The following is a 57,671-nucleotide window of genomic DNA, read 5'->3' as shown; positions in this document are numbered from 1 at the left end:
GCCGTTTGAAACTCATCTTTGGGACGAACATCCAGCAGAACGACCTCGCTGCTGTTCATTTTCGAGACAAGCTCATCCATTGTCAGCGTCTGGATAGCAGAGAAGTTTTGCTGATACTCCTCTTTAATTCGCTGCACATCTGTCAATTGCACCTCACCTATATTCCATAACGAGAGCAGAAATTCCGCTACCTGGGGATTCGCAAGCTCATAGAACACATAATTTCCTTGCTTATGATATTTAACTAATCGCGATTCAGAAAGCACCTGCAGATGTTTGGAGACGTTGGCGATACTTGAATTCGTACTGGATGCCAGACGCTCTACCGCTTTAGGCCCTTGAGACAGCAAATGAAGAATTTCCAGCCGCTTTTCACTTGACATGCTTTTACCGATTCGCGCAAACTGGCGGTATAAACTGTCCTTAAAGTCACGACTGAGCTGCTGCATATCCATCACAGTGAAACACCTCTATTCAACTTATTAGTTGAATAGTAAAACACTCCTCGTGAAAAGTCAAATGATTCCGCTTTGAAAATAAAAAAAGCCGCCTGCTGGAGAGGCGACCTTTTCGAGAACTGCAAATATGCATGATCGTTTGCATTTTAATATGACCTTGCTGCATCGATACGTAGACCAAACCACAGTTTCTACAGATCAATAATTACTGCTGCACCAGCTTCTCCAACTGTATGACAGCGTCGTCCACGCTTGAAGCCTGAATTACAGAGCTTACTTCTTCATTATGTTCCCCGGAAGAATGTGTATATTTGGGGTCATAGTAATAAGTGAGCAGCATCTCCACCGCGGCGTGATAGTTCTCACTCAGCAGGCAGGATTCGATCTCCGCTGCGATTGGTGTATGGATACGAGATTTAATGAGCCGGAACGAGCTGATACAATCATCGATATGCTCCCAAGGCTTATAGTCCTCAACAATTTGTCTGATTCGAGCATCGATCGGCAAATCCAGACGGATGTGATGCGCTTTTGTACGGGCATCCATCATGAGATCAGGTACTGTAATTTTCCCGATTCGACGGCCCTCAGCTTCGAACATAACATAAGGAGACTGGCTATTTGCCTGCAGATCCTGTAGCAGCAGCGCATCAAACATTTTCTGATTATGAGCAGCCAGACCAATGCCGCCAAAAATCGAGCCGCGATGGCCTGCATAGCCTTCCAGATCCAAGACTGGATGGCCTTTCTCTTTCATTTTCCGCAAAATCGCCGTTTTACCGCTTCCCGTATTTCCGTGCAGCACAAAGGATTGCGGTTCAAAGCGGATTTGCTGCAATTGCTCCACAACATATTGCCGATAAGCCCGGTATCCGCCCGATATCCGGTATACTCGGATGCCCATTAGAGACAATACCGTCGCTGTCGTCTTGCTTCGCATACCGCCGCGCCAGCAGAACACAGCCTTGTTATCCGGTATTTCAGCAAATGTCTTGATAAAAGCGGGAAGCTTGGCCGATACAATCTCCAAGCCTCTCTCTTTGGCAGCCTGCACGCTAACTTGCTTGTAGAGTGTCCCAATCTCGGCTCTTTCTTGATCATTGAAGATTGGAATGTTAAGGCTGCCTGGAATCGATGCATCCGCATATTCCGATGGAGACCTGACATCGATCAGGACAAGCTCCTTCCTGCTTCGCAGCTCCGAGCATTCTTCAACCGTTATATCTTGAAACATAGCGTTTGCTCCTTAATAGGTGATGTTACACGACTTTAATCTGTCCGGCATGCGCTGATGTCACTTCTCCAATAATGTTCGCTTCGACTCCGGCTTCTTGAAGCTCGTCCAGCATCGATTCAGCCTGTTCTGCTGCAACCGCAATTAACAAGCCGCCGGACGTGACTGCATCGCAAAGGATCCATTGATCGATTTGATCCATTTCAGCAGGAAATACGACGTCATTTTCTACATGCTTAAAGTTATTTTTCGTTCCGCCAGGCACGCAGCCAGACTCCGCCAGCTCTCGCACGCGCGGCAGCTTCGGAACCGCTTCATTCGCAATAATAATTCCGACCTCGCTGCCTTTTGCCATTTCCAGAGCATGTCCGATCAGGCCAAATCCTGTTACATCCGTGCAGGCATGGGCATCATGCCGGTTCATAATTTCAGCCGAGGTTTTGTTCAAGGCCGCCATTACAGCCGTAACTCGTTCTATTTCCTCTGCACTCAGAAGCTCTCTCTTAATGGAGGTCGTCATGATTCCCACGCCAATAGGTTTGGTCAGAATGAGTTTGTCACCTGGCTTAGCCCCTGCATTGGTCTTCACACGCTCCGGATGAATGAGGCCTGTAACAGCCAGACCGAACTTCGGTTCTTTATCATCAATTGAATGCCCGCCTACAAGGGTGGCACCGGCTTCTTTCACTTTATCAGCAGCACCGCGTAAAATGTCGGTCAAAATGCTTTTATCCAATGTCGCAATCGGGAACGCTACGATATTTAATACCGTTAACGGCTTTCCGCCCATCGCATAGATATCGCTGATAGCGTTTGCAGCTGCAATTTGTCCAAACGAGTAAGGATCATCTACAATGGGGGTAAAAAAATCTACCGTCTGAACGAGAGCCGTATCATCGCTAATACGGAAAACACCGGCATCATCGCTCGTTTCAATACCGACAAGCAAATCGGGATTCCGCTCGGCTTGCGGCAGACCTGCTATAACCTGTTTCAGATCGGCAGGCCCGATTTTGCAGCCGCAGCCTCCCTTGCTGGACAACGACGTTAATTTAATGGAATGATTAACATTCATCTGTATCCGTCCCTCTCTCACTAGTTATTGTACAATATAACGAAATCGTAACTGATGCGCTGCAGGAACGCAAACAAAACGGCCGTTCACCGGTAAAATACCGTGATACAGCCGCTGCTAGAAGAAAGCTCTTTTATCATATCTATGGATTAACGGATGAACTCTCCGATGATTCTTCTGAGAAATCAAGCGCTTCAATCGTTTTAAGCTTCCGCTGTCTAAGCTTCTTCCGCACAAACAGAAAGATAAGGATGAGCGGAACGCCAATTACGAGCAAATATAAGGATACGTGCTTCACCATATGTTCAGCCGAACGGCCATAAACATAGAACAATATGCCCACGGAATAAAACTTGACGGCCCTCCCTATTGAGGCAAAAGCCAGCAGCTTCCATAACGGAAATCGGAGTGAGCCCGAGATAATCGTGAATACTTTAAACGGAATTGGCGTGAAGGAACCGATCAGAATAGCGGCCTCCCCATTCTTTTGAAACAAACTCATTGCTTTGTCGACCCAGTCCTTCTTGAGCAATTTGTTCAGCACAGAGCTTCCGATCATACGCCCGATGAAATAGCCAACCGGTGTGCCTAACAAGCAAGCAAAAAAGCCTGCTGTAGCCAGCCAAAGCGCATTAGAAGGATTAAGAATACTGAGCGGCAGCTGCAGAAACAGTGCCGGAATCGGAAAAATAATAGCATCCATAAAAGAATGAATGAATAGTCCCAGCGTACCAAACTCTGCCAGGTAATCGATTATTTTTTGTAACATATACGCCTCTCTTCATGATGACTTTACCCGCAGAGGCTTGTACAAGCTGGCCCCTGCGGGTATCTTCCATTCTTCAGTTGGCTTACAGTCTGCAGCCGCCTCCATCCACCATTAACGTTTGCCCCGTTATATAATCAGAATCTTGGCTGGCGAAGAACACTACAGCCCGTCCAATGTCTTGTTCCACGTCCCCTACCCGGCGCATCGGGATTTTGGAGAGCGTCTCTTCGAAATGCTCCGGCATATGCTCTGCCCACATTTGAACACCCGGCGAATTGGCAAACGGACAAATGACATTCACCTTCACGCCATAGGGTCCGAATTCATTAGCCGCAACACGCGACAGGCCACGCACCGCTTCCTTGGCAGCTCCATATGCGGCCTGATTCAAATCGCCGTTGATGCCTGCTCCCGATGCAAAGTTAATAATATGTCCCTTTGTTTGTTTTAAATAAGGGAGTGCGTATTGCATCAAGTAAAAGGTCGGGAAAAATCCGGTTTTAAACGGCAGCTCCAAATCTTCCGGCGTTATTTCTTCGAACGGCTTCACCCTTGAGGCTTGGGCATTGTTGACGAGTATGTCAATTTTCCCGAATGTAAATGCCGTATGGCTTATAATTGGAGAGTGCGTTTGAAAATCAGCTAAGTCTGCATGTATGAAAATGGAGTCTGGCGAGATCTCTTGCAATTCTGCTAAAGCTCTCTCTCCCGCTTCTTTGTTGTAATCTACGATTGCAACCTTCGCTCCTTCTTTAACAAAAGCCTTTGCGATGCCGTTCCCCACGCCTGAAGCACCGCCTGTAATGATAGCTACTTTATTTGCTAGTTTTGTCATCCTAATCACCTCGGTTATTATTTATGAATCTCATTCTGAATGCCGTGCCACCGCTTCTATTAATGCATGACTGGACGGGATTGCCCTTCTTCTGATTCACCTTCCGGCGCTTTGGTTCGTTTTACGAACAGACCTAGTACGAGAGCGATAAGCGCGATGTAGAAAGCGATCTGGAATGCGTCCTGCATTCCCGCTACTAAGCCGTGAACCGCTTCTTCCGGTGCTGCTGGATTGGCGGAAGTCTTCAAATACGATTTGGTGCCATTGGAGAAAATACTAATGAACAATGCCATTCCTATTGCGCCCGAAACCTGCTGCAGCGTGTTCATTATCGCCGTTCCATGCGGATAGAGATGTCTTGGCAACTGGTTCAGCCCTGTCGTCTGCGCCGGCATCATGATCATGGAAATGCCAATCATTAGAATGACATGCAGCGCGATTAACATCCCTTTACTCGTCTCAAGCCCTATCCCTGAGATCAGAAACAGGGAAATAGCTGTAATGATAAGCCCTGGTACGACAAGCACTCTTGGGCCAAATTTATCGAAGAGCTTGCCCGAAACTGGTGACATGATGCCATTGACGATACCTCCTGGCATTAGCGTCAGTCCTGCTGAGAAAGCTGTCAGCATCAAAGCCTTCTGCATATACAATGGCAGGATTAGCGTAGTTGAGAATAACGTCATCGTCATGACGATCATGAGAATCGCCGTCAGCGCGAACATCGGGTATTTGAATGCCCGCAAATCCATCATCGGCTGCTTGGAAACCAGCTGGCGCCAAACGAACAGCAGAAGCGCAGCTCCGCCCGCAGCAATGGTCCAAATGACGTCTTGCTCCGACCAGGAAACCTCGCCGGCTTTACTGAAGCCATATACGATTCCGCCAAACCCGATCGTCGACAGCAGTATCGACAGCACATCAACCTTCGGCCTTGTAATGTCGGATACATTTTTCAAATACAGAAAACCAAACACAAGCGATATAACGACTAGCGGTATAACGAGGAAAAACAGCCAATGCCAGCTTAATGAATCAATAATGAGTCCGGATAAGGTTGGCCCGATAGCTGGCCCAAACATTAACACGAGTCCTATCATGCCCATAGCTGCTCCCCGGTTGTTTGGCGGGAAAATAATAAGAATCGTGTTCATCATCACGGGTATCAGCAATCCGGTGCCAGATGCTTGTACAACTCGTCCCGCTAATAACAGCTCAAAAGAATTGGAAAAGCCGCATGTTATGGTGCCGATTAGAAACAGCAGCATTGCGGACAAAAACATCTGCCTTGTCGTGAACCATTGCTGCAGCAGCGCCGTTACGGGCACAAGTATGCCAATGACCAGCATATAGACGGTTGACAGCCATTGAATGGTAGCCGTCTCAACGCCAAATTGATTCATTAAATCTGGAAATGCGATGCCTAGCAGCGTTTCGTTCAGAATTGCGACAAAAGCGCCGATAATTAAAGCGGTAATGATGGGGCCTCGTTTGATGGTACTTAAATCTGCTTTCGTTTGTGCACTCTCTGCTGCAATCACTTTTTACCTCCCGTTTCATGTCGTTTCTGCACCTCTAGTATACGAAGGTTTATTTACTCATAAAAAGAGCTAATTATTTGTTGATTAACAACTGAAATAGTATAATCAAAAAAAGAGAAGTTACTTCGATCATTGTTTAGGTTAGGAGATGTCAAATATGGAGCTGCAGCAGTTGAAATATTTTGCCGAGGTCGCTAATCAATTGCATTTCGGCCGCGCTGCCGAGCGTCTTCATGCTTCCCAGCAGACGGTCAGCCATCAGATCGGACTACTGGAGGCTGAGCTGAATCTGAAATTGTTCAAACGTACGACGCGCAAAGTGGAGCTGACGTTAGCGGGTGAAGCGCTGCTGGAAGAGGTTAAGCTTGTATTCATGCATTTGCAGCGGGGTGTGGATGAAGCGATTCGGGCGGAAGGCGGAAGAAGAGGCAAATTGACGATCGGCTACTTCGGAATTATGCTGTACAGCATTTTGCCCAGTGTGGTTCGTCTGTATCGTGAGCAATATCCCGATGTTGAAATTGTGATGCAGGAGATGGATTCGTTTCTGCTGGAGGAAAAGCTGCTTCAAGGAGAAATCGATATCGGTTTTTCTGTCTACTTAAATGATAAGCATAGCGAACAAAGTATGAACTGGCTCACCTATTCCTTGGAGCCTATCGTCATCGCCTTGCCGAAACATCATCATTTGGCCGCTAGAGATGAGATTCATCTTTCCGATTTGGCCAAGGAGCCTTTTGTCGTGCTGAACCGGAACGATTCGCCTATGATGTTCGACGCCTTCGTCCTGTTCTGCCGGCAGGCTGGCTTCAGCCCCAATATCGTACAGGAAGCTGCCAGCGATCAAGCCGTCATCGGACTCGTTGCCGCCGGTGTTGGCGTTGCGTTCGTACTGAATTGTATGAACAAGCTATTCGAAAATGATATCAGCTATATCCCGCTCGCGGAACCGATGTTTGAAGTGGAGCTGGCAATCTGCTGGCTTCATAGCAACAGGACGGCACAGGTCGAGCAATTTGCAGATGTGGTGCGGCATTTTTCGTAGAGCAAGCTTGTCGATGCTGCAGTTGCAGCTTCGCATGATAAACAACCATAGCACTTATAATGATACGAAAAAGGCTAACCGCGAAAAGAACGGTTAGCCTTAAATCCTATTAACGAATGATGAGTTCATATTCTTTGTCATTCATTGTAATGACGGCTTTAAGCGGCGACGTTCCCGTCTCTACCTCGGTCGGTACCTCTGCAAGATAGAGCAACGTTGCAGTTTTGAGAGGTTCAATTGACGTGATATTCGTGTAGGTGAAATCGGCGCCGCCTTGATCCTCAATGGTTGAGAAGGTTTTGTACTCATACTTGTCATTATATTTGACTGTAACGTCGGCAAATCTGTCAGCCTTTTTACCGCCCTCTAACAAGCTCTTAAGCTTGATCGTAATAGCTAAATAGGTCGTATCCGCCTCTTTGGCCTCATAATACGTGTAGAACGTTCCAGGCTTGGAGGGCTTAACGATTTTTGCAAACTTTGTTCCAGTAACCGTAAATTCAGCAAAGTCCGCTATTGTGACTGCTTTATTCACTTCGACCGCCAAGCTGCTAGCTGTCTCTGGAGTCTGTTCCGGCTCTTCTGCCGGAGCTTCGTTCTCAGAAGCCTTCTGCTCTTCGTCCGCAGGCACGTTGCCTTGTTTCAGCTTTTCATTTTCTTCTTTTAACGCTGCAATTTCTTGCTTAAGCTGCTTGATTTCCTCATTAGAGCTATTGCTGCCGGATGAACAGCCAGCCAATAAGCTTGCCAATAGACCCAGTGTTACGATAAATTGTAATGTCTTCTTCCCCATCTAGTACCTCTATCTCATATAGTGTTTCCAGTATACACCAAAACTTTTCTATATTCTACAAATTCTCTCTTTATTCGACTTCACCTTAAGTTGAAAATGAAGACAAAAGAGCTTGGCTTCTATCAATTATTGAGAAGCTTTACAAATCAAAATGCAATAATGCATGTTGTCAGCCCTATTTTTATCGATTTATCGCATCAAAATGCAAATGTGCAGGTTGATTGGCCCAAAACGGGCCATTTTGAAGAAATAGACAGATTTCAAATGTACTTTTGCATTTTGATCGCATTTTCGGCCCGTTTGAGGCTCTTCAAAATGTACTTTTACATTTTGGACATCATAAAGCCGAGGAAATCCGTTCGAATAAAGCAGGTGATTTGGAGGCATTATCCGTTATTTCGAGGCGGAGAATAGTCCAGAAGAGAGGGTTAATTTGTTAGTATAATCAAGGTAACCTTTTATACTGTTTATACGAAGCATAAGCTCCCTTTATCAAGGGAGCCCATTTTCAACTTATTCAAATAGAATAACTTACCTTGCGCCCTGCTGCGCCTATGCCTGGAAGCGCAGGCTTACCGAGCACACGCTGCAGCACTAAATTCTCATAATACGTAAAACCGTTATCCCGTTCTCTCTGCCGCGCTAAATCAATCCGCACATCTAGAGAAATTTGCCCCTCTTCAATAAGAAGTACACGATCCGCTAATGTAATCGCCTCGCTCACGTCATGGGTGACAAGAATAACCGTGAACCCTTCCTCCTGCCAAAGCCATTCGATTAACTGCTGCATTTCGATTCGCGTCAACGCATCAAGCGCGCCAAGCGGCTCATCGAGCAGCAGCAGCTTCGGGCGGCTTGCCAGCGCTCTCGCTAATGCTACGCGCTGCTTTTGACCGCCGGACAATACACTGGGCCATTCCGCTCCCCGATCACCGAGCCCTACCTGCTCCAGCACTTCGGCTGCCCGATTGCGGTCATTTTTCGAACCGATGCGGACATTATCAAGAACGCTCTTCCATGGCAGCAGACGATGCTCCTGGAACAGAAAACGAATATGCTCGCCTGTTTTCCCTGTCTGTCCTTCCGCATCTCCCCAAATAATACCACCGGATGAAGGCTGCTCCAGTCCGGCGATCAGACGGAGCAGCGTGCTTTTACCGCAGCCGCTTCTTCCGACGATAGCGATAAATTCGCCTTGATTAACCGTCAAATTAATATCTTTCAGCACTTTCTTTTCCTTGAACTGCTTCGTTAAGCCCCGCAGCTCGAAGCGTGCTCCCCTTTTCAATTCCCCCATTGTGCTCCCCCCTCCTTAACGCGCGACATAGTTCGGGTTCCATCGCAGCAGCCGCTTCTCCAGCGTTTTCGCCAGACTGTCCGACAGCTTACCCAGCAGCGCATAAATGACAACGCTCAGAATAATAACATCCAGCTGCATAAATTCTCTGGCGTTCATTGCCATATAGCCGATTCCCGACTTAGCCGCTACCGTCTCCGCCACAATTAATGTGAGCCACATAATGCCAAGTGAATATCTGACCCCTATGAGTATGGAAGGCATAGCTCCCGGCAAAATAATATTTTTATAAAGGGACAGACGTCCTAACCCATACACTCTCCCCATCTCTACGAGACCCGGATCAATGGAGCGGATACCGTGAAACGTATTGAGGTAGATGGGGAAGAATACTCCGGCCGAGACAAGAAACAGCTTCGCTTCTTCTCCGATACCGAACCATACGATAACTAGCGGAATTAATGCAAATAACGGAATGTTCCGAACCATCTGAATGGTAGAATCGGTTACTTCCTCCGATATCCGCCAGAAGCCGTTCAAGAGGCCAAGCACGAAGCCAAGTCCGCCCCCGATTAGGAAGCCGCTGATCGCACGGAGCGCACTAATGCCGAGGTTATCCAGCAATTCGCCGCTGCGGATCGTTTCAATTAACACTTTGAATACCTCGATCGGCATAGGCATTACATTGCTATCGATCAGTCCGAAAGCTGTTAACAGCTGCCATAGCAGCAAAATAACGACCGGCAGGAGGAGCGGCAGCGCTCTCCTCCTTATTTTATTGCCTGCATTCGTTGAAGACATCCTGCTCATTCCCCTTCACTATTCGCTATTTCAGCTCGTCGTCGAATGCATTCGACCAGATCTGACTGGCATCGATCTTACTGGATAACAGACCGACACTCGTTAAGGCATCCGCTACATCCTGTTGAGAGGCAATGGCTTCAGGCGAGGTTGGAATAATTTTGGTCGGACGCTGTTGTTCTCCGTTATGGTAGGTTTCCAGCGCCTGAGTTACGTCCTGCTTCGTTGCTTTGGCTACAATTTCTGCCCATTCCTGTTCATGTGCACGTGCCCATTCATGAAACTGGTTAATCCGCTTGAGGTAATCCACGATCGCAGCATGCTTCAACGGATCTTCAATGTTGGCTGGAGTCGTTGCAACCGGGAAGTTGCCAGATAAAATGTCTTTGGCAGACGCAAGCGTAGTGGCCCCCTTCTGTTTCGAGGTAATAATCGCATTGCCGTAGCTCGCTAATGCATCAACGCTTCCGCTAATCAAAGCGCTGAGGCCGTCTGCCGTCGACAATTCTACCGGCTCAATATCTCCCCAGGTTAATCCTGCATTCTCCAATATTTTCAGCAGGAAATAATGAGCGGTTGTCGCTTTGACATAGGCTACTTTCTTTCCTTTCAAATCTGCAACCGTCTTGATTGGCGAATCCTTCGGAATGACAATTTCCTGCTGCAGCGTAGTCCCCTGGGACACCGCAATGATTTTGAAATTGCCGCCATTGGCCGCTAGAGAAGCAAAGATAGGCGGAATTTCACTCGTTAGCGCCAGATCCAAATGCTTCGCAGCCATCGCCTCCAGCTGCAGATTGCCGCCTTGGAATACCTGATACTCCACCTTATATGGCGTATTATCCACACCTGCTGCTTGGAAACCGGCCTCGAAGTTGCCCCAGCCTGTCTGGCCGACAACGAGTGTTACTTTAGTTAAATCCAGCTCAGCAGCACCAGCCGAAGCCGCTTTATCTGTGTTCGCGGGAGCAGCTGTTTCAGCCTTCGCATTGGATTCTTTTTTATCATTTGCCGTTTTTGCATCGTTCCCGCAAGCGCTAACCAGAAATACTGCTAATAGAAGTACGATAGTCATTGCACGTTTATAACGGTGAATCGTTGTCATATAAACTCTCCCTCTCTACCCTGTCTATTAATTCAAATGGAAGGCAGCCTCCCGGACTTGCTGTCCCAGTTGGTCTGCATTATGAATAGCTTGAGCCAGCAATTCCTTCGTTACTGGAAAGTTGAGCTTTGCCAGAAAAGCTTCCGGCAATTGAATTTTTGCCGTGATGCGGTCAATCTGCTCTTCTTTATTGTTCTCAATCCCCAATTGCTCTAACGTTACAGGAAGATTGAATCGGTTCAGGAAGGCAGACAGGTTCTCCGCCTCTTCTCTCTTGTCTTCCAGAAATAGCTGCGCGATCAGGCCAAAGCCTACCTTTTCTCCGTGCAAGGAGTGATGGGTCTCTGGAATCCAGGTCAAGCTGTCGTGAATGATATGAGCAAATCCGCCGCGTCCCCCTCCACCTGTAACACTGCCAACTAGCCCTGCAAGTGATAGAATGGCATCCGTTACATCAGCAAACGCGGGATGTTCCTTTCCTTGCTGAACCGCTTCATAGACAGGAACACCATGCTCACGGATAATTTCAAGGGCAAGCTCAGAGGTGCGTACCCCAATCCGGGCATCCAAGGCGCCTGTTGCACCGGGTGTAATATGAATAGCCGTCTCATACCATTTCACTATCGTATCCGCCAATCCCGCTGCTAAAAATCTTGCCGGTGCGGCGGCAATAACTGCTGGATCAGCCAATACGAACTTAGGGGATTGCTTAAGCGGCAAATAGCCGGAAGAGCGGCCCTCATCATCATACAAAACCGTTAGTGCCGACCAGCCTGCACAGGTAGCTGCAACTGTCGGAATCGTCACGACCGGAATGACGGCCTGCTCCGCAACAGCCTTTGCCGTATCAAGCGCGCTTCCCCCGCCAATCCCAATAATGAAGGAAGCTGTTCCCTTCGCTTGCTCTGCCAAGCTATCGATTTTCTCCTTCGTGCAGCTGCCGCTGAACTCATTAAGTGAATAGTTTATTTCTTGTTCTTGCAGAACGGCGGTCAACTCCCCGGATACCTGATCCCAAGCTGTTTTTCCGCTAATAATGAAAGCCCGGTCACCTAACTCTTTAAGCCTGGAACCGCTCTGTCTCACAATGCCTCTCTCATTCCAATAGTGGTCAGGCGCTTTTACTTGAAGCATGGTTATCCCTCCATCGATTTAATTCGTATAAGATCAACAAAAAAAGCCAATGACATTATCCGCACGCAATGCTGCGGTTCAATCATGGCTTCTGGCGATCCAGTCAGCTTTTCCTATTCGGTTATTAAGCTATAGGTAGATATGTAGATTAGCGGCCCTTATCCAGTGAGAGGCTCCGGCTGAATGCGTTCGTAATAGGCATCGGCCAGTGCCCTCACGCCTTTGGCAATCTGCTCGGTGGAGCAATAGCTGAAGCAAAGCCTGAGATAGTTGGAGCCCTGCCCGTCATGGAAGAAGGCATTTCCTGCCACAAAGCTGACTCCTTTATGGATTGCTGATTGATAGAAGTCATTGACATTAACCGTTTCCCCGAACTTTACCCAAATAAAGAAACCGCCGTCGGGTACATCGACTTCAATCTCGTTGCCTAAAGCAGCTTCCAGCTCCCCAATCATTAAATCACGCTGTTCCCGGTAGCGGCCGGTCAATCGATTGACTTGTTCGTCGAAATCATATTCTTCAAGCAGCTCTCCAACAATTTCTTGCGTAAAAGGATTCAATTGGCTGCCAAGCGATAAGGTTGCCAGATAGCCAATGGCTTCGGCCGAAGCAATGATCCAGCCTAAGCGCAGGCCTGGTCCCAGCGTCTTGGAAAAGGTACTGACATAAATCACTCGTTCCGGGGCAAAGGTGTAGATCGCCGGACGGGTTTCACCGCTAATGTTGAGCTCTGCATAGGCGTCATCCTCAAGGACAAAAAAGTTATACTCAACTGCTAGCTTAGCCAACTGCTGCCTTCTTGGCGTTGATAACGTTGCTCCCGTCGGATTATGGTAGTTCGGCATGACATATACAAGCTTAGGCAGCTCTTCGCCAGCATTCACTGCGGCAAGCAGTGCAGCTTCCAGTTCATCTACTTGAAGTCCCTCTTCATCAACAGGAAAAGAACGAATTGAAGCTCCGGCAGCTCGAAAGGATTGAAGCGCATTGAAAAATGTAGGACGCTCCACCCATACCTGATCTCCAGCCGTTAACAGGATACGAGAGGTCAAATCAATGCCTTGAATGGCTCCAAACGTTGGGAGAAAGTTTCTGGCCGATGCTTCAATGCCGAACTTTTTCATACGGTTCAATACCCAATCACGCACTCTTCCCGGACCAATTGCTCCCGTATAATGCAGGGCATCCGAGCGCTCCCGCTGCAGCGCCTTGCCCGCAGCCGCTTGAAGCTCTTGGACGGGAAGCAGGTCTGTGGCCGGAAAACCGTAGGAAAGATGGATATGTCCGGGATCTGAAATCCTTGTTCCTCCTATGGAGGGAGCCGGCAAATGACGTGAGAAAAGCGAGGCCTCGATTGACTTGCTCAATGTAAATTCCCCCTTTGCATAATTCCTACTAAACCAATGTAATTTGTAATGATTAACTTACCATCACTTCCAATCGTAGTCAATAACTCTACTTATAGAGTATTTCTATTAATTGTTTCAAAATTTTGAATGGAATCCAATTCGAAGCACTGTAATAAAAGCAACGCGGTAAATCGATTAGAGAAACAAAAATGTCGTTGGATCTTGCTTCAACACGCTAGTCGGTCGGATTCCTCACGTAGAAACTCAAAGAAAGAGTGCGAAATCTGCCATATGACTAGCTTTCACACTCCTTCCCTTTCGCCTAATAGCGATCAATTGCAATACAATTGCCTAATACTGCAAGGATAAAGCCGCCAAAAACTAGAAAAAACCGCAATCGCGGTTTTTAATTATCGAATTGTTTCACTCTTTGGCTCACCGGTCTGTTTCATGATCATGCCAGCTGACTTCCCAGCAGCCAACAGCGATCTTGATCCCCAAGCAGCTCCCAGCAGTGCAATTCCCGTCAACAGGAAAACGTACGGTATATCGATCCAGCCGCCAAGAAAACCGCCAAGCAGCGGACCTATGACAATGCCAAATTGACTGGCTGATTGACTGAGGCTTACTGCCCTGCCGCGGAAATCACGATCTGCATAATGGATGATTAAAGCGTTCAATGCAGGATAGACCGCTGCGAAAAAGAGGCCGTAGCCAAATCGCAGGAAGCCAAATGGAACCAGGCTTTGCGTCACGAGCTGCAGCAGATTTCCGATGCCGCCGCCAACCAGTCCGATAAACAACGTTTTACCGTAACCGATCCGGCCGCCAATTTTCCCCCACCAGGGACCCATGATGACGGTAGCAATTCCTATTGCCGAGAAAACGATTCCCGAGCTCAGCGTTGCCTTCTCAATAGAACCGCCAATTTGCACGACATAGATCGTCAGTAACGGCTCAATAATCAATACAGATGTGGAGACCAGCATGATCAAACCGTATACTTGCAGCAACCGCGGATTGGCAGCCGCTGTTTTCAAATCCTGCCTGATACTGCTTCGGGAGTCCGACTTGCGCCCGTGAACCTCCTTAACCCCTAGGACGATTACAGCAGAGATCAGCGTAATGATGCCTGACGCAATGAAGCATCCTCGCAATCCGATCCATTGGCTGAGCAATCCGCCCATAAGCGGACCCAAAATGCCGCCGGCAGCGGTAGATGTAGAAATAACGCCAAGTGCATAGCCGACATGCTTTTCAGGTGTATTGGTACCTACTAACGCTATAGATGCAGGGGTAAAGCCGGCCATCAGTCCTTGGAATATGCGCACTGCCATGAACATATAAGGATCTTGAACAAAAAAGTTAGCCAGATGAGCAACACCTAGCCCAACGCCTGAGCGAACCAGCATCGACTTGCTGCCAAATCTGTCAGCGAGTGAACCCCAGAAAGGCGCACAGAGACCGCTTATCAAAAAACTGATCGAAATGGAAATGCCGGACCACGCCTCCAGCCCGCTCTTCACCCCTAAATCCTGCTGCAGAAACAGCGGGAAAAATGGTACGGAGAGCGTATACGACATATGGTTAAGAAACAGCCCCAGCCATAAAATATATAAATTGCGCTTCCAATGCAGCATATTGCCTGTCCTCCAATTCTACGCTGCATCCTGCTGTCCAGCGCCGCCGATTAGACCTTCTGAGCAGCAGAACGGCTGATAATCAAATCTCCTTCGATCTGCTGCGGATTTTTAAGCAGGTTAAATATCGGGCATACCTGTTCAATCGCTTCGTGCAGCGCCCGGAGCTTCTCCTCGGATTCATCGGATTGTATGAACAGTTTATAGCGAATGTTGTGAGGATAGATCGGCACATCCTCATAGCCAGGCATTCCAGCAAGCGGGTTCATCTCGCCTTCCACCGTCACCTCAAGAGAGTGAAGCGAAACTTCCCGCTCGGCAGCTTGAATTAAGGCGATATGCGTCAAGCAGCTTCCAAGTACGCCCAGCTGAAGCTCCGGCGAGGACGGCCCGAGATTATAGCCTGCAAAATCGGGCGGACTGTCGCTAATGACCTGAAAATCGCGAATCCGGATTTCCCGGACTCCGCTTCGTCCTGCTGCTCTTACGTTCGCGCTAATTTTGGATACCGCTTGAGCACTATTTTGCTCGAAATGAGCCTTTCTAGCGTGTATAGCCTTCCTCTTTTGTTCCAAATATTCATTTAAAGTTGCCATATGATTGCCCCTTCCAAATTAAATATAATTATTCCTATTGTTAAAGTATGATATTAACCTAAATATAGGCTAAGCTGTGGACGGTGTATAATAGAAAAGATTGATAAGCGTATTTAACATCTTTTATGACAAAGTAAGAAACCGGCGAATTCTCCACTGGAGATTCGCCGGTTCCAAAGGCAATGAATAACGCTAAGCTATTAGCGTTTGAAATAGAGGTGTGGAGCACCGTAACCAAGTGAATAAGCCGATTGACTTCTTATCAGCTCTCGAGGGCCCCATTTGGATATAATTTCAATAGGATTTCCCGATGCATCCCATTTCGTCACTTTCGCAAAGTGATAACCTGGATAATAAATGGCTTCCACATAAGGCATTATCGTTGTTGATGCCGTGCTAAAGGTGCCCCCGGGCCGCGATGCAAACCTTCCCTGGCGCTTCATGAAATCGATAATATCATTGTCATATCCTTGATTGGGAGCGCCGGCAGCATGAAGAGTTCTATTGTCCACAATATAATCGTAACACATCAGATCATCATTTGCTGGGCCAACAAAGCTGTTATCGGTGAGGGAATTGTAATAGAAGGTTGAATCGTCATGCTGGTATTCACTGAGCGTATTTAGCGTCACGTAAATTTGCTCAGAGACAACAACCTTAGAGGGTCCCGCATAGCTATTGGGATAAGTGACCGTAATATTAAGCGTTGGCTTCTGCGTGCCTCTCGGATCATAGAAGTCGTTAAACGTATAGTTCATCGAATAATTGCCGCCCCACCCCGTAGGCGAGAGCGTGCCCAGCGTTGTCGTACCGCTGCTCGTTGTGACAGTGGCTACTACTGAAATCGGGTTGCCTTCTGCCCATGCCGTTATTTGATGTGTACTGCCCCTTAATATATAAGCTGAGCCTGGTCCGCTTTCATATCCGTTCGTATAGTAAAATGCTCCTGGTCCGCCAGCATATACAAGCCCCGGTGTCTCTGCAACTATCTCCATTTGTGATAAAGAAAGATTGTTTGTATTCCCAGTATAATCGTACATATATAGATAATAGTCTCCGTCTAAATAATTCGAGTAGCTGGAAGAAGTATTAAAAACCATGTCGTACATCGACTGGCCATCCGGGGAAGATGGCGTAATCTTGGAGATCGCAAAACGGTAATCTTTACTTCCGGAGTTGCGGATTTTATAGCGGTAATTGTCGAAATGCACTTTATAGCGCCGCTCATTGTTCGCATAACGAATCGGTGAATGCCCTGTCGGATAAGTAGCGTAAATCGTCTCTCGTCCGTTCTGAACCATCAAGGTTCCGCCGCTGTACCAGGCGATTTGTCCTGGCAAGGCAAACGCACCCAGCGGAATCGAACTCAACCCGATCAGTAAAGCAAGGAATATAAATGCTCTTCTTAATCCCTTCATCATTTAACTCTCCTTCGAGAACTAGATTATGAAACCCCTTACATAATAGACTAGAAAATGTAAAAATAGTAGGGAGCTTTGAACCATTTAAATTCCGACAAACAGCCTTTGCTGGAATATGCGTGAGGCTGGCAATCAGAAGCTCTGCCAGAACGGCCGCACATATATAAAGGGAGCATGATGTCGTGAAACCGGACACCCTACTCCCTCTGGGAAAAGCAAATTAACCTTCTATGAGAACCTGCTGCGATATGCGAAGTTCACTATCAATGCTGTAGCTGCATCCAGCTTCATATTCGAACGTCGCAATATGACCGGCTTGTCTAAGCACAGTATTTCCAGAAGCAAACGCATGTACAACAGCTTCTACCATACGGCCTTCTGTCCAGACAACATCCACCTCAAGCGCTCCTCTAGCCCGGAGACCGCTGTAGCTCCCCGAAGACCATTTTGCCGGAAGTGCAGGAAGCAGATGCAGCTCTCCAGCATGGCTTTGGAGCAGCATATCTGCAATCGCAGCCGTTCCGCCGTAGTTGCCGTCAGCCACATAAATCGCTGTCTCAGCCCCGCCTATGCCCGGCTTGGAGAAGGTTAACAGATTGTCAAAGCATAATTTCCCAATCAAATGCGAGATTTGCTCATAGGCCCGCTCCCCGTCATGCAGACGGGAGAAGCAGCCAGCGAATGCAGCAACAGTAAACTCAACATCTTCATGATTATTGGTTGATTGGCGATTATTCAAAGTGACTCTTGCAGCTTCGCTAAGCTCAGGCGTAAACTGCGGCGTTATCTGATAGGCCGGATACAAGCTATGCAGATGGGATAAATGGCGGTGCTCAGGCTGCGCCTCTTCATAATCCTCCAGCCATTCCTGAAGTTGGCCATTCTTTCCGACCTGCAGCGGCGGGAGTTTCTCGATTGCCTGTTTCAACTGCCGTTGAAACGCCTTATCAAGCTGGAGCTTTTCAGCCGCTTTCAGACAAAATTCGAATAAATCCTTCACCAGCACCTGGTCAAGAGTCGTTCCCATCGACAGATGATTATGCAGCTTGCTACCTGCTGCGGCGTGGAAACTATTTTCAGGAGAGATGGAAGGTCCTGTTACAAGCCAATCGAGCTTGGGATGAAGCACCATGTAATCAAGGAAAAATGCTGCCGCTTCCTTCAAAATCGGATAAGCCGTCTCGCTCAGAAATTGATCATCCAAAGTAAATTCATAATGATCCCGAAGGTGGAGGGCAATCCATAATCCGCCTGTCACATTCAATCCCCAGGTTGTCTGCCAAGCCGGAGCCGAGAAACCCCATGCATTCGAGACGGTATGCGCTACCCAGCCGTCGCAACCGTAGAAATCCTTGGCCGCAGACTTCCCGTTCTCTGACAGCATCTTAATATAACGCATCAACGGAAGATGAGATTCAGACAAATGTGTCGTTTCCGTCGGATAGTAATTCATTTCTATATTGATATCGAGGTGATAATCGCAGGTCCAATCCATTCGGCATGCTTGATCATCATTCCAGATACCTTGCAAATTCAAAGGCAGAGGAGAATCCTCTCTCGCGCCGCTGATCGTCAAATACCGTCCATATTGGAAAAACAGAGCATACAGCGCCGGGTCTTCGTCATGGCCTTCTGCCAATTGCCGCAGCCGCTCATCTGTAGGCAATTGACGCTGCTCTGACGACCCAAGATCAAGGTTTACGCGGTTGTACAGACTGTAATAATCCGCAATATGATCCGCTTTAAGCTTCGCATACCCTTTCGCCAGTGCATGGTTAATTCGGTTGTCCGCGGCACTTCTCCAGTTGTCCCCTTTGACCCCATAGTCGGTTTCGATGGCAAAATAAAGAATCGCTTCTTGCGCATTCGATACGGCTATCTCCCCCGATTCGCCTTCGATAGACCCGCCGCCAACCGTCTGTACACGAATACTGCCTTGGCAGCTCACGCCGCATACACCATCGCTATGCATCCGCTCAAGCGCTTGTCCCTTGAAAGACAGTGCACCCGGCTCGTTCCAGCTTTGGAAAAATTCCGTTTTGCCGTTCAAGCGAACGGAGAATGAGATGCCCTCGGGACTCTCGCTCCACAGCCGGCAAGCAATCACGCCATCGGCGTGAGAAGCGAATAACTCGCGGTGTATTTTCGTCCCCTTATGCTCATAAATCGTAGTCGCAATGGCGGACTCCAAATTAAGCTCGCGAACGACTTTATCCCCTTCATTCACAAATTCCAATACGACGTCGCATACCGGCAAATTGGTACCGAAGTTTCCTTTGGACGGCTGCAGCAATTGCTGGGCAGCTTGCTCTCCGCCCTGATAGTCATCCTCGAAAAAATATTGCCGCAGACGTGCTAGATCATCTTTCCCTGAAGAATGGCTAGGTATCGGCTCCTGTTTCCCTGACCAGTAGGTTAATTCCGTAATGTTCCAAACCTCTCGCTGACCTCCGCCATAAACCACTGCCGCTACTCTTCCGTTCCCTACCGGGATCCCTTCCGACCATTTAACTGCCGGCTTGTCGTACCATAACTTCAAATGACCCACTGTTGTTTCCTCCCAGATGAAGATTATCCCCATGAAATATTAACGACATTAATCAAATAGTTTCAAGCCTGTTCTCTTCCATGCTAATATTGCTGCAAGCGACAAGACGTACCGCGTCTTCTACTTGAACGAGGGAAGCTCCTGCGCGAACCGTATTCCGCCTGAAGTCCAACGAACGGGTGCTTTTAGCGTCTAGTACAAGCGTATCTTGCGTCGGCAGCACGAATACATTGTATAAAATGGTGATATTGTGATGGACAGGCTCGCATTGCTCCGCCTCTTCGATTTCTGGTGCTATCGCGATAATGGGAACATCAGGGCCGCCGCATTTAATAAACTGGTTTTCACGTATCATTAAGTTCTCCACCCGGCCTGATTCATACCAGTAAGCCGCATCGTCTGCGACGAGGACCGCGCTCATTTGTAGACGTTCAAACACATTGCCGGCAATGACGACCTTTCGTCTTGTCGTTACGAGGATGCCCCGTGTCGGAATTCGAGCGAAATAATTGTCCCGGATTTCCACCTCTGGCGTCCACGTTACATTTTCCAGCACATCCCCTTCTTCAACTCCATCAGGAACCGGATGCGCCAAGGTCAGCAATAACTCTCGCTTGCTTACCATTTCGGTATGCGTCACTTTATTGCTTGCGAACGGCATCAATGAGCGTCCACGGACGAATTCAATCTCATCCCCTTCATCGAATGCTTCAAATCCATAGGTTTGAGCATGCATGAAACGAACAACGACTTGGTTCGGAGAAGGCTGAGCGACGATTCTAAGATGTGTACCATGAACGTTGACGGCATCATCATGTGAACCAACGAATCGGCTGTTTTTAATTTCAACCTTTCCCCTGCAGCCCGACAAATGAATGAAGTCGGCAAAAGCGGCCACGGAACGGCAAGCTTCCATGCGCGGCGAAAGATCCAGCTGCCTGAAGCTCAGATTCTCGCTATATTGTCCCACGATACCTAGTCCATGCATGAAATGCAGACTCACATTCGTTAGCTGGATATTCTTGCTTCGGTGAATAAATATTCCGACCTGATCCCGGATCCCGTCGCGAGCCTGCAGCAGCCAGTTTTTCGACAAAGGCACTTGCGGAAATTGTTCATAATGAAAACGAAGCCGGCGTGACGATAGCTCTTCTGCATAGGACGCTTGTTCAAGCATATTATCTATTCGCCACGTAGTATTGGCAGACAGATCACATGCTTGCATCAATCCATCAGAAAACTGCCAGTTTTCCCCCATCCAGACAAGCTTGCCATCTCGAATCGAGTAGCGGGAATCGGGATGCACAATGACATCGATGAAATCCTGCCCCAAGTTCTCAATCTTCATCTCGACAACGGTAGGCCGCGCGAAATCCGTTTTCAGGTTATGAATGACAATTCCTTCGCATTGATCGACTGCAAACATCGTAACTTTCCCATGGAACATAAATAAAGCGCCATTGCCATCGAGCGTAAAATCACACAACCTCTTCATGAAGATTGCAATTGTCTTGAGAGGATAGGGATTTTCCTCTTCACTGGCCGTATTCGTTATATAATAAACCGCTTTTTCAGCCGTATCCGCATAGAAGTCATAGCGGCCTGGCTCCAGGATGAGCCGCACCGCTGACTTCATTGCAGCAGCCGCTTCTATCGCTCTGCGCATAGCCGGACCGGCATCTTCACCGGAATCGGGCCTGCCGCCAAAGTCTCTAAACCATAACTCTGCCGCTACTTCTAGTTCGTTTTGCTTAGCAGACATTGCCTCTTCCCCTTTAGATCCCTAGCTTTATGGTTAAACGGCGTCTTCACCGAGCAGCAGCTCCATAATATACATTTCAAGCGCCTCATAATCACGGCCTGCGCGGAACTGCTCCACCTTTTCCCGGTTCAGACGGCGTACTTTATTTTCCAGCAGCCTAGTCATTCGCAGACTATTCTCCAAGTGCCGGAATGATTGCTCCAGCGATTGGGTTCTCATCGCTTTTACGTCCAGACCAACAAACTCGCCATTTTTTCCATATTGATGATCGATCAGAACTTTCACTTGGTTAAATGCAGAACGAAGATTTTCTACGCCAAAGGCTTTATCCTGGTCATAACGAAGACCGTTCTGATCATTCAGATGGACGCCCCATAATTTCCCGTGCGCCAGTCCAAACCCCATCTCAATTGCAGGCTCCAGCCCCGCCAATACAGCATGTGCAGATTCAAGCAGAGCGCCTACTCTAGATGAGTCATTCGTTCCCGCCGCGAATCCGAGAACATGTCCAACAGTTGGCAGAAAGCTGCGGTCGATCGGCTCGTTAGGCTTTGGCTCGATCAAGATACGCACGTCAGGGTCATATGCCAGCATTGCGTTAACGGCTTCCCGCAATCTCACAATGCCCTCAACAGGATCTTTACTCTCCAGACATAACGTCCCTTCCCGTGCCAGCCATAAGACGATCCGGTTCGTTCCCAATTGCTTGGCGATATCGATCGAACGAAACGCCCGCCACAATGCGAATTCTCTATCGCTCTTAGAATTGGATGTAAAACCTCCATCAACCGTTCGCGGGTCGATCCAAAGTCTTGGTGCGACAAATTCCGCTTCTAGCCCCTGTTCATCCAGAAAGGCCTTGACCTCGGCTGCACGAGAGATAATCTGCTTCTCGGATAAATCGTTCATGTCTGGAACCGCGTCATCATCATGAAATTGAATGCCTTCGAATCCCATTTCCTTGAACTTCTTGAGTTTGGTATCGAACGACAATGACGGCCGGACTTCCGGACCAAATGCGTCCGCCCCTTCATGAACATTCCAAGGACCAACAGAAAATTTGAATAATGACATATCGAATCGACTCCCTTTTCCAATCGTTTATTTGAAGAAAATGCTGTTATCGCTGCTGCATACGATCTGAATTACCTTAGTAAGAGACGTTAAGCCACTTTCGTTCGATGCTCGATCGCTCGATTGCCTCCAAAATAACCTGATTACGGTAGCCATCCTCGAAATTAGGAGAAGGAACGGTTCCCGTTGATATACTCTTCATCAATTCATGTATCAGATTAATAAAGGTATGTTCATAACCAATTCCATGTCCTGCCGGCCAGTAGGCTTTCGCATAAGGATGCTCGGCTTCTGTGCAATCGATTGTACGGAAGCCCTGCATGCCGCGCGGATCTTCCTCTAAATAAAGCTGGAGCTGATTCATGTTCTCCATGTCCCAGCGGATCGATCCTTTTGAACCATTAATCTCCATTCTGTTGCCGTTGCGGTTCCCTCTGCCGAATCGGGTCGCCTCAAATACGCCAAGCGCTCCATTCTCGAATCTTGCCAGTGCAGCTGCTGAATCGTCGACCGTTACATCTCCCTTGCTGTCGCTATCTACAGTTGCGCTCAGTCCGCCTGTCATTTCTCCTATCGGTCTTTGCTTAATGAATGTCTCCATCAAGCCGGATACTTCGCTGATCTCTCCGACAAGAAAGCGTGCTAGATCGATAGAATGAGCCATTAAGTCCCCCAGCGCTCCCGATCCCCCGATTTCTTTGCGAAGACGCCAGACGAGCGGAAAGCCCGGGTCCATAATCCAATCTTGCAAATACTGTGCCCGGAAATGATAGATAGAACCAAGCGCACCCGTCGAGATTAAATGCTTGGCATATTGAATGGCGGGAGCAAACCGGTAGTTATAGGACACCATATGGATGACCCCGGCTTTCTGAACCGCATCCAGCATTTCTTTGGCTTCCTGAACATTCAGAGCCAGAGGCTTCTCGCATAAAATATGTTTTCCCGCCTTGGCAGCCGCTATTGCGATCTCTGCATGCATATGATTGGGCGTTCCAATATCGATGACATCGATATCATCCCTCTCCAGCAGCCTGCGCCAATCTGTCTCATAAGACTGCCAGCCCAGCTTTTCCGAAGCAAGCTTGACGGCCTGCTCGTCCCTTCCTACCATCGTCTGCAATATCGGTTGCGTATCCAGATCGAAGTAGAAGGGCACGTCCCTATAGGCATGGCTATGTGCTTTCCCCATAAATTTGTAACCGATCATGCCGATACGTACCTTTGTGATGTCTCGTTTTCCGCTTAGATATTCCGTCATAATAATTTCCCCTCCATTTAACTTAGGATTAAACAAGGTGAAGTCAGCCTCTTAAGCTTCCAATTGTCATCCCTATGCGTAATCTGGCTGTGAAAGAACAATGATGATGGCTATCGCGTGCCGGAGATTTTGAAAGCGCTCACTTTCGGCTTATCATTAAATATAATGAATTCTACAGAGGAATTCTTTATCGAAGACGCTTATTATTTATCTAGGAATCGGAAAATGACATTTGATTGTGAAGATAACTGTTTCTTTCATTTCATTTCGTCATCTATCGACAAAAAAAGCCAACCCCTGTCATATGACTGGTAGTTGGCTTCTCCTATTTATACTCCATAATCATTCAATATACCCCTTAATCATTGGCATAATCTTGATCGCAAATTGCTGCGGCGTTTCTGTTCTCCGATCCCGGTTCCAACGATACGTACTGCCATAAATGGACCAGGTCAGCATGTTAGCCGCTATCTCCAATATATCTTTTTGTGTTTCTTCACAATTCTTGACCATCATTTGCAAAATGAATTTTTCCAATTGTGCGATGATGCTCTTTTCTACAAGTGAAGCTACCGTGTCATAGTTCCTCATACACCGCTTATTGGACGCCTCGTGATATTCACATAAACCAATAATGATCGACGTAACGGTTTCTTCCGTAAGATCAGCCTGTTTGTCTACCCGCCGGTAGATAAACTCGATAAAGCTGCTGGATAAATACTCTTCAATAAGCGCGTACTTATCTGGAAAATGAGCATAAAATGTCGCTCGATTGATCGTAGCCTGCTTCGAAATATCACTGACTGTAATGGAGTGGAAGTCCTGTTTGCCAAGCAAAAGTACAAATGCATCTATAATAAGCTGACGCGTTCGAATGACTCGCGGATCCTTCAGATTAACCTCCGTGGTTAACATGATTTCTTTCCCTCTTTTCTACTACTTTTAATATCCTCATATTATAGACAACTGCAGCTTTCCCGACAACTGTTCGATTTCCTTTAGGTTATCCGACAATATTTTTAGAGCTTCGCTTAAGCAACAATTCCGGCTTATTGTTGGTTGATGCGGGCTCCTCGAGTATTTAATATTACACATACGCCCAGTTGCTTCTCATGCAGAAGCGAACTCAAGCGAATAATTCCCATAGGAAGGAGTTTTCATACAATGACTTACAGCTATCCATCCGTTACTCAAGTTCCTGCCGTTTATCATAAAAAGATTGGTGAAGTGCTCGTTACTGTCGTATCCGATGGAAATTCGACACTTCCATTCTGGCCTTATTATGAGCTGATGGAGGACAAAGGAAAAGAAATGCTCCATTCCAATTTCGAGACGAGTCCTCTTGTTCTCAATACGAACTGCTTTATCGTCAATGTGAATGGCCGCCTTACCCTGATCGATGCAGGCCTTGGCATGGGGGTTGGCGTTGTACTCGACAATATCAAAGCAGCTGGCGTAGATGTTAACGATATTGAAACCGTCTTGCTAACGCATATCCATCCCGATCATTCCTATGGTCTAATTCATACGGACGGGACGAAAGTTTTTCCAAATGCAGAAGTCGTCGTACAGGAAACCGAATACGCGTATTGGCTGGACAAGCGGAATATTAAAGATCCATCCGATGAAATTGAAACGGCCAATTTTCAAATGGCAGAAGCTGCTTTTGCCCCTTACGAAGGACGAATTCGTACGTTTGCCGTCACCGAAACCGAACCTGTTGCAGGCATTCAAGCGATTGAGGCACCTGGCCATACCCCCGGCCATACGGCTTATCTTATTGAATCCAATGGCGAGAAGCTGCTGATTTGGGGAGATATTATTCATAATGCAGCCATTCAATTGATGAGACCCGAAGAGAAAATTGTAATGGATGTTTTACCCGAATTGGGCGTGGAGACAAGAAAACGTATCTTGGATTTAGCGGCAGAGGAAAAATTGCTCGTGTCTGGCATGCATCTGAATTTCCCGGGCTTTGGCCGTATTCGGAAGGAAGCCGATCACTATGTTCATGTTCCAGAAAAATGGTCGCCGGAGCTATAACAACTTGATTAGCCCTCATCATTATGTACAGATGAATTGAATCATATAGAGGAATAAATGGCATATTGTATTAACACTTGCTTAGGTGGTTGAATTTAAATCAAAAAAACGCGAGTCTTAGGGGTCAATTCCCCACTGACTCGCGTTTTTCGAAAAATTACGCAAAGTCCTTCGGCAGATAATCTGCTTTGGGGACAGTGCTACTGCGCCCATTCTAAATGACGCCAATAGCTGTAAGGATGATGGAGAGAAGAATAATAGTTGTTCAGCACTTCTTCTTTATTCACGTTGTCATTGCTAAACAGTACGCCTACCGCACTAGACAAAGCATACTGCTCAAAACTTGAGAAGTGTTGACGAGCCATGGAGGTCGATGTTTCTAACCGCTTAAACACCTCAGTTTCATCAATATATCCCATAAATGCACCTAAACGGCATAAGCTTACGTAGGTTGCGATATCGAAGCCTAGAATGCCCGCCTCAGGCAAGGCTAGGTCATATTGCATCACTATCTCGTAGAGAGCAGCCTCCTGTTCATCATCTTTCATTGCCTGAAGCTTCCGCACTCTCTCCCTATAAGGCATTGCAGTGATCGCTTTTCGTATTTCCAGAAACTGCAATACGCACTCACTGCCAATCAGCAGCGCTTCTAGCTTCTCACGCAGATTGACCGCATTATGCACTTGAAAGGATGAACGCAAATATATTTCTACTTCTTCTTTCACTCCTGCTTGTTCCAGACGATTGTAAACCGGCATCCCGTGCAAAAGCTCAGGTGTGAGCTGATAATCCTTATTCCCCACCTTCTTCCACAAGTCCTTCACACTGCATAACCCTTCTAAATCTTTTGAAGAGCCATAGGCTGCTGTCATACTAAGTGAGAGATCCCATAAACGTTGTATAATCATCCTGTTTACCTTTCTAAGTCACCAATTAATTTGAGTATATATAAACTAAACAAACTTATGGGCAGGAGTAAAACTAAAATTTCTGGCATAAAATCAGTCGTAATTAACAATCTTATGATCGCGTAAATACAAGCTAGAATACCTATTCCAAAAGTAATTATTTTGGGGAGGACCGTATTATTCAATTCCCAATAAGTCTTAAAAGTGTGTTTCATTGACGGCTCTGGCCATTTCAGTATCTCATCCGTACAATGGATGATGCGATTCAACTCCAAGTCCATCTTACTTATTCCATTAAGGGGCATTTCATTTACTTGACCCTGCTTCAACTCTTTCAGTACGTGTACCGTTAGGATGTAGCCTTTTTGCGCGTCAAAGTGCTCGGGATCAATTGCTATAGCTCGTTCGAAATCTGCAGAAGCTTGTTCATAGGCTCCAGTTCTATAGTAAGCGTAGCCGCGGTAAACGAATCCGTCACAATCGGCATCCGTTTTCTTTAGCAGTTTACTTAACCATAGAATCGACTGGTGATAATCCGCAATTTGATAGTATGCGATGCCTAACAAGCGATATAATACGGGATCATCTGCATAGATCGAGATTGCCCGCAGTCCTGCCTCGATACATTCACTAAATTTAAGATCCCTTAACAATAGAAACGCTTGAAACCTCAAATTCACATATTGTGTGTAATCACAATAAATTTCAGGGTTGAGATATTCAAACGAAAGTCCGAAATCATACTGCATTAATTCTTTCCACTGAAAATCCGGCAGCTCGCTTAAAGCAAATTCATCATTGAGATAGTCCCACACATCAAACGGTAAGTCACCATGCTCCGTTAAAAAACGTACCACTTCATTCGTTAATCGCTCCTTTTCAATAAGCGAAAGATGCAAAAACAACTTTCTCCACTCGTAAACCTCTCTTCGCTTGAACACGTCGGAGTAAAGAATGAGCAGTTGATCAGATATGCTTGATTCATTCGTTTCAGAACGTTGCCACTCTTCATTAAGGTGTATGTATTCAAATCCGGATTCTTTGTTTGCAGGATTCTCTGGTTGCGCTTCTTCGTTAAGGATTATATATTCAGCTCTGGTTTCTTTATTTACTGGAATCTCTGGATTTTCTGCTAGCACTGTTTCGTAAAATGTCGCCTGTTCCACTTGGGGATTATCTATCTTGTACTGTTTTTCTTGCCCGCTTCCTTTTTCTGCCCCCTTAAGCGCTTGTTCGTAGGCTGTTCGAAGCCGCATAAAGCCTTCCGGATCATCTTCGGGGTGATAGATTTTAAGAAGAGCGGTATACGCACGACGAATGACCTTCTTATCTAACGTTGATTCTATGCCCAATATGTCCCATATACTCATATATCTGTCCAATCTTCAATGCTCCGAATAAACCGTTCGAACACAAATGCTGCCTTTTTAATATCCTGCGGATTCTGCTTATCCAATACTTTCTCGAATTCTTCTAACTCACGAGCTATTTTCATTCTTTGATCTGACAATGCTTCTTCGAATAATCGCTCCCCTCTGGCAAGCAGCAATTGATTTTTACTATCCTCACGGGGATGAATTTTAAGATTTTCAATTTCCTTTAACCTTCGCTTAATTTCTTCCTCCGTCAAATCTGTGTCGCTGTTTTTAATGATGATTGCTTTCTTCTCCTTCGTTGTATGAGAGAAAACTTCAACTTCCAATATTCCATTAATATCATATGTAAACCTTACATCGATAACAGCTTCACCTTCACGAGCGGGAGGAAAATCTACAGTTACTTCTCCAAGCTTCAAATTTTCACTCGCTTTTCTGCTCTCCCCTTGATAAATGGTGGTCTCCAAACTTGTTTGATCGTCATAAACATTGCAGAATTGATTCACTTTGCTATATGGAATAACAGTATTTCGCTCAATAATGGGAAAAAATCGGTCACCAATAACACTAGTCCCTAGCGTATACGGGCATACGTCTGTCAATACTTTTTCACGCAAGCTTTCATTACGTTCTTTCATAGCTGCAATTATACCTGCTCCAACACCAACAACCTCGTCAGGGTTCAAATGACTTAGCGGCAGCTTTCCGAATAATCGGGCAACAAATGATCGAATAACAGGCATCTTAGTAGATCCGCCAACCAGAATAACATGATCTAATTCTTCAGGTGAGATATCTGCATCCTTCAATGCTCGTTGCAGTGGTTTCTTAAGCTTGGCAAGCAAGTTCAATGCAAGCTTCTCGAATTCGACAGCGGTAATCTGTGTCGTATAGCTTTCCGAATTGATAATGCAAGTCATTTCTGCGCTTTCCGATTTGGTTAAGGCCATTTTACAGGCTTCCGCTTGTTTCTTAAGTATTGCATACCATTTACCGCGATTATCCTCGAGCTTCAAGTGATGCTGTTCCAAGAAATATTGAATCAAGATTTCATCGAAATCTTCGCCACCCATAAAATTGTCACCGGCCACAGCACGTATTTCCATCACCTGGTCATACATATCGAGTACCGATACGTCGAAAGTGCCTCCACCAAGATCGAAGATCAGCAGCTTCTTTTCTTCCCCATCTTGGTTCAAACCGTAAGCTACCGCTGCCGCTGATGGTTCATTGATAAGCCTATCCACCTTTAAGCCCGCAAGTTGACCTGCTTCTTTTGTGGCGCGTCTTTGTTTATCATTAAAATAGGCAGGGACGCTGATGACAGCCTCCGTCACTTCCATGCCAAGATAGCTTTCGGCATCAGCCTTCAGCGCCTTCAATAATATAGCGGATAGCTCCGTAGGTGAAAATAAATGGTTCCCTAATTCATACCGTTTTTCCATTCCCATATGTCGTTTAAACACAGCAACAGACCTCTCTGGGTTCGTCACAAGCCGCTCCTTCGCAGGACTTCCCGTAATGATCTCACCCATGTCTAGCACACTTACGACAGAAGGAGTTAGCTTCTCCCCTAATGCGTTAGGGATAATGACGCATTCATCATTCAAATAACAAGTTACAAGACTATTAGTCGTTCCTAAATCGATCCCGATAATCGGCATATACTCAACTCCATCATTGTTAAAAAGCTACTTATTTAATGTATATCGGAAAATGGAGGATGATTGTTTAAATTTCCCACAGGAAAATTCGACAATTTGAATGGCTATTATTAATTGATCACCTTGTCTGCAAATCTGCTCTTCACCCTTGCCACACGAACTAAAAAAGTGAAGATAAAAAAACAGGTCAATCATGGTGGTATCTGACCATAATCGACCTGTTTAATTTAAAAGGAATAGCATTACTTAGGGTATGAATTTCAAGCGTTGATGTGCGTACATCCGTATCGGCGAATCTTCAACGGGTAGTGGCAGAAACCAACAACACCACAACACGGCGGTTAGCTCGCATTGTGGTGTTGTTGGTTGCTTAGACTTGTCAAAGAATTCGTCCTGAATTGTACTAGAATATCGATAAGCGATGAAAATAAATTTATTGTTATTCAATGCTCTCAATTGAAACCAATGCATTTTTAACACGTGAATCCAGATCATGTATCTCCCAATCGGATAATTGTTCATCTCCGATTTTTGCTATATTAAAATCCTGAAGTTCGTGTTTTATAACAATCATTTCATCATTGGAGAAGTAATTAAGATTAACTAAATTTTCTATAATAGTTGTGAATATGATTATTTTTTCACTGAGTGTATTTTTTAAATCTTTTTCAAATCTTTTGAATACCAAAGGAATTATTTGATGATAATCTATGTTTTCTTGGATAAGTTGTTTTATAAATGTACTAACCTCTACTGTAAGTTCTTCGTAATACCAACATACTCTTGGATAATAATCCAAAGGTATAGTACGCAACAAATCTATTACTGTTTTATGGCGAGATACTAGGGAGTTATATTGTTCGCTGGTCAATCTACCTTCATGCTGAGCTGACTCAAAGTTTAATGTTGACAGTATATTTAGAATATAGTCTCTAAAAGTAATGAGTACTTTAGGCAAAGTTACTATTATTTCAGAGATAATTACAGAAATCACTAATTTGTCTGTTTCGCTTTTATTCATTAACATGTCGTACTCGTTAAATGTTCTTGCAATTGCCTCCTTACCGCTCATTTTTTCGTCATTCTTAAACTCATCAAAAGTCTCATTTATATATTCTTGGTACTCGTCATAACTTAGTGCCATTAGGAAAATACCTCCAAAAATTATTAATTCAGTGTTTTGGGTTGCACTGGAATTTCATTATTATGAATTACTTCAATCTTGATGTTAGGATACTTTTGACTAAATTGCTGAATTATTTTATTACAACTTCCGCAAGTATCTTTTTCTGTGAATAATTTGATACTTCCCGAAGCGTTTGTATTATCGCCTATTTTTTCTGCTAAATCATTCAGAATCTTATACTCAGTATCTCCATCTCGCAAATAAGTATTGCCTCCGTTATCTGGTGCTTCAGTTGCCTTGAAAGTAGGATTCTCTGGTTTAAATGAGAATTCTTCAGTCCCGGGTATTTTTTTTGCAGGGTTGTGAATCCCACTGTGGGCATAAAAATCTGTTTTATTAACACCAGAAACATTTACTTCAGCATATGCAAAATTACCACTCTCTTTATACTTATTCGATAAACCGCCTCTTGCTCCTGCAACTTTTTCAAGAATATGCGCATCAGCAACCGGATCAATCTGTCTTGTCGGAAATCTATTAGATATGCCTAAACTACCATTATCGGTCCTCTTAGGCGGATCCTCTCCTTTAGCTCCCGTTTTCCCCTTACTAGCCCCACTATAGATATGCGTATCATCGAACTCATCTATAGGCAGGTTCTTTCCAGGACCGCCCAACTTTCGCGGAGTAGGCTTTGTTTTCGGAGGCATCACCGGATCTATTTTCGCAGCAGGCAGATCCAGCTCTACTTGCTTCTTCCATGCGCTCCACGTTTCATCTAGCGCCGACATGTTCCTACTGTTTACCAGTTTGTCAGCCGCTTTGTGCAATCCATGTCTCGCTAGAAGTGACAGGTTAACCACCATCAAACCAATGCCTATATTGTCCAGAAACGCTTGATCCATTCCCAGAAGTTTAGGGTTGGTATCTGCTATACCATTTTTCAGATCGGTCAGCTTCTGCATATTCACAATAATCATCGACACTCCGAGTGCTGCATCGGCCACAGCTAGCAAATACAAGGAACCTCCGCCTGTTGGAATCGTTGCTATTAACGCAATGACACCAAAAATCAGGTTAAATTCGGCAATGAGTATTTGGGGATCGATGATTAGCTTCTCGTACGTGTATCGAGATAAGTATACCGTTTTTTGGGTTTTCTTGCTTAGATAATCGGGTTTCTGTGGAATGATATATTCCAGCTCCATCTGTTCCAGCCAGGGTTTAATCTGCTGAAGCCCTCTCCGAAATCCTCGTCCCATATTTAATCCTTCGGCCAGTCCAGACTTCCCGCTTGAATCACTTTGGTCAGGAGAACTGCCCAACACTGGTGGTGCTGGCAGCATCGCCTGAATCTCGGCGTCTGATTTACCACTAGCCGCTCCTTGCTCCATGACCCGCTTAGAGCGCTGCTTCCACTCGTAAATGGCACTGCGATCCCGGTCCATCTGCTCGTAGACCTGCTGCTGCCTCTCCAGTTCAGCTTGTTTTTCTTTGCCCTTCTTCTCCGGCACTTCAGGAGGCGGCTTCACATATTTCTGCTGGTAAACGGCTCTCTGTTCTTCCAGCGGTTTTTGGCTCATCCATTCTCTTGCCTGGTTCCTTAGCGCAGGATCGCTCTTCGCCGTTTCAATAACCTTGGAGCGGATGTCAGCTCGTTGCTCTTTCGTATATTGAGTTGCTGCTTTCACTTTTAATGATAATTCAAGTTCCTGCTTCCTAATTTCTTCCTTTGCCAACATATCCGTATACAAATCTTCCAGTTCGTCCTCTGTCAGCAGCTCCACAAAGTCCACTTCGACTTTTTGGAAATCCAGCTTGGCGCTTCGTATACCTACCCGATTGCCGTTCAGCATAACGTACTGATCCGTATTTGTCTGAAGCACGATCTGCTGATTGGCACGAATACGGAAGGATTCCAGCATGCTCTGTCCGCTTCCGTTGCCTGCTTCAATGCTGCTGCCTGCAACTACGAGTAAATCCTCGCTGGCGTTAACTCTAATATTTTGCCCATCCAGATGCAAACTGACGGTTCCCTTCTCAAAAAGCACGCCATCGTCCCCAAGCTGCATCCTGGCATCACCAGGCATTTCAAACACCTTGGTCGTGGGCTTTTGGAACACGGTACGGCTCTTCATCTCCTCGCTGCCGCCGCGAACGGAATTGATTGCGATCGCCTGTTTCTCTGAGCCGCTAGGGAAGTAGACTTTAATTCGGCTCCCCTCATCCGGTAAGCAATGGAATATATTGTTACCTTCACCTGAGTAGGGAAACCACCAGTTGCCCTGCTCATCATGTTGATCATCAACATCAAGGTGCACGTACACCATATTGTTGGCCCGTTTTACTACACGCCCCTCTAGCGACCTTCCTTGAAGCTGGTCATTGCGACGGGATTTGCGGCGCAAGCTTTGGCGTTTGACCAAGAGATATTGATACTGCAATAAGCCGGAGACATAGCTGATTATTGATTCTGAGACCACCCAAATCTGATTCTTAAACGATACGTTATCCCCGACCTCAAAGTATTGCTCGCTAGTCACCCGATAACTGATAAAGTCGTCCTCGACCAATTTTTGAGCATCCTCACTGTCTGCATTGGCTAAAAGTTCTTCATAAAGCTTCCTGTCCTTCATCATGGTGTAGCGGCGGGCATGCAGATCCTTACCCCATGAAAAATCCGGCACTCCAAAATATACACGTGGCGCATCCATCGTGACATCCGGCAAAATAACTGTCCCTACGCGAGAAGCAAGCCGTTTCAAAAACTGCCAATCTGTCTCTTCGTATTGCACCAGTAAACTTCCGATATACGCCTGGTCACTGGTCGCCATATTCTGAGCTTCCCCGCCGGGATATTCCTTTGCGAGCTGCTGAATCGTATCGGTATAAGTTAAATACTTGTTCTGATAAGAACGGCTTTTCGGCTGCATATCCATACTGTATGTCCGCGACAACATATGAACTTCCACCAATGGAATTCCGTCTTCCATATGAATGTCTACCTTGGTGATACCTCCAGCGAACCAGCGTTCCGTTCGGGAATCCGTTCGCTTCTGCAGAGATACACTATCATTGAAACTGCTTTGAAGGAGGCATTGTTCAGCTTCTTCCTCCCTCATCCGGACTGTAAATACACAACGCGTGTGGGCATTAAACGCCCTTTCGATTCTGAAACTGTGTACATCCTTAATCGCGTACGGCCATTGCAGCTCGAATCCGTCTCTTTGATAAATCGTTCCCATTGACTTCTCCTCCCTTTTACCGCTTACCTAGCGGAGAACTCCGGAGGAGCTGGATCCATGCCATTAGTCAACAAACGAATCTGACCCCCGCATGTGCAGAACAAGCAGGATTTGCTGGTGAGTGCTGGAACCCCTTGAATTGATACAGTAGGGCTTCCATTTGTCCATTGCGGTTTCGCTACGTTCCATGCATCAAGCAAGGAACTCAGCGTCGGCAAGGCAGGTAAAGCGCTTGGCTGAGCAGCTGCTTGAATTGGAGATGGCGCTGAGACGGTGGGCATGATTTGAGGGGCGCACGGGTAAATTTCTTGACCAAAGGTGGGTTCCGTTGAATCTGTATCAAAAACGTATGAAGAATCGCGACCCGCTATACTTTCAGCCAGCTTCATTGGATGCCGCTCACTCCGGCAAAACCCAAAAGAATAGAAATTCCCATCGACTTCTTGTCCCATCTGCTGAAAAGGAATAACACCGCGTATCGTACCCGATGTCGAAGTCGAAGGCACACAATCGTCGACGGTCAGCATCGGACTCCCGTTAATGAATATCCCATTGGGCTCCTGCTTGTTCAGCACCTCCTCATGAGAACCCAACGTGCATGCCATATAAGCCCCAGCCGTTACGTAAGTATCCTCGCTCCTCCAAGGGGAAGAGAGGAGCTTGTTCCGCGTATCCTTGGATAAGAACGTATCTGTAATTCCCATTTAAAATTCTCCTTCCGCTATTTGAATAGGTCTAACAACCAAGCCATATATACCTGCCCTTAACAGACTTTCTGCTGCATCAAGACGCGCGATTATCACATGGGCTCTGTAATAGGGAATCGTAAATACGGGTGCATCTTCCAACCCTCGAATATCGGCCGTCATGGCCATAATTTGTCCCCCCTGAACTAAGGTCCGTTCTGGAGCAGGACAAGCTGCTTTCGGCAAATCCATCCACTTATAGAAGGATTGGTTTTGTTTTTCTAAGTTCATTACGACAACCCTTTTATAAGAAATCTCGGGGTTAGCCTTTAGAATAAACAAAGATAACTCTTCACTTAGCAGCAGCAAGGGATAATGCTCCATCATGCAAGGGGAAGCAAAAGGCTGCCCCTGCTTCACATAAACAATTTCTTCATCTGCAGCATATTCATATCCCCGAAGCATACGCTCCGGCCACTCCAGCCCCCCTCCGCTCGAAGAAATCCTACTATCGTATTCCAGCACATAATAGTCCGTTTCCTTCATCACGCTGCTAACCCGCCTCCCATTCCACCGAAGCTTGTTGTTCAGGGGTCAAATTCACATGGAGCCGGTCTCTGGCCAGCATTCGGCTGCCCGTCAGATCAGCTCCGGTGAAATCTGTCTCCTCCAGCTGTGCTCCGGTGAAATCCCCGGCGATCTTCGCATACTTGAAGCTTGCATGATTCAGACTTGCACCCTGGAACCGGACACCATTCATCCCATAAAACAAACCATGAGCCTCCACGAAGGCATCCCGTCCGCCCAATGCCCCATCGAAGCTTGCTCCAGTTAAGTCGCTTTCCCTGAAATCCGCATCATACAGCAAGGTCATAGTATAATCGACATGCTCACACCGACAACGTTCAAACCGTGTTCCCAGCAGCCTCGCCCCCTTCATTCGACTGCCAGTTATTACTGCTTTTTCGAAGCGGGCATAATTGAAATCCAATTGCTCATACTCTCCCTGTATCAGATTGACACCTGCAATATGTTCATAGATATATTCATTAGGCACGCGGCTCTCCAGCCACCCCTTACATGTGATTGAGCTTCGCTGCATTTCATTGATCCGATATACGGATTCGGTCACCTCACTATCCCCATACTCACCAACACGGACTTCAAATTGGATGTCCTTGCGAATATTTTGGAATGAATCCAGCAGGGTTATCGCATCCATGGCGTAACGAACAGCATGAACCATGTAGACATGAAAAGGATACAGCTCTCTGGTCAACCACACCTGAAGCTCTGCGTGATCAATCTTGTTCATGTATCGCCTTCGGCTAATCTCACATTCCACAAACCACTGATCCATATATTGAAAAATCCAGCCTGCATCATACATGATCCCACTGATGAGAGAATTGGTTTTTCCGTGCTGGTCACTCAAATGCAGCAAATAAGCAGGGTCGCCTTGCATTAGTCTTGTGCGCATCAAGGACAAGTGCATCGAACTGCATGCCGAAAGCTCTCCCCGTTCCTGTTCCAGCTTGATCTGTTTGCACAAAATATCAAACAAGGAAACAATACCCTCTGCTATTTCCCTTTTATTGCTAATGTAGAAAGAATGCAGCTCACGTATTTTGGCATTGCGAAGCGGCAGCACTTCATGCTCAAGAAACTGCTGCCACAGTTTCATTTGGTGCATCATTCCACCCTCCGCTTCTTTATTGATTCATTAAGATCTCAATCCCCTTGATGACAACCTGCCCCTGGTCAATCTTCAGACCTCCATTGCCGTTCTTTGTGGTCATGTCTATCTGATTAGCAAGCAAGGTGACCGACTCTGACGCCATCTCAATCTGCTTACCCGCTTGGAGGGTGATCTTATTCTCGCAGTTGAGAATAATAGTCCCCGCATTGGTCAGGGTCAGCGTAGCTCCACCAGCAGCCCCCGTAATCGTAATCTTGTCCTCCTCAAAGGTAATCTTCTGCCCGGTTGGCGTAAGCAAAAACTTCGTATTGGGATTCGCCATTAGATCTTCCTTCAAGTCCTTGTCATAATTTATGATCGGCTGAAGCTGCTCCTGCTGTACAACCGTCGTCGTAGTCCCTCCTGCAGCGACTGTACCATTAGAAGATGGAGGAGGTGCTGATCGTGCCCCATCGGGTAATTTTTTACGAACAGAGCTTAGCGCGATCCCTTCTGCTTCCTTGGTATTAGGAAAGTATAGACGGGCGCTGTCACCCTTTTCAGGCATGCAGTACCAGCCAGTCTGGTCATCCGAAGCATACATAGTTGAATAAGGGAATAGATGAGATGTCCCAATGCTCCATTCCTGATCGCAATTGAGCTGAAGCTGAACCTCATCCCTCACCACACCCATAATCGTTCCGGTGATCGATGCGCCAACAAGCCGTGAGTTGTATCTCTTTCGTTGATATGCAGACTTTTTACGGCCCAAGATGTACCGGAATGAAAGCAGACCTTGAAGCATCTCTGTTCGGATCTCGAAGATATGCAGTAAATGCCCTTTGAACTTTATCTGATCCCCAAGCTGAAGTACCCGGTCACGAGTCTGGACCTCATAACGGATATAATCTTGTTCATCAATATCTCCTGACTGCGCTTCCTTCTGATAAGCCAGCATGTCTTTATACATCCGATAATGGGTAGCTTCCAATTTGCCTGCATCCCGGTGCTCCGGCATGCCCAAATAGACGCGAATGTGATCTTCCGTAGGTACAGGTACTAGTACCGTATTGTAATGAGAAGCTAGCCGCTTCAAAAATTCCCAATCCGTCTCCTGATATTGCAAAGTGTAATCGCCGAGACGTTTTTTCTCTGCAAATGTATTGAAGATTTGTCCATCTGGATAATTGCTGCTTATCTTCTGCATGACATCCGGGATTGATAAATCTACATTCTGATAGGAGCGAGTCTCGCGACGAAGATCCATTGCATGAGAATGGGTTACCGCTTCCACCTCTAACCAGTTCACTTGGTTCTCTACTTTTACTTGTAGCTTCAAGATCATACCGTGAAATAACCGCTGCTTCTTACCCTTCTCATCTTTGAAGAACAACTCGACGGGAGTATTCTCATTCGCCATATTTACATATTGTTCTTCCTTCTTCTCTGGAATTACACCAGTGAAGTGAAGCCTGCCGTGATCGTTGACTTTCAAATGCAATGCAATCTTATGAATCCGAATTTCGAATGGCTCAATTTGCAGTTGCTCGTAACTAACCGCCATCATCGACATCCTTATATCACCAACTTTACTAATTTTTATAAAAATCCTTTAATTACTATTTCATCGGACTTTAATCCCTCATTATTAACATATAATCCTTAATTTCAATTAAAAGGATATAAAATAAGACTTTATGCGCATGTCTAATTTACCAGATCATAGAAAAATATTTTGAAGCTACCGAGCAGAGCATTGCCCTAAAAGCTTGCAAAACAGCAAATCATATTGCTATTGTTTTATTCCAGACTTCTTTTTTCCCAGATTGAAACAATACTAGAATATTTTCCGTCAGGTGAAGTAAGGGAGGAATTGAAATGAGAGTTAAATTGGGGCTAGTGTTACTCTGCGTAATACTAATAACCGCCTGTTCGAGCGCCAATCCCACAAAAGATATGGGAGAATTGTATAGTTTGGCATTAGATGCATACATGCCAATTGATGAAGGCTTAAATGAAGGGATGCAATATATTGCAATTGACATGAGTAATTTTAAGGATGTGGCTGTGGCAGACAAGAAACAAATTCTAACGAATTTTGAAAAATACAATGTAAAAGTAATGGAAGCGACTTATGAGCAATTAAGAGAAGATGGATTATATGATCACCAGACGATGGTGCTTACAGGGGTATTGTTGCGTGTCGAAAAGACGGAGATTTCAACAAATAAAATGGTTGTCGAAGGCTCTAAATTTAGAGCTGCTGACGAAGCAACCGGAACGAAAGTGATTGTTGGATACAAAAACGGAAAATGGCAGGTTTCAAAAGAAGAAGGTATTTGGAAAAGTTGATTTTATAGCAAAATTCATTAACTTCAATTAAGACTGAATAGTAGCACTTTTTACAGCTTAAGAATACTTTTGTGCCATAGGATCATCTTTAATAAGGGTTAGCTCCTTGTCCAAGTCGTCCAGAAGAATATTCGCTAAGAGTGGGCTCAGTGGTCCACCTTGCGGGGTGCCTTCTCCCATTTTCTCGAACTTCCAAGAAGGTTTTCGATGGGTAGTAGACATGGACTTACCGAAATTCTTTGACCGAGTGAATCACGACATGCTCATGGCAAGGATAGCAGGAAAAGTGCAGACAAAAGAGTCTTGAAGCTCATCCGTGCCTATGTAAACGCAGGTGTCATGGCCAATGGCGTGCGAGATTTTCTGCTTTCTTTGCTTTTCATACGAACGCATCGGTTTCCTCTCCTTTCGGTTCAGCCCTTCCGGTTTCAGGCGTCCCTTACTCCCGTACTATGGCCTCTGCTGACTCCTGCGGATTCAGCGCGGCTTCTCAACCACGGTTACGAAGTGACTTCGCGTGTTCTTGCAGGCCTCCCCAGATAAGAACGTCATCTTTCTGCCCGCAGCTGCTGGAGTTTACAACGTTGCCTTTGGCGACTTCGGATTTCGTCATGTTTTGGTGACTCATCCGACTAACACTGCCTCGAATCCAGTTCGTGTACCTTAGCTCGTGCATTTGCCTCCAGCCTCCTTCAGATTCTGCCTCGCGGCCGACACCCTTGCTCTTGGCTAACGGTAGGCGTTCTCCAGCGCCCGTTCGGGACTTTCACCCTAGAGATGACGCACATGCTGGGCGTACAAAAAAGCCAACGACCTGTCAGACGACAGGTCGTTGGCTTCTTCTATTTGTACTCTACTATCTCTCCGATACCGTTTCCAAAGATTCGTACTGCCCTAATGGACCAGGTCAGTATGTTAGCCGCTAACTTCTAGAACTCTTAACACAAAACAAACGATTTCGGATAATTTTCTTATTTAAACTGATCTTTGAGGAATGATTTAACATTCTTGTTGAAAAGCAAAATAGTCATACAGGTGATTATTAGCAGGATGTCTATCAAATTAAACATTGAAAAATTAATTAATGCAAACGCCAAGCTTACAGCGCCAAACGCCAGTACGCCTATAAGCCCCCATTTTGCGCCTTTATATAGATGGTAAAATAAAATCGCATGTATCAGCGCACCCACTACAATACCCACAGACGCGCCTGAAAATGCTGCCCCGCTAAGCGGCATTCTGCTGACATAAAAAAAATCAAACAGTAGATTCTCCGCAAGCCTAACCGCAATTACGGTTAAAAGTAATGTTCTCCCTGATATTTTCCATTTCTCAGCTTTATTCACCGTTTATACCCCCGCAACATTATCAATTCCGTTGGCTGCTTTGCTTCATATGCTCTATGTATCATCCTTCGCAAATAATTGTACATCACTAAACAGCGTCTTAATAGCCCCAATATTCATTTTTGTTTGCTGATTATTCGCAACAATGAATATTCCTGCGTCCATCCGGACAATTGAGCTTTAGCTACAAATAAGTTATACCTGGAAATACCAAAACAGACCATCTAATTTTAGAAAAGAGGTTGATTATGAAAGCAGTTAGCACTACTTGGATGAAACGTTTGAATGCCGGGAAGCAACTAATGGTACCAAATCAAATTCATAGCAACAAGGAGTAGAGAGTTCTGTTTGAAGATTGCCCTTTCGGTATTCTGCTTTCATCACACCGGCTCTCCTTCAGATAACACACTAACAAATACAAGGAACCCTAGTCGTTCATACGCCAAGGTTCTTAATCATCCTCTTTCAAGTTTTCAGCAAGTTTGAGGCTCAATAAATCCCTTTGCATTTGACTCCACTCTTTTACGGATAAAATCAATAAATCCATTAGATAAGTATCCATCAACAAGTGCATACTTATCAGAAAAATGAGCATAAAAAGTGCTGCGATTTATGGTAGCCTTCTTCGTAATATCACTTATCGTAATAGAATTGAAATCTTTTTTTCTGGATGGAAAATCGCAACATGAAAGATCCATCCAATGAGAATGAGCAAGGCAACTTCCAAATGGCACAGGCAGCACTGGCACCTTATGAGGGACGAATTCGCACCTTTACTAGGGATGAAAAAGGGTATTGAAGCTATTGATGCCTGGTCACACACTGGGTCATTCCGCTTTTCTTATCCAATCAAATGGAGAGAAACTGTTAATCTGGGGAGATATTCTTCATAATGCCACGATTCAATTACTCAGACCGGAAGAGAAATTAGCTATGGATGTTAATCCTGACCTTGTAATTGAAACAAGGAAACGTATTTTGGATCTTGCCACTGATGAACGCTTACTTGTATCAGGGATGCACCTACATTTCCCTGGCTACGGGCACATACGTAAGGAGCAAGATCATTATGTACATGTACCCGAACTTTGGAGTTCGAAATTATAAATTCTGATACTGTTACGTGACGGAGCAAACGGAACGAAAGTGATTGTTGAAGATAAAAACGGAAAATGGCAAGTTTCAAAAGCAGACGGTACTTGGAAAAGTTGATTTTATAGCAAAATTCATTAACTTCAATTAAGACTGAATAGTACGCACTTTTTACAGCTTAAGAATACTTTTGTGCCATAGGATCATCTTTGATACGGTAAATAAAAAAAACGGCAAAGCCATCACTTAGGCTTTGCCGTCTTTTAATCCAGTATAATTCCGTTAGAAACCATTAATATCCCAACCCAATACAAGCTCCGTTAATTTCTCACCAGCAAAATCAACCTCGAATGAATCGACCAGCTTTCCGCCCAATCCTTCATAAAACGTTCGGGAAGGGTTCGCTTCCAGCACATGAACAAGCATCGATTTCATTCCGTTTTGCTTCAATTCATGAACAACGGATTGTACTAGCCTCTTCCCCAAGCCTTGCCCTTGATACGCCTGCAACACATAGATTGCGTTAAGCTGTCCGTCAAATTGCGGATAATTACCGCTTCTTTCACTACCGCCATCGGCAAAGCCAACGATGCTGCCTTCCTCATTTGCCGCAACAAACACGATATTCTTAGGAATCACTTCCATCCATAACCGTTCCCTTTGTTCATACGATTGAGCTTTCAAATACTCGTCCGGGATTATGTTGGCGTAAGTTGTTTTCCAGCTATCGACATGAACGCGAGCAATTGCTGCCGCATCCGCTAACACTGCTTTACTGATTTGGATAAAATGACCTCCCTTCCGCTGCGCATCATGCTTCATATACAGGAATAAGCTACCCCCTGCGGCTCTGCAGCTCTGGATACCCCTCTCAGCATAATCAAGTGAATTGGGTTCACCAGCCACACATCGAACATAGAAAGTACTGTAACTATCGTACTCGATGTGCTTCCAGAGCTGCAAGCGTAAAAAAAGGACGAACCATCACCAGCCGCCCTTACTGTCTCTTCTATTTATTCCGAATCATATTTCAGCAAATAATCCATAATAGTCTGCCTGCCAATAGGCGTCCAGCTCATCGCAAACCAATTATCAATGAGATTGACCTTCTCTCTTTTCACCGCGGGTATTCCATGCCAGACATCGGAGTGAATCAAGCGCTGGTACATGAGCTCGCTGCCGGCCAATACATGATGCTTATGGATGAAGAGATGATCGGTTTCTAGCATTGGCAATGCTTCAGGCGGCATCTCCTGTCTCCATATGTCACCGATTACCGGAATGCCTGGCTCTAGACCAAGATCACTGTAGAGCAGCTCATTTAATGGATGCCCCCCAGTGCCCTGTATGCCGATCGTGCGGTGACTGACCTGCATAAGCGTGATACGTCTTTTCCCGAGCTTTAACTGCAAAGCCCGCTTTACTTCGGAAGCACGTAGTTCTAGACGGGCAATCGCTTGATCCGCCTCACTCTCCCGTCCGAGCAGCTCTGCAATTTTGATGAAATTCAATTTCCAGTCCCACAATGACAAATCGAGAATAACCGGAAGCGCAATTTCCTTGAAGTTCTCCTTGAAATCGGTATGATAGTGATCTGCAATGATCAGATCCGGAGCAGACAGCCTCAGCTCCTCCATCTGAGAGCGAAAACGCTGCTTATACTCGTTGTCATTGACACCGGGATAATGAAAGAGATCAAGTGAAAATGTAGGCTCAATGCCGATAGATTGCAAGTATTGCTGGAACCCAAGCGAGGAGGCGACCGCGACCCGCAAGGATTGACGTTTCATATATATAGTAGGAGGAACGCCGACCGTACGCTGGAACATTCGGCTGAAATAAAACTCGCTGCGGAATCCGACGCTTGCCGCTACTTCTTTGACACGGCTATGGCTTTTATTCAACAGCTCCTTCGCTTTATTCATCCGGATCATACCCAGGTACTCAACAGGCGTCGATCCCGTTACTTTCAGAAACAGACGAGAATAGGCTGCGGGAGTCATGCCCGCTTCTTCTGCCAGTCTGCCAATGCTGATCTTATCAATATAATGCTGTTCCATGAAGGCAATACTCCGGTCGAGCCTCTCGTCATTCTGCTGGTCCGATTCCGGTGTACTCGTCATAATACCGTGAATAAATTGCTCCAATTGCAGCCGAAGCAGCAAGCGGTCATGTTTTCCTTCATTTCTGCTGTCCTCGTACATTTGAAGAATCCGCTGCAAAATTTGCTGCGGGTGAACGACCGGAATACGTCCCGGGCGAAAAGAGCCGGATAATGCAAGGGAGTTCGACACCGTCATCCCCCCTTTAGCCTTCGTCAATGCGACAGGCCGAAAAAATATGCCGTAGTAGGAAAAATCTCCAGAACGTTCGGATAGTTCTACGATCATACCGGGCACAAGTAAATACAGCTCAAACGGCTTAATATCACAAAGCATGCCGTCCATGAGCACGACACCTTCGCCTTCGGTAATAAAGCACAGTACATAAGCAGGAATCCGGTAGGTTCGGACCCCGGGCCTGCCTGCAAATCTTCTTTTGCGGACGGACGAGAACAGGTATAGTGAATGAGCGTGAGTCTGACTCCCGTGAGACAGCATCAGGCACCTGCCTTTCATAGAGCAAATCGTGTTTCTTCTAATTATATAGCTCTGCGGCGAATGAGCAAAGCGATCATATAAGGCGCTCCGATCAATGCCGTTATCAACCCAACCGGAATTTCGTAAGGTGTGAAAATCGTTCGTCCGAGCAAATCGGCCGTCATCACAATGAGCCCGCCTAATAGTGCAGCAACAGGCAATCGTCTTAGACTTCGAGTGCCAGCCAGATGGGAGGCCATATGCGGCGCCATCAATCCGACAAAGGCAATCGTGCCAGCCATCGAAACGGCGGACCCAGCCAATCCCACGCTTAACAAAATCAGCGACAATCGCGTCCGCTCCAATCGGATGCCCATCCCAACAGCCGCACCGTCACTTAACTGCAGTAAATCAAGATGACGGGTGTAACATAATAGTATGATGAATAGAGCAATAATCCAGGGCAATAGCGGCCAAAAGTGATCCCAAGTGCGTCCGTACAGACTTCCAGCCATCCATGTAAACGCTTGAGATACTCGAAAGATTTTGCCCACTGTCAATAGATAAGTAATGAGAGCTCCGGCCATGGCGGATATCCCGATACCGACCAGAAGCATCCGCTCGGGCGAGCTGCCCTTTTTCCAGGAGAGCTGATAAATCGCTAGAGCTGTCACCAATGCACCGCTGAAAGCAATCCAAGGCAGATAGCTCATAGAGAAGCCAGGTGCCAGAACAAGAGCGGCCACTACAGCAGCTGCAGCTCCTGAGTTTAGGCCGATGACCCCGGGTGAAGCTAGCGGGTTGCGGGTAATGATTTGCAGAATGCTCCCTGAGAGTGCTAAACCGCAGCCTGCCAGAAAACCAACAAGCACTCGGGGCAGCCGTACTTGGCGAACGGTAAAAGCATATTCATCTCCTCCGAGCCCAATTGCCGTTCGAAGAGCTTCACCCGCCGGAATCATTCTCTCTCCGATAACGATGCTCAGCAACAGCACAAATATATTTAATAGAAGCAACCCGATTATGACCTTTAGCCAGCGCCCTTTTATAATAGAAGGAATTATTTCGTTCTCCCCCTTCGCTGTGCCAAATAAATAAGAAACGGTGCACCGAAAAAGGCCGTTACGATACCCGCAGGAACCTCTTGTGCCGGAAGCACAAATCTCGCGCCGATGTCTGCAAGCAATAACAATAAAGCGCCAAGCAAGGCAGAATAGGGAATCATCCACCGGTAGTCGCTCCCGACCAGGGAACGCGCAATATGCGGAACAGCTAGACCAATAAAGGCAATGGGACCCGCGATTGCCACGGCACCGCCAGCAAGCAGTACAATGACCGCTATGCATAACACTTTTATGAAAAATACGCGTTGGCCTAATCCTTGGGCCATTTCTTCCCCTAGACTTATTACATTCATATGATGACTGAGAACGAAAGCGGCAGCCAGCCCTGCGGCCATATAAGGAACTACTTGGATAAACAATTGCAGATCTCTGCCTGTAAGTGATCCCGCAAGCCAAAAACGCATCGTATCCAAGGACTGCTCGTTCAGAATGAGTATCCCTTGGGTAAGGGAAGCGAATAACAGATTAATAGTCGCTCCTGCTAATATTAGCTTGATCGAGGTTAGCGATTGTCTGCCTAGCGAGCTTAGCAGAAATACAATGGCACCGGCTATTGCAGCACCAGCCATCGCCGCCCATGAAAAAACGGCAAGCGAGGTGGAATGCAAGACGATCGAGACGATAACTACTGCCAAAGCAGCACCGTTGTTTACCCCGAATATTTCGGGTCCGGCGAGACCATTCCGGCTAAGCGCCTGCATCAAGCAGCCGGCAACTGCCAGCGATCCGCCTACTGCTGCCGCAATCAATGCCCGCGGCAACCGGACGGATCGAATAATTAATTGATCATACGCTCCGTCAAACGACCAGATCGCATTTATAATAGAAGAAACAGAAATTTGAACGACGCCAAAGGCTACACTTGCGACCAAGGCCAAGCCGACTAATACGGCAAGAAATATGAATCCTGTGTACTTCACACCTCTACCTCCAGCTCCTGATTGGAAAAGAAATGAAGAAAGATTGGGCCGTCGACAGGACGACCCAATCTTATCATTATTTCAGCAAAAAGGAGTGCAGATCGTCAACAACTTTATTTACAGCTTGAATGCCGAGTCCGCTCATCCAATATTCCCAGTCCACTGGTTTAACCTGATTGTTCTGAACTCCTGGCAAGGAAGTCCACAACGGACTTTTCTCCAGCTTAGCGAAAGCATCCGGTTCTCTGTTGAACCAAAGAATGACGTCGCCGTCGAGCTCAGTCATCTGCTCTTCCGTTACATCCTTCGAGAAGCCCTCGACATTTTGCGAATCGACGCGCTGTATTCCGGCATCTGTCATAATCGTGCCAGCGAACGTGTCCTTCAAATAAATCTGAATTTTATCTGCACGCGGCCGGAATAACGACACCTTCTTCACATCTTGACCCGCCAGATCGGCTTTGAACTGATCGATACGCGCTTGGTAGGCATCCAGCAGTTTTTTTCCTTCCTCCGATTTGTTCACCGCATCGGCATGAAGCTGAAGATTGTTTTTCCAAGTCACGCCTAGTGTCTCAACAAACACCGTAGGAGCGATTTGCCCCAGCTGGCTGTATATCGCATCATGCGTATCCTTATTTCCGATAATCAGATCAGGCTTCAACGCATCAATCGCTTCCAGATTCGGTTCATTGACGGAGCCGATATTTTGAATGCCCTCTGTTCCCTTTAAGTAAGCCGGATATGGATCGCCCGCTGCCAGAATCGACGGCGCGCCAATCGGTTTAATGCCCAGCTCCAGCAAGTTATCCAGTGCACCAATATCCAGCACGACAATTTTGGCAGGATTAGCCGGAACCTTCACATCTCCATATGCGTCTTTAATCGTCCGCTCCGCACTTGGCTCTGCCGTTGCCGCAGGCGTATTTTCTTTAACGCCTCCCCCTGCAGCTTCCGTATTTTCTTTGTTCGATCCTGCATTTCCGCAAGCGGAGAGGATCAGAATAACCAATGCGATTAGGGACAACACTCCCCATCGTTTCAAGCCGTGTACCTGTTTACTTGCCAGCATGCCTAAATTCCCCCTGTGACCTAATTAAGAATGATAACCATTATTAATAAGATAACGTATTATCTTAAAATGTGTCCATGCAGAAACTTATTCATCTCATGTACTTTTTTTTACGTTACGGATAAATACCCAGATTAATCCAATTCAATCTCCTGGGATAACGGGTTGAAGACCTTGTGCATACGCAGCTCCGTATCTGGAAATAACCGCCTCGCCGTCAATTGTTCCACCCCGATAAAGGAGTCGAACAGAAAAAACTGGTGAAATCGCTCGCTGTGCTCGGGGAATCGTTGCTGATACTGCTCGATCACACTCCGCACCTTGCTCCAGAACAGCTTCTCTTCCATACCGAAATGGTCCTGCAGAAAGATCGCCAGCTCACCAAGATTGATAAAGAAGAAGGCATCGTGTACAAAATCCCGCACCGCTTCCAGATCATTCGTCTCCAAAAACGAATTCCGGTTCACACGCTGATGCTCCGCCGGCGTGGACACCAAGCCGGGACAATCTTCCGGATTCGCTAGCCCTTCCCGGGCAAACCGGATGCCATCATGGAAATCCTTCAACGCGATTCGGACCGGAAGTCCTTCTCGGAGCACCAGCACCATATTTTGAGCATGGGACTCTAGTGCAATGCCATGCGCATACAGGAAATGAATAATCGGATTCACGCTTGCCTTTAGCAGCTCTGTCAGCCAGTGCTCCATGCCAAATTGCCCGACCCACGGCGCGATATACGGCTGGCCCGCCGGATCTACAGCACATAAGGCATTAAACGGTATCGCCGTCTCGCTCTTGTCCAGATGCATCGGCAAGCTCTCTCTCCAAATACAGGACAGCGTGCCATAAGATTTGGACTGTAACGGAGCAGGGATATCGCTGTTCACATACGCAACGCCTGCAACTTCACCTAACAGAATAAGCCGCAGCTCATCACGCAGATAGGCATCCGCCGAAGCGATTCGTTTGAGCCAATCCGAGATAACAGGGGCATTTTCTACGGTATGGGGAGCTAATATCCGGCCGGTCGACGTGTTCAAAATGCTAAGCGACAGCTTGAGATAATGCTTGCTTGGACGTGACCGGTTCACCAGCGTTCGAATAGATTGCTGGGCTGTGTATTCCTCATCCGTACTGCCAAGCGGCAAAATCTGCTTGCTTCGAATATCGGCCGCAAGTACCGACGTTAACGTCGTTCGCCATTGCCACGGATGAACAGGCAGCATCACATAATCGGCCGGATCGGCCCCGGCTTCCCGAATGCTCGCCGCAAATTGCCCGAGCTTCTGTTCGCCCAGCTGCTCCTTCAGCCAATTGGCTGAACCCGGATCGGGAAGCTGGACGGAATGACTGAGCTTGACCCGGCTGCGATGAACGGCTGCCCATAAAGGATGAATGGCTGCGGCAAATTCGGGACCATACTGCTGTTGATCTGCGATATCGAAACCGATGCGCGACTTGTAGCTTGGATGATAAGGATGGCCGTCCATCATTCCGCTCTCCCAATCCTCATCGGACAAGGCATGCAGATTATGGTTTTCCTTGTGCCGCTTATATTGCGCCATAGTATCGTTGATTAACGTCTGCTCCAGCTCGTGAATGAAATGGAGCACCTTCTCCTCCGCCGCTCCGGCTCCGGCTGCAACCTCCAGCAAGAAAACCGCGATAGATTCGGCTTCTGTCTCGCCCGTGCTGCTTTTTCTGCGGACTGGCATGCGGCTTAGCCGGATTCGCCCGAATGTATAACGCCGTTCACTTCTGAACAGATAAGCAATCGGCTCTCCATCCATTCCGGTCCCATTGATGCGGGTATCCTCCCCCTCCGATTGATAAGCAATCAATCCCTCAAACAGCATCGACTCGATCAATTGGCGAAAAATCCTTCTCCTTACGTCAACATAGTGCGGAGACTGCATCGCCTCCCGATAAAATTCGAATGCTGATTGCTTTTCCTGCTTTACGCCGGGCTCCACTTGTTCGTTTGCGTTCACCGTACGCATATGGTTCACTCCCCGTAATATGAATAGCGCTCCAGTGCGTAAGCATGAAGCGGATTGCTTACCCGGTGCACGCAGTCTATTGTTCCGTCATCTATCCGGCGCCTCGTTAACTGCTCCACCTCAATCTCTGCCTTGAATACATCAAAGAGTTCAAATCGGCTTTGCAGCTCCGGAAATTGCCTTTGATAATCCATAATAATGCTCGCCGCTGCTTCCCAAAAACGGCGTTCCGGTAAGCCGTAATGCTTTTCCAGAAAGAAGGCGAGCTCTGTAAAATTAATGAGCAGCAGCGCGTCCAATAAGAAGTCGGTTAATTCCTCCGCCGTCTCCTTCTCGATAAACGAGTTCCGGTTGGGGCGCTGATGATTTGCCGGCGGATATTCGATTGCGGGATACTTCCGTTGTTGCTCCACGCTGAGTGAGTAGCGGACACCATCATGGAAGTCCTTCAAGGCAATGCGTCTCGGAAGACCGTGTTCCATAACGATAATCATATTTTGCCCGTGTGATTCCAGCGCGGCACCGTGGGCATGCAAGAGGTGGACCAACGGCACAATCGACACGCGGAGCAGTGTTTGCAGCCATTCCTCCAAGCCATATTGTTCAACCCAAGGTTGAATAAACGGCTTTCCTTCGCTGTCCGTATGAACCAAGGCGTTGAACGGGTAAGCTTCTTCCCCTTCGAGAAGAAAACGATGCAGACTCTCCCTCCATATCGCGCCAAGCGAGCCGTATACCTTTTGCTCCAGCACATTAGGCAGCTTCTGATGGTGATAGGACACCCCTAACACCTCTTTCAGTACGATAACCTGCAATGTCCGGGAAAGAAAAGGATCTTCCGCTGCGATGCTGCCAAGCCAATCCGAGATTCGCGCAGCGTTCATTATCGTATGCTGGGCGAGAATCCGGCCCGACGACGTATTCGTAATATTCATAGGCAGCTTGACATACGCCTTGCTGCGGTCGCTCGTATTCGCCAGCGTCCGAATGGACTGCTGCGGCCGGTAATTTTCCGATCCGTATCCCAGATAGATCAACTCACCTGTACGCAGCTGCTCAGCGAATTCCGGCGCAATAATCCGATTCCATTGCCAAGGATGTACAGGCATCAGAACATAATCCTTCAGTTGTTGGCCGTTTTGCTCCAGAATAGCGGCATACTTGCCGTAGTCATCGCCCAGCTCATGCTGCATAAACGCAGCTTCATCCAGGCCTCCGGATACGGACAGCTTTGCAGCAGAACGGCGAACCGCTACCCAGATCAGACAGAGATCCGGCTTGAATTCCGGTCCATAGGCTTCATTGTCAGCAAGCGTGAATCCGATGCGGGATTTGTAGCAGGGATGATAGGGATGACCCTCAATAAGATCGCCCTCCCACTCATCGTAATCCGCAGTTATCGCGGCAGCTGAAGCCGATACTTGCTGGCGGTGATGCAGCATTGACATCGTATCCTTCAGAAGCGTCTGCTGAATCTCATCGATGAAGGAAGATAATCTGTCTTCTTTCGCATGAAGCGATGACGAGATCTCTAGTAAAAACTGAGGAAGCGACTCTGCTTCCCGGAGCTCTCCCTCCACGATACGCATAACAGGCTTTTCAGAAAGGCGGATTCGCCCAAAGCTCCATTTCCGGGAAGCGGTGAACCGGTATTGAACAGCTTCTCCGGTTTCGCTTTGGCCATGCAGGCTGTATTCGGCTTCGGATTCCTCTTCGATATCCGGCTCTGTCAATATGCGCTCATACAAGAAGGACTCAATTAATTGCCGGAAAATACGCCGCCTTACGATAGCAAGCTCTTTAGACTGCACGATGGACCAAGTGATTCCGCTCATAAGCAGCCTCCTTTCTCCGCACCGGATTCCAAATAAATATGCTCCGGATGGGGATGACTTAAGAAGTCATGATGCGAGATCGCCCAGCCGTACGCTCCCGCATAAGGGAATAACAAAATATCACCGACGCGCACTCGTTCCAGCTGAACATCCTGTGCCAGAACATCTTTTGGCGTGCACAACTGGCCAACGACGGAAGCAGCTTCCTGATTGAGTGAAGGCCGCTCGTAAAGATGGGGCCATTCCTCAACAGGGATCACCTCAAAAGGATGGCTGTGCTGCCAGGACGACGGCAAGCGGAAATGATGCGTTCCGCCCCGGACCACGACATAGCACTTGCCGTGATTCCGCTTAATGTCCAGCACTTCCGCTGCATAATATCCCGTCGCAGCCGTCATATACCGGCCGCATTCGAAATAGATCATCATGTCGGGGCTGACCGCTTCCTTCACCAGGCTGTTCAACTGTTTCACAAAATGCTGCCAATCGAACTGCTGCTCCAACTCCGCGTAATTCACGCCTAAACCGCCGCCGGCGTTAAGATAACGGAGCGTTAAGCCGTAAGTATCCGCCCAGCGCCGTGCAAGCGTGCAATAGTAATGCACCAATTCCGCATGGGCTCCCGCATCCAAGTTGTTGGACAAGGAGTGAAAATGAAAGCCTTCCACCTGCAAATTCGGCAGTGATTTGATCTGTTCCATCACTTGAGGCAGCTGCTCCTCTTCGATGCCGAATTGCGTCGGGCGTCCGCCCATCGCCAATTTGGCCTGGGGCAGCGGACCTTTCAGGTTAATGCGCAGCAACACAGACACTTTTGTGTTATGGCGTCCGGCAATCGCATTCAGCTTGTTAAGCTCGTGAAGGCTTTCGGCATGAATCAAATGCACCCCGTGCTGCAATGCGCCTTCCAGCTCCGCTTCTGTTTTGCCAGGCCCCCCGAACAGAATCGGAATATCAGCCGATACTTGGCGAACCTTCTTGATTTCTCCAAGAGATGCAGTCTCAAACCCATACACGATGGGAGCAAGCGCCCGCAAAATAGCTTCTTCCGAATTTGCCTTGATCGCATAGAACAGCTTGCAAAATTCGGGCAAAGCGTTAACCCGGCTTTCAATAACACGCCGCAAGGCATCCAGATCATGCAAGTAAGCGCAGAACGGTTCATTTTGCAGCTGCTTCCGTTCCCGGACGGCCTCCGCCATGCGGCTATGCTCCGTCTGCATTTGCTTTCCCGTAAACGCTACAGCCATAGCGGATTTCCCTTTCCTGCCGACAGCGCACGGCGGTACAACTCGGCCGCGCTAGCGATGTCCTCTACCGCCATGCCCATCGGATTCAAGACGATAATCTCATCGTCCGACTCCCGGCCCGGTTTGCGTCCGATTAGAATTTCACCCAGTTCAGCATGCAGCTGCTCCCTGGAGAACTTGCCTTCCAGCACCAGCTGGTTAATAATTTTTTTCTCCCGGTTCGATTGCTCCCAGTCATCCACCACCACTTTATCCGCCTGAATGAACACGTCTTTACGCAAATCCATGATCGAAATATTGCTGACAAACGTCCCCTTCGCAAGCCATTCATACGGGATATGCGGAACAGAAGCCACCGTGGCCGTAACCAGCACTTCTGCCTGCCGGACAGCTTGCTCCGCCGTATCCTCAACGATCACTTCAATACCGCCGAAACGCAGCTGAATTTCTTCCGCCAGCTTGCCTGCAGCCTCAGGATTCAAGTCGTATAAACGAACCGTTCGAATAGCATCGAACTGCTCCAGCAGGGACAATATTTGCATCTTGGCAATTAATCCGCAGCCAATGACAGAAACGGCTTGAAATCCCTCTCTCGCCAAATAACGAGCCCCGATCACAGTAACAGCCGCTGTGCGCATGCTGCTGATCAAGCTGCCCTCCATGACGGCAACGGGGTAATTCGATTCAGGATCGTTCAAGATGATTAATGCGCTTGCCCTCTCTTTGTTCCGTTTCGCCGGATTATCATGCTTGCTGCCAATCCATTTCAATCCGCTGATCGCGGTATCCCCGCCAACATAGGCGGGCATGGCAATAATCCGGTCTGCAATATGGCCGTTCTCCCCCGCTGCGCGCAAATATGGTTTAAGCGGCTGTACATAATCTCCAGCACTATGCAACTCAAGCGCCCGGCTGACGGCAGCAACGTAAGGCTCGGAATGAGCCCCTCCCAATTCGATAAGATCCTGCTTGCTTAAATACAAAATTTGATGCTTCATCGTCGTTTCCAATGTATCATTCACTCCCTTTTCAGATTTGTTATTGAATGGCTTCGATATGTTGCGGCAATGCATTTACCCATTTCTCGTCATATACACTGTCCAGATAGCGTTCGCCGCGGTCCGGCAAAATTGTGACAACGGAGGAAGATGCAGGAATTGTCGGCAGCAGCCTCTGCAGCGCTGCGATTATCGAGCCCGAGGATCCGCCCGCAAATATCCCTTCCCGCTCCATCAGCATCAGACACCCGGAGACTGAATCGCGGTCATCCACATGGATCACTTGATCGATTTCATCCGGCTTGAACAATTCCGGCACCCGATTTGCACCGATACCCGGCAGCTCGCGCTGGCGTGACGGTGTCCCGAAAATGATAGAGCCTACAGCGTCTACAGCAATGACCTTGACATTAGGGTGAGCTTCCTTCACTCTTCTAGAGATGCCAAGTATGCTGCCTGTCGTACTGACTGCACATACGAGATAGTCGAGCTTATCCCCCATCTGCCGGACGATCTCCTCGCCCGCTCCATGGTAATGGGCTTGCCAGTTCAACGGATTGGCGTATTGGTTAATCCAATAGGCATTGGAGTCCTGCTCCGCCAGCTCTTTGACTCTGCTAATACGGCTTTTTAGATAGCTGCCTTGCTCATCGGGTGTTTTCACCATGTCCACATTGGCGCCCAAATAACGGATCAGCCTAAGATTCGTCGACGTAATCTTCGGATCGACAACACAGGTGAACTTCAGCCCGTACCGTTTGGCAGCCATCGCAAGTCCGATTCCCAAATTGCCCGAGGTGCTTTCGATCAGGTGCGTGTTCGGCGTAATGGTTCCGTCCTTCAAGCCCTGCTCGATGATATACCGGGCCGGACGGTCCTTCATGCTTCCGCCGGGGTTCATCATTTCGAGCTTGGCATATACCGCAGGCCCCGGTGCGGCGAAGAGAGCATTCAAGCGGACCAATGGCGTCTGGCCGATACAATCGATAATGCCATTTGCCGCTTCGGGCATTTTTTTCACGAGCTGCAATTTTTCCATGTGAACACACCAGCTTTCTTCTTGAAAAATGGGTATTTTGCCGCTTTTTTTGTTAATTGATAATGATTATTGTTTTCATAGGCAAAATACATGCCCATTATGGAACCCCCATCTTCTTCCTGTCAAGATATTTTTTTTATGGGTTATTTTTCATTTTTTCTAATTGACAATGATTATTATTGTTGATAATCTGTATCACGCAATCGCATTCCATTTGGTCAAAGGCAGGTGACATGACGATCACACTACAAACAGCCTGGCGCAAAAATGCTCGTATTTTGTGGGGAGGCCGATTTTTAACGAGTATGGGACTAACGGGAATCAGCCCCTTCATCCCCTTCTACTTGGAGAATATGAATGCCGGAACGACGGCGGATGTCCTGCTCTGGACCGGACTCTCCCTCTCTGCCCCAGCGGTGTCTTACGCTTTGCTCACCCCTTTCTGGGGAAAGCTCGGCGATCGCTGGAGCCGAAAATGGATGGTCGTCCGCGCCTTGCTCGGTCTGGCTTTGAGCATGTTCCTAATGGCCGTTGCGCAGACCCCATTTCAGTTTTTTCTATTCCGGCTTTGCCAAGGCGCCTTCGGCGGCATCTCAGACGCCAGCAGCGCTTTTGTCGGAACCCATGCTCCCCATCAAGAACAAGGCGTCGCACTGGGCCGGCTGGAACGGGCATCAGCCCTAGGTCTGCTTGCGGGACCTCTGCTTGGCAGTCTATGCGTCAGCACTTGGGGCAGCCGTCCTTTGCTGTTTATTACAGCAGGATTGACGGGATTGCTTGGTGTGCTCGCTGCGACTATTTTGACGGATAAAGACGAGAAGACTACGGCAGCTGCAAGGGCAGCCAAAGGCACCGGCGTTCTGCCAGCCTTTCTTTCTCTTGTCCGGCAGCCGCTCGTAAGGCGATTTATCGCCGCAGGCATGCTGTTCAAGCTGGTCGATTTCTCCATATTCGCTATCTTCACACCGTTTATCAGAGAGCTGTTCCACTCACCCGCCAGCAGCGCAACGATTGTCGGATTGCTGCTGGCTGTGTCATCCTTAGGCGAACTCGTCGGAGCTCCCTTGTGGGGCAGACGGAATGACCGGAACCGGCTAGAGCGAAATCTGATCTTTGCCGGTATCCTTTGCGCCCTATGCTTGGCGGCGCAGACCATACCGCTAGGCATCGTATGGCTGCTTATCATTCGTTTTCTGCAAGGATTTTTCTACAGCGCACTTTTGCAGACCGTCATGCTTGCTGTACTCCGCTCCTCCTCCAATTCCGACCGGGGAGTCCGGGTCGGCGCAACGAACAGCCTGCTCATGATCGGCCAAATTTCCGGGCCAACCATTGGTCTGTATTTGGGAGCTCAGCTGGGGATGTCCTCGGTCTTCTTCGTCATGTGCGGTGTCATGATCATAGCTTCGTTGCTGTTCTTGCAGCTTCCCGTCCATGCACGAAGGTCGAAAATTCAGCTGTCATCCGAATGACCATTTGAAAGGAGTCTCGCTATGCAATTAAAAGCCAAGCTTGATCCATCCTCTCCGGCTGTGAATGCTATCCTCAGGTCGCAGCAAGAAAGCCTCAGCCGGCTGTTAAACACGTATCTTCGGGAAAGCGGGCAGCATTTTCCGGGCTACAGCAGCTCTGTACGGCCTGAACTTAACCTCAAAATTGCACTTCCGCATTTGCAAAAGTCGATTTATGGGTCGTTGCGGCATCATTCCGCAGGCGGGCATCATGTATTTGGGGATTCGTTTTTTACCGAGGAGCATCCGCACGCAGAAGAAATTAGCTTCGAAGCGCTTATCGCGCTGCTGCTGGAGGAAGTATCGTTCGCAGAGCAAGATCCGGGTTCGCGGGAGCTGAAAAAGCTGGAGCTGCAGACGCTTCTGCTGAACAGCACGCGGCGGATGGAAGACTATTTCCGGCATGCTGGCCAGCAGCCCCTGCCTGTTCTAGATTTCCGCACCTGTGAGCAATCGCTGTTAAGCGGGCACCCGTTCCATCCGACGCCCAAAAGTCTGGAAGGCTTTGACGTGCCGGACAGCAGAGCCTATTCTCCCGAGTACGGGACTGCGTTCAAGCTTCATGGCTTTGCCGTATCGCAAGACTGTGTCGTTGAGGATTGGCTCGCGGATTCTTCCAGCAGAGCGGACGCGGATTGGATTCCCGAGCAGATGAAAGCCGCTGCGAGGAGCAAACTCCCGGATATATATGGAGATTACGCCATCCTTCCTTGTCATCCGTGGCAAGCGAACTATTTGCTTTCCTTGAAATCCGTGCAGCAGCTGCTCCATAGCGGACAACTCGTAGATTTGGGTTTGACCGGACCGGAGGTTTATCCTACCTCCTCGGTGCGAACCGTCTGGAGTCCCGAACAACGCAGCTTCTTCAAGCTGTCGCTCCATATCCGGATTACGAATTTCATTCGCGAGAACAACTACGAGCAGCTGCGGCGAACTCTGGATGCGGCTAGAGTCGTTCAAGCTGTACGGGAGCGGTATACGAATGAGCAGTTTCAGCTGCTGCTGGAGGAAGGTTACCGTACGGTTAGCCCTCCAGACGCATTGCTGCATAAGCATGATGAAGATTTAACGGCCAGCTTCTCTATGATTGTGAGGGAAGCGCCGGAAGCGTGCAGTTCCTCCGTGCATCCCCCTTATGTACTCGCTTCACTGCTAGAGGTGCGTCCAGGCGAAGAAGAGCCGCTGCTGTTCCGGGCTGTCCGTGAAGGGCTGCCGGAAGGATCACCGGATTGGCTCGCATGGCTGCGGCAATATTTGCAATTGTCGATGCTGCCGATTGTTCGTCTTTATACCGAAACCGGGATCAGCCTGGAGGCTCACGTTCAGAATGCGATGGTGAGCTTGGATAAAGGGATGCCCGCCGTCTTTTATGTCCGGGATCTAGAGGGTATTAGCGTGAAAGAAGCAATCGCACGGGGTGAGAATTGGATTCCTCATCTTATTGGGGAGGACAGTCCTGTCCTGTATAGCGAGGCGGAATCCCGCCATCGTCTGAAGTATTATTTTTTCGTCAATCATCTTTGCCATCTGATTCAGCGGCTCGCCTGCTATTCCGGGCAATCCGAACTGCCTTTCTGGCACGAGGTGAAGCTCTCGCTGGAGCAGATGAAACGGGAATCTAACCATTCTGCTATGCATAACCTGCTGGACGACTTGTTGAACAGCGACGTTCTTCCGGCCAAAGCGAATCTGCTCAGCCGGTTCCATAAGCGTGGAGAGACGCCGCTCTATGTCTATATTCCCAATCCTATTAAAAGCTAAAGCTGATATACCAATCAAAAAGAGGCCTCCTCGGAGCAATGTCATTTATGCGAGCTTTTAACTTAATGACATTGCTTCCTGGAAACCTCTTTTTTGAGCATGGCTATTATAAATACTGTCTTTCGCCCGTTTCTGCTGCTTTCGCTACCTGCGGGTCATGCACTATTTATAATACAAATGAAATATAGTAATATTACGCTATTAATGGTAGAATATATAAATATTTGATTCACGAGGGGGCTGCCATGTTAATTGAAACCGATAGATTACTATTAAGGGAGTTTATCCCCTCCGATTTGGATGCTGTACATAAATACGCATCCAATCC

General features: G+C 47.3%; 48 protein-coding genes and 2 pseudogenes (2 of these 50 only partly in view). 9 read left to right on the top strand and 41 right to left on the bottom strand.

Translation table 11 applies throughout. The features are described from left to right. The 6 genes from ACFVVF_RS02070 to ACFVVF_RS02045 form a co-directional block, all read right to left on the bottom strand. Window positions 1–455: the 5' portion of a metalloregulator ArsR/SmtB family transcription factor gene (locus ACFVVF_RS02070; protein ID WP_387804934.1), read on the bottom strand. Its footprint begins 217 nt before the window's first position; the window shows 455 of its 672 coding nt (coding positions 1–455); the start codon lies at window positions 453–455; its stop codon lies off the left edge, out of view. A gap of 208 nt (window positions 456–663) precedes the next feature. Then, window positions 664–1,692 (bottom strand): tRNA 2-selenouridine(34) synthase MnmH, encoded by a 1,029-nt coding sequence (gene mnmH, locus ACFVVF_RS02065; protein WP_387804932.1) that lies wholly within the window; start codon window positions 1,690–1,692, stop codon window positions 664–666. Window positions 1,693–1,717: 25 nt separating this feature from the next. After that, window positions 1,718–2,767: a selenide, water dikinase SelD gene (gene selD / locus ACFVVF_RS02060; RefSeq protein WP_387804930.1), complete on the bottom strand. Its 1,050-nt coding sequence runs from the start codon at window positions 2,765–2,767 to the stop codon at window positions 1,718–1,720. 142 nt (window positions 2,768–2,909) lie between these two features. After that, on the bottom strand, window positions 2,910–3,536 hold the full coding sequence (locus tag ACFVVF_RS02055) for a YqaA family protein (RefSeq protein WP_387804929.1): 627 nt from the start codon (window positions 3,534–3,536) through the stop codon (window positions 2,910–2,912). A gap of 82 nt (window positions 3,537–3,618) precedes the next feature. Then, the gene (locus ACFVVF_RS02050) at window positions 3,619–4,371 is read right to left on the bottom strand and encodes an SDR family NAD(P)-dependent oxidoreductase (RefSeq protein ID WP_387804927.1); all 753 of its coding nucleotides are present in this window, start codon (window positions 4,369–4,371) and stop codon (window positions 3,619–3,621) included. A 59-nt stretch (window positions 4,372–4,430) separates the two neighbouring features. Beyond that, window positions 4,431–5,867: a DHA2 family efflux MFS transporter permease subunit gene (locus ACFVVF_RS02045; protein WP_387808736.1), complete on the bottom strand. Its 1,437-nt coding sequence runs from the start codon at window positions 5,865–5,867 to the stop codon at window positions 4,431–4,433. A 202-nt stretch (window positions 5,868–6,069) separates the two neighbouring features. Here ACFVVF_RS02045 and ACFVVF_RS02040 point away from each other — a divergent pair, with 202 nt between their 5' ends. After that, a complete protein-coding gene (locus ACFVVF_RS02040; protein WP_387804925.1) occupies window positions 6,070–6,957 on the top strand; it encodes a LysR family transcriptional regulator in 888 nt (295 codons plus the stop codon). Between the two features lie 109 nt (window positions 6,958–7,066). Here the strand turns inward: ACFVVF_RS02040 and ACFVVF_RS02035 are convergent, their stop codons facing one another. The 14 genes from ACFVVF_RS02035 to ACFVVF_RS01970 all read right to left on the bottom strand — a co-directional run bounded on the left by ACFVVF_RS02035 (window position 7,067) and on the right by ACFVVF_RS01970 (window position 24,653). Further along, entirely contained in the window at window positions 7,067–7,750 is a 684-nt protein-coding gene (locus tag ACFVVF_RS02035) for a bZIP transcription factor (RefSeq protein ID WP_387804923.1), read from the bottom strand. Window positions 7,751–8,267: 517 nt separating this feature from the next. After that, entirely contained in the window at window positions 8,268–9,047 is a 780-nt protein-coding gene (locus tag ACFVVF_RS02030) for an ATP-binding cassette domain-containing protein (RefSeq protein ID WP_387804921.1), read from the bottom strand. Between the two features lie 15 nt (window positions 9,048–9,062). Continuing rightward, entirely contained in the window at window positions 9,063–9,848 is a 786-nt protein-coding gene (locus ACFVVF_RS02025; RefSeq protein ID WP_387804920.1) for an ABC transporter permease subunit, read from the bottom strand. A gap of 25 nt (window positions 9,849–9,873) precedes the next feature. Continuing rightward, window positions 9,874–10,953 (bottom strand): ABC transporter substrate-binding protein, encoded by a 1,080-nt coding sequence (locus ACFVVF_RS02020; protein WP_387804918.1) that lies wholly within the window; start codon window positions 10,951–10,953, stop codon window positions 9,874–9,876. A gap of 27 nt (window positions 10,954–10,980) precedes the next feature. Then, entirely contained in the window at window positions 10,981–12,087 is a 1,107-nt protein-coding gene (locus ACFVVF_RS02015) for an iron-containing alcohol dehydrogenase family protein (RefSeq protein WP_387804917.1), read from the bottom strand. 158 nt (window positions 12,088–12,245) lie between these two features. Beyond that, complete coding sequence (locus ACFVVF_RS02010) at window positions 12,246–13,454, bottom strand: aminotransferase-like domain-containing protein (protein ID WP_387804915.1); 1,209 nt, start codon at window positions 13,452–13,454, stop codon at window positions 12,246–12,248. A gap of 392 nt (window positions 13,455–13,846) precedes the next feature. Then, the gene (locus ACFVVF_RS02005; protein WP_387804914.1) at window positions 13,847–15,076 is read right to left on the bottom strand and encodes an MFS transporter; all 1,230 of its coding nucleotides are present in this window, start codon (window positions 15,074–15,076) and stop codon (window positions 13,847–13,849) included. Between the two features lie 50 nt (window positions 15,077–15,126). Next, window positions 15,127–15,672: an OsmC family protein gene (locus ACFVVF_RS02000; RefSeq protein WP_387804912.1), complete on the bottom strand. Its 546-nt coding sequence runs from the start codon at window positions 15,670–15,672 to the stop codon at window positions 15,127–15,129. A 200-nt stretch (window positions 15,673–15,872) separates the two neighbouring features. After that, complete coding sequence (locus ACFVVF_RS01995; RefSeq protein WP_387804910.1) at window positions 15,873–17,093, bottom strand: hypothetical protein; 1,221 nt, start codon at window positions 17,091–17,093, stop codon at window positions 15,873–15,875. Window positions 17,094–17,313: 220 nt separating this feature from the next. Beyond that, window positions 17,314–19,641, bottom strand: coding sequence for a glycoside hydrolase family 95 protein (locus ACFVVF_RS01990; RefSeq protein WP_387804908.1), 2,328 nt, complete (start codon window positions 19,639–19,641; stop codon window positions 17,314–17,316). A gap of 52 nt (window positions 19,642–19,693) precedes the next feature. Beyond that, window positions 19,694–21,403 carry an alpha-1,3-galactosidase-related protein gene (locus tag ACFVVF_RS01985; protein WP_387804906.1) on the bottom strand — a complete coding sequence of 570 codons (1,710 nt, stop codon included), beginning with the start codon at window positions 21,401–21,403 and terminating at the stop codon, window positions 19,694–19,696. Between the two features lie 33 nt (window positions 21,404–21,436). Further along, window positions 21,437–22,477, bottom strand: a complete 1,041-nt coding sequence (locus ACFVVF_RS01980; RefSeq protein WP_387804904.1) for a TIM barrel protein — start codon at window positions 22,475–22,477, stop codon at window positions 21,437–21,439. 76 nt (window positions 22,478–22,553) lie between these two features. Continuing rightward, window positions 22,554–23,738: a Gfo/Idh/MocA family protein gene (locus ACFVVF_RS01975; protein WP_387804902.1), complete on the bottom strand. Its 1,185-nt coding sequence runs from the start codon at window positions 23,736–23,738 to the stop codon at window positions 22,554–22,556. Window positions 23,739–24,080: 342 nt separating this feature from the next. Continuing rightward, the gene (locus ACFVVF_RS01970) at window positions 24,081–24,653 is read right to left on the bottom strand and encodes a TetR/AcrR family transcriptional regulator (protein WP_387804900.1); all 573 of its coding nucleotides are present in this window, start codon (window positions 24,651–24,653) and stop codon (window positions 24,081–24,083) included. A gap of 249 nt (window positions 24,654–24,902) precedes the next feature. Between ACFVVF_RS01970 and ACFVVF_RS01965 the strand changes: the two genes are divergently transcribed. Next, window positions 24,903–25,781 carry an MBL fold metallo-hydrolase gene (locus ACFVVF_RS01965; RefSeq protein ID WP_387804898.1) on the top strand — a complete coding sequence of 293 codons (879 nt, stop codon included), beginning with the start codon at window positions 24,903–24,905 and terminating at the stop codon, window positions 25,779–25,781. Window positions 25,782–25,981: 200 nt separating this feature from the next. Here the strand turns inward: ACFVVF_RS01965 and ACFVVF_RS01960 are convergent, their stop codons facing one another. From ACFVVF_RS01960 to ACFVVF_RS01920, 9 genes are all read right to left on the bottom strand, one after another. Then, window positions 25,982–26,653 carry a DUF1266 domain-containing protein gene (locus tag ACFVVF_RS01960; RefSeq protein WP_387804896.1) on the bottom strand — a complete coding sequence of 224 codons (672 nt, stop codon included), beginning with the start codon at window positions 26,651–26,653 and terminating at the stop codon, window positions 25,982–25,984. Window positions 26,654–26,694: 41 nt separating this feature from the next. Further along, window positions 26,695–28,059 (bottom strand): tetratricopeptide repeat protein, encoded by a 1,365-nt coding sequence (locus ACFVVF_RS01955; RefSeq protein WP_387804894.1) that lies wholly within the window; start codon window positions 28,057–28,059, stop codon window positions 26,695–26,697. Beyond that, on the bottom strand, window positions 28,056–29,729 hold the full coding sequence (locus ACFVVF_RS01950; protein ID WP_387804893.1) for an Hsp70 family protein: 1,674 nt from the start codon (window positions 29,727–29,729) through the stop codon (window positions 28,056–28,058). Before ACFVVF_RS01950 ends, ACFVVF_RS01955 begins: the two co-directional genes overlap by 4 nt. 439 nt (window positions 29,730–30,168) lie before the next feature. After that, on the bottom strand, window positions 30,169–30,873 hold the full coding sequence (locus tag ACFVVF_RS01945; RefSeq protein ID WP_387804891.1) for an Imm3 family immunity protein: 705 nt from the start codon (window positions 30,871–30,873) through the stop codon (window positions 30,169–30,171). A 23-nt stretch (window positions 30,874–30,896) separates the two neighbouring features. Continuing rightward, window positions 30,897–34,100: a deaminase domain-containing protein gene (locus ACFVVF_RS01940; protein WP_387804889.1), complete on the bottom strand. Its 3,204-nt coding sequence runs from the start codon at window positions 34,098–34,100 to the stop codon at window positions 30,897–30,899. Window positions 34,101–34,123: 23 nt separating this feature from the next. Then, the gene (locus tag ACFVVF_RS01935; RefSeq protein ID WP_387804887.1) at window positions 34,124–34,804 is read right to left on the bottom strand and encodes a PAAR-like protein; all 681 of its coding nucleotides are present in this window, start codon (window positions 34,802–34,804) and stop codon (window positions 34,124–34,126) included. Further along, window positions 34,805–35,335, bottom strand: a complete 531-nt coding sequence (locus ACFVVF_RS01930; protein ID WP_387804885.1) for a hypothetical protein — start codon at window positions 35,333–35,335, stop codon at window positions 34,805–34,807. A gap of 4 nt (window positions 35,336–35,339) precedes the next feature. After that, entirely contained in the window at window positions 35,340–36,470 is a 1,131-nt protein-coding gene (locus tag ACFVVF_RS01925; protein WP_387804884.1) for a pentapeptide repeat-containing protein, read from the bottom strand. 28 nt (window positions 36,471–36,498) lie between these two features. Continuing rightward, entirely contained in the window at window positions 36,499–38,031 is a 1,533-nt protein-coding gene (locus ACFVVF_RS01920; protein ID WP_387804882.1) for a contractile injection system protein, VgrG/Pvc8 family, read from the bottom strand. Window positions 38,032–38,342: 311 nt separating this feature from the next. Between ACFVVF_RS01920 and ACFVVF_RS01915 the strand changes: the two genes are divergently transcribed. Both ACFVVF_RS01915 and ACFVVF_RS01910 read left to right on the top strand, forming a co-directional pair. Continuing rightward, complete coding sequence (locus ACFVVF_RS01915; protein ID WP_387804880.1) at window positions 38,343–38,816, top strand: peptide ABC transporter substrate-binding protein; 474 nt, start codon at window positions 38,343–38,345, stop codon at window positions 38,814–38,816. A 193-nt stretch (window positions 38,817–39,009) separates the two neighbouring features. Continuing rightward, a pseudogene (locus tag ACFVVF_RS01910) lies at window positions 39,010–39,170 on the top strand (group II intron reverse transcriptase/maturase); the annotation flags it as partial. A 617-nt stretch (window positions 39,171–39,787) separates the two neighbouring features. Here the strand turns inward: ACFVVF_RS01910 and ACFVVF_RS01905 are convergent. Both ACFVVF_RS01905 and ACFVVF_RS01900 read right to left on the bottom strand, forming a co-directional pair. Continuing rightward, a complete protein-coding gene (locus ACFVVF_RS01905) occupies window positions 39,788–40,162 on the bottom strand; it encodes a hypothetical protein (RefSeq protein ID WP_387804879.1) in 375 nt (124 codons plus the stop codon). A gap of 574 nt (window positions 40,163–40,736) precedes the next feature. Next, window positions 40,737–40,830 (bottom strand): annotated as a pseudogene (locus ACFVVF_RS01900) (TetR/AcrR family transcriptional regulator); the annotation flags it as partial. Window positions 40,831–40,832: 2 nt separating this feature from the next. Between ACFVVF_RS01900 and ACFVVF_RS01895 the strand changes: the two are divergent. Together ACFVVF_RS01895 and ACFVVF_RS01890 are read left to right on the top strand one after the other, a co-directional pair. Further along, on the top strand, window positions 40,833–40,961 hold the full coding sequence (locus ACFVVF_RS01895) for a hypothetical protein (RefSeq protein ID WP_387809050.1): 129 nt from the start codon (window positions 40,833–40,835) through the stop codon (window positions 40,959–40,961). Beyond that, complete coding sequence (locus ACFVVF_RS01890) at window positions 40,958–41,269, top strand: MBL fold metallo-hydrolase (RefSeq protein ID WP_387804878.1); 312 nt, start codon at window positions 40,958–40,960, stop codon at window positions 41,267–41,269. The genes ACFVVF_RS01895 and ACFVVF_RS01890 overlap by 4 nt, the downstream gene beginning before the upstream one ends. Before the next feature lie 267 nt (window positions 41,270–41,536). Here ACFVVF_RS01890 and ACFVVF_RS01885 read toward each other — a convergent pair whose 3' ends face one another. The 10 genes from ACFVVF_RS01885 to sbnA form a co-directional block, all read right to left on the bottom strand. Next, complete coding sequence (locus ACFVVF_RS01885) at window positions 41,537–42,076, bottom strand: GNAT family N-acetyltransferase (RefSeq protein WP_387804876.1); 540 nt, start codon at window positions 42,074–42,076, stop codon at window positions 41,537–41,539. A 191-nt stretch (window positions 42,077–42,267) separates the two neighbouring features. Further along, window positions 42,268–43,872 (bottom strand): helix-turn-helix domain-containing protein, encoded by a 1,605-nt coding sequence (locus ACFVVF_RS01880; RefSeq protein ID WP_387804874.1) that lies wholly within the window; start codon window positions 43,870–43,872, stop codon window positions 42,268–42,270. A 23-nt stretch (window positions 43,873–43,895) separates the two neighbouring features. After that, window positions 43,896–44,828 carry a FecCD family ABC transporter permease gene (locus tag ACFVVF_RS01875; RefSeq protein ID WP_387804872.1) on the bottom strand — a complete coding sequence of 311 codons (933 nt, stop codon included), beginning with the start codon at window positions 44,826–44,828 and terminating at the stop codon, window positions 43,896–43,898. Window positions 44,829–44,893: 65 nt separating this feature from the next. Then, window positions 44,894–45,877, bottom strand: a complete 984-nt coding sequence (locus ACFVVF_RS01870; protein ID WP_387804870.1) for a FecCD family ABC transporter permease — start codon at window positions 45,875–45,877, stop codon at window positions 44,894–44,896. Between the two features lie 76 nt (window positions 45,878–45,953). Then, window positions 45,954–46,949: an ABC transporter substrate-binding protein gene (locus tag ACFVVF_RS01865; RefSeq protein ID WP_387804868.1), complete on the bottom strand. Its 996-nt coding sequence runs from the start codon at window positions 46,947–46,949 to the stop codon at window positions 45,954–45,956. Window positions 46,950–47,083: 134 nt separating this feature from the next. Next, window positions 47,084–48,865, bottom strand: a complete 1,782-nt coding sequence (locus ACFVVF_RS01860; protein ID WP_387808734.1) for an IucA/IucC family protein — start codon at window positions 48,863–48,865, stop codon at window positions 47,084–47,086. Between the two features lie 89 nt (window positions 48,866–48,954). Next, window positions 48,955–50,784 (bottom strand): IucA/IucC family protein, encoded by a 1,830-nt coding sequence (locus ACFVVF_RS01855; RefSeq protein WP_387804867.1) that lies wholly within the window; start codon window positions 50,782–50,784, stop codon window positions 48,955–48,957. Continuing rightward, the gene (locus tag ACFVVF_RS01850; RefSeq protein WP_387804865.1) at window positions 50,781–52,034 is read right to left on the bottom strand and encodes a type III PLP-dependent enzyme; all 1,254 of its coding nucleotides are present in this window, start codon (window positions 52,032–52,034) and stop codon (window positions 50,781–50,783) included. The genes ACFVVF_RS01855 and ACFVVF_RS01850 overlap by 4 nt, the downstream gene beginning before the upstream one ends. After that, a complete protein-coding gene (sbnB, locus tag ACFVVF_RS01845) occupies window positions 52,025–53,032 on the bottom strand; it encodes a 2,3-diaminopropionate biosynthesis protein SbnB (RefSeq protein WP_387808731.1) in 1,008 nt (335 codons plus the stop codon). The genes ACFVVF_RS01850 and sbnB overlap by 10 nt, the downstream gene beginning before the upstream one ends. Before the next feature lie 40 nt (window positions 53,033–53,072). After that, on the bottom strand, window positions 53,073–54,071 hold the full coding sequence (sbnA, locus tag ACFVVF_RS01840; RefSeq protein WP_387804864.1) for a 2,3-diaminopropionate biosynthesis protein SbnA: 999 nt from the start codon (window positions 54,069–54,071) through the stop codon (window positions 53,073–53,075). Window positions 54,072–54,304: 233 nt separating this feature from the next. Here sbnA and ACFVVF_RS01835 point away from each other — a divergent pair, with 233 nt between their 5' ends. The 3 genes from ACFVVF_RS01835 to ACFVVF_RS01825 all read left to right on the top strand — a co-directional run. Beyond that, window positions 54,305–55,543, top strand: a complete 1,239-nt coding sequence (locus ACFVVF_RS01835) for an MFS transporter (protein WP_387804862.1) — start codon at window positions 54,305–54,307, stop codon at window positions 55,541–55,543. A gap of 21 nt (window positions 55,544–55,564) precedes the next feature. Continuing rightward, on the top strand, window positions 55,565–57,343 hold the full coding sequence (locus tag ACFVVF_RS01830; protein ID WP_387804860.1) for an IucA/IucC family protein: 1,779 nt from the start codon (window positions 55,565–55,567) through the stop codon (window positions 57,341–57,343). A gap of 245 nt (window positions 57,344–57,588) precedes the next feature. Next, window positions 57,589–57,671, top strand: partial view of a GNAT family N-acetyltransferase gene (locus tag ACFVVF_RS01825; protein ID WP_387804858.1) — the 5' portion only. It continues 460 nt past the right edge of the window; 83 of the gene's 543 nt are visible here — the first part of the coding sequence; it begins with the start codon at window positions 57,589–57,591; its stop codon lies beyond the right edge, outside the window.

The sequence above is a fragment of the Paenibacillus sp. NPDC058174 genome (genome assembly GCF_042883865.1).
GTDB lineage: Bacteria > Bacillota > Bacilli > Paenibacillales > Paenibacillaceae > Pristimantibacillus.
Note: the sequence above shows the minus strand (reverse complement) of the source record. Positions and strands in the feature narration are given on the sequence as shown.

Bases quoted from the DNA above. Each gene is read 5' to 3' on its own strand.
- ACFVVF_RS02030 (WP_387804921.1), bottom strand. From the start codon at position 9,047: ATGGGGGAATTGAAAAGGGGAGCACGCTTCGAGCTGCGGGGCTTAACG.
- ACFVVF_RS01855 (WP_387804867.1), bottom strand. From the start codon at position 50,784: ATGAGCGGAATCACTTGGTCCATCGTGCAGTCTAAAGAGCTTGCTATC.
- ACFVVF_RS01835 (WP_387804862.1), top strand. From the start codon at position 54,305: ATGACGATCACACTACAAACAGCCTGGCGCAAAAATGCTCGTATTTTG.
- ACFVVF_RS01915 (WP_387804880.1), top strand. From the start codon at position 38,343: ATGAGAGTTAAATTGGGGCTAGTGTTACTCTGCGTAATACTAATAACC.
- ACFVVF_RS02020 (WP_387804918.1), bottom strand. From the start codon at position 10,953: ATGACAACGATTCACCGTTATAAACGTGCAATGACTATCGTACTTCTA.
- sbnA (WP_387804864.1), bottom strand. From the start codon at position 54,071: ATGGAAAAATTGCAGCTCGTGAAAAAAATGCCCGAAGCGGCAAATGGC.
- ACFVVF_RS01950 (WP_387804893.1), bottom strand. From the start codon at position 29,729: ATGCCGATTATCGGGATCGATTTAGGAACGACTAATAGTCTTGTAACT.
- ACFVVF_RS02015 (WP_387804917.1), bottom strand. From the start codon at position 12,087: ATGCTTCAAGTAAAAGCGCCTGACCACTATTGGAATGAGAGAGGCATT.
- ACFVVF_RS01880 (WP_387804874.1), bottom strand. From the start codon at position 43,872: ATGAAAGGCAGGTGCCTGATGCTGTCTCACGGGAGTCAGACTCACGCT.
- ACFVVF_RS01920 (WP_387804882.1), bottom strand. From the start codon at position 38,031: ATGATGGCGGTTAGTTACGAGCAACTGCAAATTGAGCCATTCGAAATT.
- ACFVVF_RS02040 (WP_387804925.1), top strand. From the start codon at position 6,070: ATGGAGCTGCAGCAGTTGAAATATTTTGCCGAGGTCGCTAATCAATTG.
- ACFVVF_RS01925 (WP_387804884.1), bottom strand. From the start codon at position 36,470: ATGAAACTGTGGCAGCAGTTTCTTGAGCATGAAGTGCTGCCGCTTCGC.
- ACFVVF_RS01935 (WP_387804887.1), bottom strand. From the start codon at position 34,804: ATGGGAATTACAGATACGTTCTTATCCAAGGATACGCGGAACAAGCTC.
- selD (WP_387804930.1), bottom strand. From the start codon at position 2,767: ATGAATGTTAATCATTCCATTAAATTAACGTCGTTGTCCAGCAAGGGA.
- ACFVVF_RS01980 (WP_387804904.1), bottom strand. From the start codon at position 22,477: ATGTCATTATTCAAATTTTCTGTTGGTCCTTGGAATGTTCATGAAGGG.
- ACFVVF_RS01830 (WP_387804860.1), top strand. From the start codon at position 55,565: ATGCAATTAAAAGCCAAGCTTGATCCATCCTCTCCGGCTGTGAATGCT.
- ACFVVF_RS02005 (WP_387804914.1), bottom strand. From the start codon at position 15,076: ATGCTGCATTGGAAGCGCAATTTATATATTTTATGGCTGGGGCTGTTT.
- ACFVVF_RS01885 (WP_387804876.1), bottom strand. From the start codon at position 42,076: ATGAAGCATGATGCGCAGCGGAAGGGAGGTCATTTTATCCAAATCAGT.
- ACFVVF_RS02050 (WP_387804927.1), bottom strand. From the start codon at position 4,371: ATGACAAAACTAGCAAATAAAGTAGCTATCATTACAGGCGGTGCTTCA.
- ACFVVF_RS01850 (WP_387804865.1), bottom strand. From the start codon at position 52,034: ATGGCTGTAGCGTTTACGGGAAAGCAAATGCAGACGGAGCATAGCCGC.
- ACFVVF_RS01995 (WP_387804910.1), bottom strand. From the start codon at position 17,093: ATGATGAAGGGATTAAGAAGAGCATTTATATTCCTTGCTTTACTGATC.
- ACFVVF_RS01865 (WP_387804868.1), bottom strand. From the start codon at position 46,949: ATGCTGGCAAGTAAACAGGTACACGGCTTGAAACGATGGGGAGTGTTG.
- ACFVVF_RS01985 (WP_387804906.1), bottom strand. From the start codon at position 21,403: ATGTCTGCTAAGCAAAACGAACTAGAAGTAGCGGCAGAGTTATGGTTT.
- ACFVVF_RS02055 (WP_387804929.1), bottom strand. From the start codon at position 3,536: ATGTTACAAAAAATAATCGATTACCTGGCAGAGTTTGGTACGCTGGGA.
- ACFVVF_RS01940 (WP_387804889.1), bottom strand. From the start codon at position 34,100: ATGGGAACGATTTATCAAAGAGACGGATTCGAGCTGCAATGGCCGTAC.
- ACFVVF_RS01860 (WP_387808734.1), bottom strand. From the start codon at position 48,865: ATGCAGTCTCCGCACTATGTTGACGTAAGGAGAAGGATTTTTCGCCAA.
- ACFVVF_RS01895 (WP_387809050.1), top strand. From the start codon at position 40,833: ATGGAAAATCGCAACATGAAAGATCCATCCAATGAGAATGAGCAAGGC.
- mnmH (WP_387804932.1), bottom strand. From the start codon at position 1,692: ATGTTTCAAGATATAACGGTTGAAGAATGCTCGGAGCTGCGAAGCAGG.
- sbnB (WP_387808731.1), bottom strand. From the start codon at position 53,032: ATGAAGCATCAAATTTTGTATTTAAGCAAGCAGGATCTTATCGAATTG.
- ACFVVF_RS02000 (WP_387804912.1), bottom strand. From the start codon at position 15,672: ATGGCAACTTTAAATGAATATTTGGAACAAAAGAGGAAGGCTATACAC.
- ACFVVF_RS02035 (WP_387804923.1), bottom strand. From the start codon at position 7,750: ATGGGGAAGAAGACATTACAATTTATCGTAACACTGGGTCTATTGGCA.
- ACFVVF_RS01945 (WP_387804891.1), bottom strand. From the start codon at position 30,873: ATGGCACTAAGTTATGACGAGTACCAAGAATATATAAATGAGACTTTT.
- ACFVVF_RS01955 (WP_387804894.1), bottom strand. From the start codon at position 28,059: ATGAGTATATGGGACATATTGGGCATAGAATCAACGTTAGATAAGAAG.
- ACFVVF_RS01975 (WP_387804902.1), bottom strand. From the start codon at position 23,738: ATGACGGAATATCTAAGCGGAAAACGAGACATCACAAAGGTACGTATC.
- ACFVVF_RS01965 (WP_387804898.1), top strand. From the start codon at position 24,903: ATGACTTACAGCTATCCATCCGTTACTCAAGTTCCTGCCGTTTATCAT.
- ACFVVF_RS01960 (WP_387804896.1), bottom strand. From the start codon at position 26,653: ATGACAGCAGCCTATGGCTCTTCAAAAGATTTAGAAGGGTTATGCAGT.
- ACFVVF_RS01970 (WP_387804900.1), bottom strand. From the start codon at position 24,653: ATGTTAACCACGGAGGTTAATCTGAAGGATCCGCGAGTCATTCGAACG.
- ACFVVF_RS02025 (WP_387804920.1), bottom strand. From the start codon at position 9,848: ATGTCTTCAACGAATGCAGGCAATAAAATAAGGAGGAGAGCGCTGCCG.